Origin of the sequence: Cohnella nanjingensis, from assembly GCF_014212125.1 — a bacterium.
Taxonomy (GTDB): domain Bacteria; phylum Bacillota; class Bacilli; order Paenibacillales; family Paenibacillaceae; genus Cohnella; species Cohnella nanjingensis.
Genome location: NZ_JACJVP010000043.1, coordinates 4,442 through 62,112 on the forward strand (window position 1 = coordinate 4,442; position 57,671 = coordinate 62,112).

The 57,671-nt window shown below is 60.8% G+C and carries 48 protein-coding genes, 6 tRNA genes and 1 pseudogene (1 of these 55 cut by a window edge); 40 read left to right on the forward strand and 15 right to left on the reverse strand.

Going from position 1 to position 57,671, the window contains the following annotated elements; all coding sequences use genetic code 11:
• The first annotated feature begins 612 nt into the window (after positions 1–612).
• The 3 genes from H7C19_RS25170 to groL all read left to right on the forward strand — a co-directional run bounded on the left by H7C19_RS25170 (position 613) and on the right by groL (position 4,099).
• Positions 613–1,890: a methyl-accepting chemotaxis protein gene (locus H7C19_RS25170; protein WP_185671846.1), complete on the forward strand. Its 1,278-nt coding sequence runs from the start codon at positions 613–615 to the stop codon at positions 1,888–1,890.
• Between the two features lie 209 nt (positions 1,891–2,099).
• Positions 2,100–2,384, forward strand: coding sequence for a co-chaperone GroES (gene groES, locus H7C19_RS25175; protein ID WP_185671847.1), 285 nt, complete (start codon positions 2,100–2,102; stop codon positions 2,382–2,384).
• An 80-nt stretch (positions 2,385–2,464) separates the two neighbouring features.
• A complete protein-coding gene (gene groL, locus H7C19_RS25180) occupies positions 2,465–4,099 on the forward strand; it encodes a chaperonin GroEL (protein WP_185671848.1) in 1,635 nt (544 codons plus the stop codon).
• Positions 4,100–4,341: 242 nt separating this feature from the next.
• Here groL and H7C19_RS25185 read toward each other — a convergent pair whose 3' ends face one another.
• Complete coding sequence (locus tag H7C19_RS25185; protein WP_185671849.1) at positions 4,342–6,069, reverse strand: methyl-accepting chemotaxis protein; 1,728 nt, start codon at positions 6,067–6,069, stop codon at positions 4,342–4,344.
• A gap of 221 nt (positions 6,070–6,290) precedes the next feature.
• On the reverse strand, positions 6,291–6,641 hold the full coding sequence (locus H7C19_RS25190; protein ID WP_185671850.1) for a winged helix-turn-helix transcriptional regulator: 351 nt from the start codon (positions 6,639–6,641) through the stop codon (positions 6,291–6,293).
• A 144-nt stretch (positions 6,642–6,785) separates the two neighbouring features.
• Here H7C19_RS25190 and H7C19_RS25195 point away from each other — a divergent pair, with 144 nt between their 5' ends.
• The 11 genes from H7C19_RS25195 (at position 6,786) to H7C19_RS25245 (ending at position 23,314) form a co-directional block, all read left to right on the forward strand.
• Positions 6,786–7,736 (forward strand): aldo/keto reductase family protein, encoded by a 951-nt coding sequence (locus H7C19_RS25195; protein ID WP_185671851.1) that lies wholly within the window; start codon positions 6,786–6,788, stop codon positions 7,734–7,736.
• Between the two features lie 237 nt (positions 7,737–7,973).
• Positions 7,974–9,728 (forward strand): sensor histidine kinase, encoded by a 1,755-nt coding sequence (locus tag H7C19_RS35545; protein WP_185671852.1) that lies wholly within the window; start codon positions 7,974–7,976, stop codon positions 9,726–9,728.
• Positions 9,703–11,295, forward strand: coding sequence for a response regulator transcription factor (locus tag H7C19_RS25205; protein ID WP_185671853.1), 1,593 nt, complete (start codon positions 9,703–9,705; stop codon positions 11,293–11,295). The genes H7C19_RS35545 and H7C19_RS25205 overlap by 26 nt, the downstream gene beginning before the upstream one ends.
• Before the next feature lie 209 nt (positions 11,296–11,504).
• A complete protein-coding gene (locus H7C19_RS25210) occupies positions 11,505–11,786 on the forward strand; it encodes an ArsR/SmtB family transcription factor (protein ID WP_185671854.1) in 282 nt (93 codons plus the stop codon).
• A gap of 74 nt (positions 11,787–11,860) precedes the next feature.
• Complete coding sequence (locus tag H7C19_RS25215; RefSeq protein WP_185671855.1) at positions 11,861–13,069, forward strand: MFS transporter; 1,209 nt, start codon at positions 11,861–11,863, stop codon at positions 13,067–13,069.
• 288 nt (positions 13,070–13,357) lie between these two features.
• Positions 13,358–15,916 (forward strand): carbohydrate binding domain-containing protein, encoded by a 2,559-nt coding sequence (locus tag H7C19_RS25220; RefSeq protein WP_185671856.1) that lies wholly within the window; start codon positions 13,358–13,360, stop codon positions 15,914–15,916.
• A 168-nt stretch (positions 15,917–16,084) separates the two neighbouring features.
• Positions 16,085–17,269, forward strand: coding sequence for a sugar-binding protein (locus H7C19_RS25225; protein ID WP_185671857.1), 1,185 nt, complete (start codon positions 16,085–16,087; stop codon positions 17,267–17,269).
• A 167-nt stretch (positions 17,270–17,436) separates the two neighbouring features.
• Positions 17,437–19,491: a GH39 family glycosyl hydrolase gene (locus H7C19_RS25230; protein ID WP_185671858.1), complete on the forward strand. Its 2,055-nt coding sequence runs from the start codon at positions 17,437–17,439 to the stop codon at positions 19,489–19,491.
• Between the two features lie 252 nt (positions 19,492–19,743).
• Positions 19,744–20,712, forward strand: a complete 969-nt coding sequence (locus tag H7C19_RS25235; protein WP_376775427.1) for an ABC transporter permease — start codon at positions 19,744–19,746, stop codon at positions 20,710–20,712.
• A 16-nt stretch (positions 20,713–20,728) separates the two neighbouring features.
• A complete protein-coding gene (locus H7C19_RS25240; protein WP_185671859.1) occupies positions 20,729–21,670 on the forward strand; it encodes a carbohydrate ABC transporter permease in 942 nt (313 codons plus the stop codon).
• A 75-nt stretch (positions 21,671–21,745) separates the two neighbouring features.
• Positions 21,746–23,314 (forward strand): ABC transporter substrate-binding protein, encoded by a 1,569-nt coding sequence (locus H7C19_RS25245; RefSeq protein WP_185671860.1) that lies wholly within the window; start codon positions 21,746–21,748, stop codon positions 23,312–23,314.
• A 165-nt stretch (positions 23,315–23,479) separates the two neighbouring features.
• On the opposite strand, the gene H7C19_RS25250 is transcribed toward H7C19_RS25245, so the two are convergent.
• Both H7C19_RS25250 and H7C19_RS25255 read right to left on the reverse strand, forming a co-directional pair.
• Positions 23,480–24,676 carry a M20 family metallopeptidase gene (locus H7C19_RS25250; protein WP_185671861.1) on the reverse strand — a complete coding sequence of 399 codons (1,197 nt, stop codon included), beginning with the start codon at positions 24,674–24,676 and terminating at the stop codon, positions 23,480–23,482.
• 23 nt (positions 24,677–24,699) lie between these two features.
• Positions 24,700–25,617, reverse strand: a complete 918-nt coding sequence (locus H7C19_RS25255; protein WP_185671862.1) for an aminoglycoside phosphotransferase family protein — start codon at positions 25,615–25,617, stop codon at positions 24,700–24,702.
• A 183-nt stretch (positions 25,618–25,800) separates the two neighbouring features.
• Between H7C19_RS25255 and H7C19_RS25260 the strand changes: the two genes are divergently transcribed.
• Genes H7C19_RS25260 through H7C19_RS25270 form a run of 3 tightly spaced genes read left to right on the forward strand, consistent with a single transcriptional unit; the run spans position 25,801 to position 28,912 of the window.
• The gene (locus tag H7C19_RS25260; RefSeq protein ID WP_185671863.1) at positions 25,801–26,790 is read left to right on the forward strand and encodes a Gfo/Idh/MocA family protein; all 990 of its coding nucleotides are present in this window, start codon (positions 25,801–25,803) and stop codon (positions 26,788–26,790) included.
• A 31-nt stretch (positions 26,791–26,821) separates the two neighbouring features.
• Positions 26,822–27,796 (forward strand): helix-turn-helix transcriptional regulator, encoded by a 975-nt coding sequence (locus H7C19_RS25265; protein ID WP_185671864.1) that lies wholly within the window; start codon positions 26,822–26,824, stop codon positions 27,794–27,796.
• A gap of 33 nt (positions 27,797–27,829) precedes the next feature.
• Positions 27,830–28,912, forward strand: a complete 1,083-nt coding sequence (locus tag H7C19_RS25270) for a Gfo/Idh/MocA family protein (protein ID WP_185671865.1) — start codon at positions 27,830–27,832, stop codon at positions 28,910–28,912.
• 84 nt (positions 28,913–28,996) lie between these two features.
• Here H7C19_RS25270 and H7C19_RS25275 read toward each other — a convergent pair whose 3' ends face one another.
• Genes H7C19_RS25275 through H7C19_RS25285 form a run of 3 tightly spaced genes read right to left on the reverse strand, consistent with a single transcriptional unit; the run spans position 28,997 to position 30,861 of the window.
• Positions 28,997–29,611, reverse strand: coding sequence for an ABC-2 transporter permease (locus H7C19_RS25275; protein WP_185671866.1), 615 nt, complete (start codon positions 29,609–29,611; stop codon positions 28,997–28,999).
• A complete protein-coding gene (locus tag H7C19_RS25280) occupies positions 29,604–30,479 on the reverse strand; it encodes an ABC transporter ATP-binding protein (RefSeq protein WP_185671867.1) in 876 nt (291 codons plus the stop codon). The genes H7C19_RS25275 and H7C19_RS25280 overlap by 8 nt, the downstream gene beginning before the upstream one ends.
• A complete protein-coding gene (locus tag H7C19_RS25285) occupies positions 30,472–30,861 on the reverse strand; it encodes a GntR family transcriptional regulator (RefSeq protein ID WP_185671868.1) in 390 nt (129 codons plus the stop codon). The genes H7C19_RS25280 and H7C19_RS25285 overlap by 8 nt, the downstream gene beginning before the upstream one ends.
• Positions 30,862–31,028: 167 nt before the next feature.
• Between H7C19_RS25285 and H7C19_RS25290 the strand changes: the two genes are divergently transcribed.
• The 3 genes from H7C19_RS25290 to H7C19_RS35340 all read left to right on the forward strand — a co-directional run bounded on the left by H7C19_RS25290 (position 31,029) and on the right by H7C19_RS35340 (position 32,943).
• The gene (locus H7C19_RS25290) at positions 31,029–31,979 is read left to right on the forward strand and encodes an AraC family transcriptional regulator (RefSeq protein WP_246469775.1); all 951 of its coding nucleotides are present in this window, start codon (positions 31,029–31,031) and stop codon (positions 31,977–31,979) included.
• 93 nt (positions 31,980–32,072) lie between these two features.
• Entirely contained in the window at positions 32,073–32,594 is a 522-nt protein-coding gene (locus tag H7C19_RS25295) for an ankyrin repeat domain-containing protein (protein ID WP_185671869.1), read from the forward strand.
• Between the two features lie 217 nt (positions 32,595–32,811).
• Complete coding sequence (locus tag H7C19_RS35340) at positions 32,812–32,943, forward strand: hypothetical protein (RefSeq protein ID WP_281384963.1); 132 nt, start codon at positions 32,812–32,814, stop codon at positions 32,941–32,943.
• Positions 32,944–32,991: 48 nt separating this feature from the next.
• Here the strand turns inward: H7C19_RS35340 and def are convergent, their stop codons facing one another.
• Together def and H7C19_RS25310 are read right to left on the reverse strand one after the other, a co-directional pair.
• Complete coding sequence (gene def / locus H7C19_RS25305) at positions 32,992–33,507, reverse strand: peptide deformylase (RefSeq protein WP_185671871.1); 516 nt, start codon at positions 33,505–33,507, stop codon at positions 32,992–32,994.
• Between the two features lie 4 nt (positions 33,508–33,511).
• Positions 33,512–33,754, reverse strand: a complete 243-nt coding sequence (locus tag H7C19_RS25310) for a helix-turn-helix domain-containing protein (RefSeq protein ID WP_185671872.1) — start codon at positions 33,752–33,754, stop codon at positions 33,512–33,514.
• Between the two features lie 291 nt (positions 33,755–34,045).
• On the opposite strand from H7C19_RS25310, the pseudogene fpuC reads away from it, so the two are divergent.
• The 3 genes and pseudogenes from fpuC to H7C19_RS25325 form a co-directional block, all read left to right on the forward strand.
• Positions 34,046–34,270 (forward strand): annotated as a pseudogene (gene fpuC, locus H7C19_RS25315) (petrobactin ABC transporter ATP-binding protein FpuC); the annotation flags it as partial.
• A gap of 32 nt (positions 34,271–34,302) precedes the next feature.
• Positions 34,303–34,935: a DJ-1/PfpI family protein gene (locus tag H7C19_RS25320; RefSeq protein ID WP_185671874.1), complete on the forward strand. Its 633-nt coding sequence runs from the start codon at positions 34,303–34,305 to the stop codon at positions 34,933–34,935.
• Positions 34,932–35,192: an ABC transporter substrate-binding protein gene (locus H7C19_RS25325; protein ID WP_185671875.1), complete on the forward strand. Its 261-nt coding sequence runs from the start codon at positions 34,932–34,934 to the stop codon at positions 35,190–35,192. The genes H7C19_RS25320 and H7C19_RS25325 overlap by 4 nt, the downstream gene beginning before the upstream one ends.
• A 90-nt stretch (positions 35,193–35,282) precedes the next feature.
• On the opposite strand, the gene H7C19_RS25330 is transcribed toward H7C19_RS25325, so the two are convergent.
• A complete protein-coding gene (locus tag H7C19_RS25330) occupies positions 35,283–37,208 on the reverse strand; it encodes an ABC-F family ATP-binding cassette domain-containing protein (RefSeq protein ID WP_185671876.1) in 1,926 nt (641 codons plus the stop codon).
• A 206-nt stretch (positions 37,209–37,414) separates the two neighbouring features.
• Between H7C19_RS25330 and H7C19_RS25335 the strand changes: the two genes are divergently transcribed.
• A tRNA-Lys gene (locus H7C19_RS25335) sits at positions 37,415–37,490 on the forward strand.
• Positions 37,491–37,586: 96 nt separating this feature from the next.
• On the opposite strand, the gene H7C19_RS25340 is transcribed toward H7C19_RS25335, so the two are convergent.
• Positions 37,587–38,429, reverse strand: a complete 843-nt coding sequence (locus H7C19_RS25340) for an NAD-dependent epimerase/dehydratase family protein (protein WP_185671877.1) — start codon at positions 38,427–38,429, stop codon at positions 37,587–37,589.
• 146 nt (positions 38,430–38,575) lie between these two features.
• Here H7C19_RS25340 and H7C19_RS25345 point away from each other — a divergent pair, with 146 nt between their 5' ends.
• Entirely contained in the window at positions 38,576–39,427 is an 852-nt protein-coding gene (locus H7C19_RS25345; RefSeq protein ID WP_185671878.1) for a helix-turn-helix transcriptional regulator, read from the forward strand.
• Between the two features lie 139 nt (positions 39,428–39,566).
• Here H7C19_RS25345 and H7C19_RS25350 read toward each other — a convergent pair whose 3' ends face one another.
• Positions 39,567–40,577: a S66 family peptidase gene (locus tag H7C19_RS25350; protein ID WP_185671879.1), complete on the reverse strand. Its 1,011-nt coding sequence runs from the start codon at positions 40,575–40,577 to the stop codon at positions 39,567–39,569.
• Between the two features lie 414 nt (positions 40,578–40,991).
• Between H7C19_RS25350 and H7C19_RS25355 the strand changes: the two genes are divergently transcribed.
• The 7 genes from H7C19_RS25355 (at position 40,992) to H7C19_RS25385 (ending at position 49,386) form a co-directional block, all read left to right on the forward strand.
• The gene (locus H7C19_RS25355) at positions 40,992–42,158 is read left to right on the forward strand and encodes a LolA family protein (RefSeq protein ID WP_185671880.1); all 1,167 of its coding nucleotides are present in this window, start codon (positions 40,992–40,994) and stop codon (positions 42,156–42,158) included.
• A 292-nt stretch (positions 42,159–42,450) separates the two neighbouring features.
• Positions 42,451–43,632 carry an alanine racemase gene (gene alr, locus H7C19_RS25360; RefSeq protein WP_185671881.1) on the forward strand — a complete coding sequence of 394 codons (1,182 nt, stop codon included), beginning with the start codon at positions 42,451–42,453 and terminating at the stop codon, positions 43,630–43,632.
• A gap of 152 nt (positions 43,633–43,784) precedes the next feature.
• Positions 43,785–44,066, forward strand: a complete 282-nt coding sequence (locus tag H7C19_RS25365; protein WP_313732003.1) for a CopG family ribbon-helix-helix protein — start codon at positions 43,785–43,787, stop codon at positions 44,064–44,066.
• A 3-nt stretch (positions 44,067–44,069) separates the two neighbouring features.
• Positions 44,070–44,420, forward strand: a complete 351-nt coding sequence (locus H7C19_RS25370; protein WP_185671882.1) for a type II toxin-antitoxin system PemK/MazF family toxin — start codon at positions 44,070–44,072, stop codon at positions 44,418–44,420.
• An 813-nt stretch (positions 44,421–45,233) separates the two neighbouring features.
• Positions 45,234–46,373: a YhgE/Pip domain-containing protein gene (locus H7C19_RS25375; RefSeq protein ID WP_246469777.1), complete on the forward strand. Its 1,140-nt coding sequence runs from the start codon at positions 45,234–45,236 to the stop codon at positions 46,371–46,373.
• A 73-nt stretch (positions 46,374–46,446) separates the two neighbouring features.
• Entirely contained in the window at positions 46,447–47,061 is a 615-nt protein-coding gene (locus tag H7C19_RS25380; RefSeq protein ID WP_185671884.1) for a TetR family transcriptional regulator, read from the forward strand.
• A 135-nt stretch (positions 47,062–47,196) separates the two neighbouring features.
• Positions 47,197–49,386 (forward strand): Tex family protein, encoded by a 2,190-nt coding sequence (locus H7C19_RS25385; RefSeq protein ID WP_185671885.1) that lies wholly within the window; start codon positions 47,197–47,199, stop codon positions 49,384–49,386.
• A gap of 198 nt (positions 49,387–49,584) precedes the next feature.
• On the opposite strand, the gene cmpA is transcribed toward H7C19_RS25385, so the two are convergent.
• Positions 49,585–49,728 (reverse strand): cortex morphogenetic protein CmpA, encoded by a 144-nt coding sequence (gene cmpA, locus H7C19_RS25390; protein WP_185671886.1) that lies wholly within the window; start codon positions 49,726–49,728, stop codon positions 49,585–49,587.
• A gap of 139 nt (positions 49,729–49,867) precedes the next feature.
• Entirely contained in the window at positions 49,868–50,224 is a 357-nt protein-coding gene (locus tag H7C19_RS25395; protein ID WP_185671887.1) for a hydrolase/acyltransferase, read from the reverse strand.
• Positions 50,225–50,345: 121 nt separating this feature from the next.
• Here H7C19_RS25395 and H7C19_RS25400 point away from each other — a divergent pair, with 121 nt between their 5' ends.
• From H7C19_RS25400 to H7C19_RS25410, 3 genes are all read left to right on the forward strand, one after another.
• Positions 50,346–50,852 (forward strand): SprT family protein, encoded by a 507-nt coding sequence (locus tag H7C19_RS25400; protein WP_185671888.1) that lies wholly within the window; start codon positions 50,346–50,348, stop codon positions 50,850–50,852.
• A 112-nt stretch (positions 50,853–50,964) separates the two neighbouring features.
• A tRNA-Asn gene (locus tag H7C19_RS25405) sits at positions 50,965–51,040 on the forward strand.
• Position 51,041: 1 nt separating this feature from the next.
• Positions 51,042–51,132, forward strand: a tRNA-Ser gene (locus H7C19_RS25410).
• Positions 51,133–51,469: 337 nt separating this feature from the next.
• Here the strand turns inward: H7C19_RS25410 and corA are convergent.
• Complete coding sequence (corA, locus tag H7C19_RS25415) at positions 51,470–52,402, reverse strand: magnesium/cobalt transporter CorA (protein ID WP_221469475.1); 933 nt, start codon at positions 52,400–52,402, stop codon at positions 51,470–51,472.
• A gap of 159 nt (positions 52,403–52,561) precedes the next feature.
• Here corA and H7C19_RS25420 point away from each other — a divergent pair.
• The 5 genes from H7C19_RS25420 to H7C19_RS25440 form a co-directional block, all read left to right on the forward strand.
• Positions 52,562–52,636, forward strand: a tRNA-Glu gene (locus H7C19_RS25420).
• Positions 52,637–52,644: 8 nt separating this feature from the next.
• Positions 52,645–52,720: transfer RNA gene (locus H7C19_RS25425), tRNA-Lys, on the forward strand.
• 49 nt (positions 52,721–52,769) lie between these two features.
• Positions 52,770–52,855 (forward strand) — tRNA-Leu (locus H7C19_RS25430).
• A 662-nt stretch (positions 52,856–53,517) separates the two neighbouring features.
• Entirely contained in the window at positions 53,518–55,689 is a 2,172-nt protein-coding gene (locus H7C19_RS25435; protein ID WP_185671890.1) for a GH39 family glycosyl hydrolase, read from the forward strand.
• Between the two features lie 42 nt (positions 55,690–55,731).
• Positions 55,732–57,671, forward strand: partial view of a GH39 family glycosyl hydrolase gene (locus H7C19_RS25440; protein WP_185671891.1) — the 5' portion only. It continues 1,426 nt past the right edge of the window; the window shows 1,940 of its 3,366 coding nt (coding positions 1–1,940); the start codon lies at positions 55,732–55,734; the stop codon falls past the right edge of the window.

The following is a 57,671-nucleotide window of genomic DNA, read 5'->3' on the forward strand; positions in this document are numbered from 1 at the left end:
CGGCGTTGGGGGTCCGGAGGTTTGGGGATTCGGAGGTCTGGAGGTCAGGAGGTCTGGAGGTGCGGAGGTCTGTCGGTCTGGAGATCTGGAGGTCTGGAGGTCTGGAGGTCTGGAGGTCTGGAGGTTCGACAAATCTATGATGACGGAACAATAGGTGCTTAGAACGTCAGAATGTCCGCGTACCACCAAATAAGAATCAGATAGACCATGTGGATTTTATCGTTGCAGTCGTAAAGGCCGGATACGCCGCTGTGCGATCCTTTTATAACCTGTCGCAATTTTCATTATAGCCTGTGACCTGGTAAGGTCATGCGTGTTTTTTGTGGAAAGAGGGCTCGGCGGCGCTCATCGTGTGCTCGTCGCGGCATTTGGGCACACTGGGGCGAGATAGAGCGGAAAAACCGTCTTCTTGGCGGCGGGGGCGGGGGATCGAACGAAATAAAGCGGAAAACCCGCGTCCCCCACACATCGACGAAATTTTACTAAAACGCTTACACATTCGACACATTTCGACACTACTGAGATGAAAAATGTGGTAATCTGATAGTGCTTGTCACGGCAATTTGGACTAGGCTTGAAGTATTGGCTACATTCCGGGAGGAGAGCGAAAGGATGCGCAGTTCGGGTGTCGGATTGGGGCGTAAGTTTCTACTTGGTTATGTGGGGTTTGTCGTCTTATTGGTGCTGGCGTTGGTGCTGATTCTTACTTCTTCGGCATTGTCCGATCACGGGGCTCTATTGATAGAGATCGTCGTGATCTTCGCCGTCCTGATCGTCGGATGCGGCCTGGGACTGCTGAGCATCTCGCGCAGCCTATTGAATTCGATCGGCAGCGTGACGGGGGCGCTGAAGGACATCGCGACCTCCGGAGGCGATCTGACCCGCCGCATTCATGTATATTCCAAGGATGAAGTGGGCGATCTGGCGGCAGCGGCGAACAGCATGCTGGACGGCTTGCAGAAGATGATGAAGGAGCTCCGCGACAATACGGCGGAGCTGGCCGCCGCGGCGATCCAGCTCAAGCAAGGGGCGGACGAGAACGCGAGAGTGAGCAGCGAGGTCTCCCGCGCGGTCGAGAAGGTCGCGGCCGGCTCCGAGACGCAGGTGTCGCAGTCCCAGCAGATCTCGGCCGTCATGCACGAGACGATCGAAGGTCTCGGTCAGGTCGCCGCGACGACGACCGGCGTCTCCGACGCGGCGCAGTCGACCCGCACGCGGGCCGAAGACGGCTCCGCGCTGCTGCAGACGACGACGTCGGACATCGTTCAGGTAGAGTCGGCGTTCCGCTCGCTCCAAGAGACGGTGCGCGGCCTGAACCACAAGTCGGAGAAAGTGCTCGAAGTCATCGGGTACATCTCGGAAGTCTCGAACCAGACGAACCTGCTCGCGCTCAACGCCGCGATCGAAGCGGCGCGCGCCGGCGAGCACGGGCGCGGCTTCGCGGTCGTCGCGGGCGAGATCCGCAAGCTGGCGGACCAGACGCAGCAATCCGCGGTGCAGATCGCGGACACGCTCGAGGCGATGTCCGGCGATATCGGCAAGGCGGCCGCCATGTTCGAGCAGAGCGCGGAGCAGGTGTTCGGCGCCGTCTCGGGCATGCGGAATGCGGAGTCCTCGTTCCGCGAGATCGTCGGCGAAGTCGGCAAGCTGAGCGGCAATATCGTCGAGGTCGCCGCCGCGGTCGAGGAGATGTCGGCCGGCAGCCAGTCCGTGCAGCAGTCGATCAACGATATCTCGCGAATCACCGAGGAGACGGCGGCCTTCTCCGAGCAGGTGACGGCCATGACGCAGCAGCAGCTCTCCTCGACCGAAGAGATGGCGCGGACGGCGGACAAGCTGAGCACGATGGCCGCCCGGCTCAAAGCGCTCGTCGGCAACTTCCGCACTTGAATGAACGGATGCATTCTGGGCTACAATGGAATTCGTGCGAATCCGCGCGGACCCGCAGATCATGCGGGTCCGCTTTTTTTAACGGAAAAGGGCTTGAAAACCATCAAAAAAATCAGTATCATAAGTATTGGTTATTAGCACTTCGACATCGCGAGTGCTAAACCGCAAGAAAACATCTCCACTTCAGAAGGAAAAAGGAGGCTATTTTCATGATCAAACCTTTGGGTGATCGCGTGCTTGTCGAAGCAAGCGCCAAGGAAGAAACGACCTTAAGCGGCATCGTACTGCCGGATACGGCCAAAGAAAAGCCGCAAGAAGGAACTATCGTCGCGGTTGGCAGCGGCACGGTGAACAAGGATGGCGCGCGCGTGGCGCTGGAAGTCAGCGTTGGCGACCGGGTGCTGTTCTCGAAGTATGCAGGCACCGAGATCAAGTACGAAGGCAAAGAGTATTTGATTATGAAAGAAAGCGACATTCACGCGATCGTAGGCTAAGCGTCTTCGAAGCGACTGACATAAGCAAGCGCAAGCTTTACGTAAGCAAAGCAACTATTTTCGAGGAGGGTTATTGAAGAATGGCGAAGGAAATCAAGTTTAGCGAAGACGCGCGCCGCGCGATGCTCCGCGGGGTAGACGCCCTGGCCAATGCCGTTAAAGTAACGCTCGGACCGAAGGGACGCAACGTCGTCCTCGAGAAGAAATTCGGATCTCCGCTGATCACGAACGACGGCGTGACGATCGCGAAGGAAATCGAACTGGAAGACGCGTTCGAGAACATGGGCGCGCAACTGGTTAAAGAAGTCGCGACCAAGACGAACGACGTAGCCGGCGACGGCACGACGACCGCAACCGTCCTCGCGCAAGCGATGATCCGCGAAGGCCTGAAGAACGTGACCGCCGGCGCGAACCCGATGGTCGTCCGCAAAGGCATCGACAAAGCGGTACGCGCCGCCGTCGAAGAGCTCAAATCGATCTCCAAGCAAGTCGAAGGCAGCAACAGCATCGCGCAAGTCGCCGCGATCTCCGCCGCTGACGAAGAAGTGGGCCAACTGATCGCCGAGGCGATGGACAAGGTCGGCAAAGACGGCGTCATCACCGTCGAAGAATCCAAAGGCTTCCAAACCGATCTGGAAGTCGTGGAAGGCATGCAGTTCGACCGCGGCTACGTCTCCCCGTACATGATCACCGATACGGACAAGATGGAAGCGGTGCTCGACAACCCGTACATCCTGATCACGGACAAGAAGATCTCGAACATCCAAGAGATTCTGCCGATCCTCGAGAAGGTCGTACAATCCGGCAAGCAACTGCTGATCATCGCGGAAGACGTCGAAGGCGAAGCCCAAGCGACGCTGGTCGTCAACCGTCTGCGCGGCACGTTCACTTGCGTAGCAGTCAAAGCTCCGGGCTTCGGCGATCGCCGCAAAGCGATGCTGCAAGACATCGCGGCGCTGACGGGCGGCCAAGTGATCACGGAAGAACTGGGCCTCGAACTGAAGTCCGCTTCCGTTCAACAGCTCGGTACGGCTCGCCAAGTGCGCGTCAACAAAGAGAACACGATCATCGTCGACGGCGCCGGCGACACGAACGACATCAAAGCGCGCGTCAACCAAATCAAAGCGCAAATCGAAGAGACGACTTCCGACTTCGACCGCGAGAAGCTGCAAGAGCGTCTGGCTAAACTGGCCGGCGGCGTAGCGGTCATCAAGGTCGGCGCCGCGACCGAGACGGAACTCAAAGAGCGCAAGCTGCGCATCGAAGACGCGCTGAACGCTACGCGCGCCGCCGTCGAAGAAGGCATCGTATCCGGCGGCGGTACCGCCCTGGTTAACGTATACAACGCCGTTGCCGCCGTGAAGACGGAAGGCGACGAGAAGACGGGCGTGAACATCATCCTGCGCGCGCTGGAAGAGCCGATCCGCACGATCGCAGCCAACGCGGGCCAAGAAGGTTCCGTTATCGTCGAGCGCCTGAAGAAAGAACCGGTAGGCGTCGGCTACAACGCGGCTTCCGGCGAATGGGTCAACATGTTCGAAGCCGGCATCATCGATCCGGTGAAGGTGACGCGTTCCGCGCTGCAGAACGCCGCATCCGTAGCGGCCATGTTCCTGACGACCGAAGCGGTCATCGCCGACAAGCCGGAGAAAGACAAAGCCCCTGCGGGCATGCCTGGCGGCATGGGCGACATGGGCGGCATGGGCGGATTCTAATTCGCGAATGCCAAGAGGGGGCTGTCCCAAAAGGTCATAAACGGACCTAGGGACAGTCCCTTTTTTGTGGGCGCCGACCGTTGTGCGAGACGGCATCGCACCTCGCATTCATGGGGCGCCCCCCGAAACGACAAATAAACAGCCCGCCCTTTACCGATGAGGACGGGCTGTTTGGCGTTGTCGCCAGTAAGATTCGGCTATAGCTTGAAGCTCGCTCTGACGGCTCGGCTAAGCTTCCCGGCTTACAGCTTGAAGTAGCTGACGGAGGTTCTCAGGTTCCGTACGACTTCCTGCAGCTGCTCGGCCGCGTGCGAGATGCTCTCGCCCAGCGCGAGCTGCTCTTCCGTCGCGGCGGCGACGGTCTGCGCCTTGCCGGAGATCTCGAGCGCGGAGGTCGAGGCTTGCTCCATGCCGGCGGAGACTTCCTCGGAGCTCGCCGACATCTGCTGCGTAATCGCGGACGTCTCGTGCACCTGCGCCGCGACCTGTCTGACCGAGCGCAGGATCGCGTCGAAGTCCCGCTCGACGTCCTCCATCATGCGGCTGCCTACTTCGGATTGGTTCAGCGTCGTATCCATGAACGCCGAAGCGTTCGAGATCTCGTCGCGCGTCTCCGAGATGAGCCCGTTGATGACTTCCGCCGACTCGAGGGAGCTTGCCGCCAGCTTGCGAATCTCTTGGGCGACGACGGCGAAGCCCCGGCCATGCTCGCCCGCGCGCGCCGCTTCGATCGACGCGTTCAGCGAGAGGATGTTCGTCTGATTCGCGAAGCCGGTAATGTTCTCCGTGATCTGGCCGATCTTGTCCGACTTCACCGTGAGCGATTCGACGATGCGGGACAGGTGCTGGATCGCCTCCAGAATATCGTGCATCTGCTGCTTCAGCGTCTGCACCCGCTCGTTGCCTTGATCGACCTGCCGGGAGGTGCCCGACGTATGGTCCGCGATGGCGGTCGTATTCTCCGCGATGCGCTGCACTCCGATCGCCATCTCTTCCATCGCGCGGCTCGACTCCTCGGCGATCGTCGACTGGACCTCGACTTGCGTCGTCACGTCTTGGATGTTCTCGGCGACATGCTGGGTCGCGGCCGCGGACTCCTTGGCGCTGGCAGCCAGCTCTCGCGAGGAGTTCGCTACCGTCTCCGTATGTCCGGAGATGCCGCCGATCAGCTCCCGCATCTTCTGAATCATCCCGTCGACGGACCGATTGATCTGCCCGAGCTCGTCTTTGGCGTATTTGGACTGCGCTTCGAAGACGAGATTCCCCCCGGATATCTGCTTCGTCTTGTTCAAGACGTTGCTGATCGTCCGGCTCAAATGGCGGATCAGCAGGCTGCCGGCGATGATGAAGACGAGCCATTCGATGATGACGGCCGTATAGACGCCAGCCGAAGAAGCTTTGTTCTTCGCCTTCATGTCATCGGTCTGGGCGACCGTATACTGATCGATGATCTCGCTGAAGGTGTTGATCCCGGCACGGCCTTGCTCGAACTTGGCCAGCAGCATATCCTCCTGCGATTCGTTCACCTTGGCGGTCTGCATATTCACGATCGCCTGCTTCGCCCACACGTCGAATCCGTTCTTGATCCGGTCGATCACCTCGGAGACGTTCTCGTACGTCTCGGCATGTCTCAGATTGCTCAGGTGCTGCTTGTCCAGAATGGCCAGCACTTCCGTCACTCCATCATTGACTTCCTTTACGTTCCCGTTAAACTCTTCCATCGCTTTCTTGCGGTCCGCTTGCGAGAGGTTGCCCAGGCGAATGCGCTGATATTCGCTGAGCGCCTGATACATGTCGCGATCCGCGTTCTGGACCAACGAGGAAGATTGATAGGCGGTGTCGTACAGCGTGTTCGTCATCTTGCGTACATTCGCCGAGTTGGATTCCAGCAGATAGACCGCCGTAACGGCAAATAGCAGGAGGGGAACGCATAACATCAGAATCAACCTGACTTTAACCGAAATGTACATGTGACTTCCACTCCCTGATCAATGTGGCGCTTTGTAGTTGGGCAAGATGGAAACCCGTCTGCTCGCAGGCCTATCTGTATTTATCGGAAGGGAATCGGCTTTTTGTAGAGCCGTTCGGCCTGTGAAACCGCGAATTGCCAAAAAAAATGAAATAAAAAAAGGTTATTCCCAGCCGAATGCCTAAGCTGGGAATAACCTGGATAAATAAGGCGATAACGTCGCTACGTCCATTTTGCGGACCATAGCTTCATCTCGCGGATGATCTGGTGGAGATCCTCCCCTTTGGGCGTCAGCGTATATTCGACCGTTACCGGTACGGTCGGATAGACGGTCCGGATGAGCACGCCGCGTTCCTCCATGTGCCGGAGCGTGCTGGTAAGCGCACGCGGACTCACGGCGGGGATCAGCCGCTGCAGCTCTCCGAACCGCTTTTTCCGGCCGTCGAACAGCTCGCGGAGCACGAGGAAGGCCCACTTGCCGTTCAGCACCTCGAGCGTTCGCTCGATCGAACATTCGATGCAGATCGGATCGTTCGGGATGGAGGAGGAGGAAGGGCGTCGTACGGTAGTCATGCGGCAAACTTCCTTTCTTATTGTAAGTTAGTATAGTTGATATAATTAAGTGACGAAGATTTCACTTCTTTAAATTGTATACTGAAACGTTTACAATGTCACCTAGAGCCATAAACACGCTTATATAGAGGAGGATCATCATCCATGCAATATCGTCGTTTGGGACGTACTGGACTGAAGGTCAGCGAAATCAGCTTAGGCAGTTGGCTTACTTACGGCGGCTACGTAGAGCAGGAGCGCGCCGCGCAAGCGATCCGCAAAGCCTACGAGCTCGGCGTGAACTTCTTCGATACGGCGAACGTCTACGAGAAAGGCGCCGCCGAGATCGTCATGGGCGGCATCCTCAAAGAATATCCTAGAGACAGCTATGTCCTCGCCACCAAAGTGTTCTGGCCGATGGGCGAAGGCCCGAACGACCGCGGTCTCTCCCGCAAGCACGTGACCGAGCAGGCGCATGCCAGCTTGAAGCGGCTCGGCACGGACTACGTGGATATCTACTACTGCCACCGCTTCGATCCGGAGACGCCGGTCGACGAGACGCTCCGCGCGCTGGACGATCTGGTGCGCCAGGGCAAAGTGCTGTACGTCGGCGTCAGCGAGTGGACGGCCGCTCAGATGGCGGAAGCGCTCGGAACGGCGGACAAGTACTTGCTGGACCGGATCGTGGTCAACCAACCGATCTACAACCTGTTCAACCGATACATCGAGAAGGAGATCATTCCGCTCGGCGAGCAGCAAGGCATCGGCCAAGTCGTCTTCTCCCCGCTCGCGCAGGGGCTGCTGACCGGCAAGTACGACAGCGCGTCGGCGCTGCCTTCCGACAGCCGCGCTTCGAAGCTCGAGTGGGTGAAGAACGGCATCACCGAAGAGAAGATCGGCCAAGTCAAGCAGCTCGCGTCCATCGCGAAGGAGCTCGATCTGACGACCGGCCAGCTGGCGCTTGCCTGGATTTTGCGCCAAGCGAACGTAGCCAGCGCGCTGGTCGGCGCAAGCCGTCCGGAGCAGGTCGAAGAGAACGTGAAGGCATCCGGCGTGACGCTGTCCGCCGACACGCTCGCAGCCGTCGAAGCGGTCTTCGCGCCGGCATCCAACTAATCGCCGCACGATCTGTCCGAATAGGAACGATCGGAAGCCGTCCGTGGATATCCCGCAGGGAGTCCACTGGGCGGCTTCCGCGCGTTCCGGGCGCATCTGCCGGCGCCGGGTTATCGCCGGGCAAGAGAATGGATACGTCACCAAAACGTCCAAAAGGTTACCGCAGGCCATAGACAGCTTGCGTCCGTTCGTGAAATAATCGTTGTTAACCATCCGGTCGGAAAAGGATCGAGCGCCGTGAACTTCCAGAAATCGCTGCAGTTCAAGCTGATCGCGGGCATCGTCGCGGTGATCGCGCCGCTCGTCGTCTATCATTTGTACAACAATCATTACGCCATTCAAGTCGTACGGGAGAAAGTCGCTTCGAGCAACGGCGACCTCGTGAACCTGTTCGTCCAGAGCAAAGTCGACCAGACGCTCGAGGACACGGGCAAGTATCTGCTCAACCGCGCCGGCAACGATCCCGACGTCACTTCGCTGAACTTGTACGGCTATGACGACGGAGAATACCAGATGCGGAAGGTGCGCATCATCAACCGGTTCCGCGACGACCTCGCGCTCTACAACGCGATCGACACCTTCTACGTCTATTCGCGGACGAACGACGACCTGACGCTGAGCAACGGCAACTATCAGGATTTCGGGAGCCTCGCCGCCTGGGTCCGTGAAAGCGGATTCAACCCGAATGCCAGGTGGGAGATTCTGCGGAACGGCTCGGCTTACGGACTGACGATGGCCGTCCCGGTGACGGAGGACGTCTCGCTCGGCGCCTGGATCAACCTGAACCGCCTGCTCGATCCGTTCCGGCAGCTCAATCTGGGCGGCGGGGGCGAGGCGATCGCGGTCGATCCGCAAGGCAAGCCGCTGACGCCCGCCTCGATCACGGAGGAAGCGTTCTCCTCCCTCGGCGCCAGATTCGCGCAGTTGGACCGCTCCTACGCGATCCTCGGCGCCCAGGACGGCAACTATCTCGTCGTCGGCACCAAATCCCGCGCGTCGGATATCCGGGTGGTCGTCCTCGTACCCGAAGCCAATCTGCTGCAGAAGCTGCCGTTCTTCCAATGGACCGCCTGGATCATCCCGACCGTGGCGGCGCTAGTGCTCATCCTGTACGTGCTCTGGCTGAAGAGCGTGCTGTTCCGGCCGCTAGGCGATCTCATGCGGGGCATGCGCCGGATCATTCACGGCGACCTCGAATTCCGGCTGGCCTTGAACAAATCGAGCGAGCTGTCGTTCTTCGCCGCCACGTTCAACCATATGGCCGAACAGATCCATCAGCTCAAGATCGACGTCTACGAAGAGCAGTTGCGGGTGAAGCGGGCGGAGCTGAAGCATCTGCAGGTGCAGATCAACCCGCATTTCTACCTCAACAGCCTCCATATCATCTACAACCTCGCGACGCTGAAGCTGTTCAAGCAGGTGCAGAAGCTGTCGCTCTACCTGGCGGATTACTTCAAGTTCACGATCCGCACGAACCGCACCTCCGTGACCGTCGAGGAAGAGGTGAAGCATATTCAGAACTACCTCGAGATCCAGAAGCTGCGTTATCCCGATCTGTTGGCATATGAATTCGATCTGCGCGCGCCTTGGGGGGATGTCGAAATTCCGGCGCTGACGATCCAGCCCTTCGTGGAGAACGCGATCGTACACGGCCTGAATATGGAGGAAAGTTCGTTCCGTATTCTCATCCGTACCGAAGCGGCGGATGACGGCCGATTCGCGATCGTCGTGAGGGATAACGGAGCCGGCTTCCCGGCGGAGCAGCTGGAGAAGCTGGATTCGGGCCGCTACCTGCGGGAGGCGGACGGCACGCATATCGGCATCTGGAACGTCATTCACCGTTTGAACCTGAGCTTCGGAGGCGCAGCCGAGATCCGCTTCGCCAATGCGGCGCCGAAGGGGGCCGAAGTGCGGATTCTGCTGCCCGGACCGCCCGCGTACGAACAGACCCAAGGAGGACAGGACGATGTACAACGTGCTGGTAGTGGATGACGAGAAGTACGCGGTGGCAGGCATCACGCAAGGCATCGACTGGTCGGAGGTCCCGATCGCGGAGCTTCGCGAAGCCTACAGCGCCAAGCAGGCGAAGGACGTCATGGCGCGCGGCTCCGTCGATCTCCTCATCACGGACATCGAGATGCCCGGCGAGAGCGGCATGGAGCTGCTCGATTGGGTCCGCGAGCGGTTTCCCGACACGGTGACGATCTTCCTCACCGCCCATGCCGACTTTGGCTATGCGCAGCAGGCGCTTCATCTGGGGAGCTACGCCTACATCGTCAAGCCGGTAGACTATGACGAGCTCAAGGCGGTCGTCGTACGCGCGCTCGAGGAGATCGGCCGGAATCGGGAACAGAAGGCATTCAGCGAGGCTTACCGGCACTACTACGCGCAGTGGGAGCGGCAGAAACCGCTCCTGGTCGAGCGCTTCTGGCAGGATCTGCTCGGCCGGCGCATCGCGGCGTCCGCCGAGCGGATCGAAGCGGCGATCGCGCTGTACGCGCTCCCGCTCGACATTCGCCGGCCGGTCGTGCCGGTGCTGATCAGCGTGGAGCAATGGGACAAGGAGCTGAACACGCGCGACGAGGAGATCATGGAATACGCGATCCGCAACTCGGCGGCGGAGGTGCTGCTGGCGGGTTCGGAGGGGATCGTCATTCAGGACCGGAGCGGGGTGACGGCGGCGCTTCTGTACGGAGACCAGACGGCGGACGCGGATTGGAAGGAGGCGCTCAAGGAACGCTGCACGGCGTTGATCGGCGCGTGCAACCGGTACTTCTACTGCCATCTCTCCTGCTATATCGGGGAAATCGCGACGCTGCCCGGCTTGCCGGAAGCTTACGAGACGCTGCTCGCGCTCGAGCACGACAACGTTACGGCGTCCGACGCCGTCCTGGCGGTGGGCGAGGCGCGCGGCAGCCTATCGCCGGGCGCGCTTCCGTTCGTGCCCGCCGACGATTGGCTGGTGCTGTTCGAAGCGGGGCAGGCAGAGGCATTGAACCGCCGGCTGGAGGAGATGTTCGCCAGTCTCCGGGAGAGCGAGGCGACGCCGGAGACGCTCGACGTGGTCGTCTCGGCGGTCAAGCATATGCTGTACCGCGCGTTCCACAAGCGGGGCTTGTCCGTCTACGGGCGATTCGCTTCCTTGCAGACGCCGAGGACCGTCCCCCAGCTTCGGACATGGGCGCGCCAGGCGGTGGCCGACGCGATAGACGAATACCGCAGCCAAGGGCAGGACAATCGCGCCGTTATCGACAAGATTCACCAATACGTGCAGGCGCGCCTGACCGGGGAGCTGAGCCGCGAAGAGATCGCGCATCACGTGTTCCTGAACCCCGCCTACTTGTCTCGGCTGTACAAGAAGGAGACGGGCATCGCCCTGTCGGAATACATCATGCAAGCGCGGATGAACAAGACGAAGACGCTGCTGGTCGAGACGAACCGCAAGGTATCCGACATCGCGGAGACGGTCGGCTATCAGAACATCTCCCACTTCGCGAAGGTGTTCCGGAAAACGGTGGGAATCGGGCCGAAGGAGTTCCGCAAGCGGTACCAGCAATGAAAGGCGGCGGTTACCCGCCGCCTTTTTGACCATTTAGAATTTATAAGTTTCACGCTTATCCATTTCTAAATGGTCTCCGATAAAAACGTCTCGCCCTCTTCTGAGGATGGCGATGCCGTTTTTACTTGCATTTGCTGTTTACATCCAAGGGAAGCTGTGCTATCTTATTTCTACGCTTATCGAAATAAACCGGACAGGAGGAGAACGCGATGTCGGAAGATCGCGCAGACGCGCAGCAAGCCGTACGTATCTTCAAGGCGCTGGGGGAGCCGACCCGCCTCAAGATCGCGCTCATGCTCTCGGACGAGCAGAAGCTGTGCTGCACGTCCATGATGAGCAAGCTGGAGACCGTGGCGGGCTCGACGCTGTCCCATCACTTGAAGCAACTGACGGACTGCGGCCTGCTGGATCTTCGCAAGGACGGCACCTATATCTATTACAGCGTGAACCGCGAAGTCGCGCATAAGTTTGCGCCCTATTTGCTGGAATAATTTTTCGAGTTTATTTCTATATTTTTAGAAATATAAAAAGAGAAGCGCGGAGTGGAGAGAGGAGCAATAAATTCATGTCGAACGCAGTTAAAATCTACGTGCTGGCCATCATCAGCTTCCTGGTCGGCACATCGGAATACATCATCGCCGGCATCTTGGATAAGGTCGCGTCGGACAGCGGCGTGTCGGTATCGGCGGCCGGCCAGCTCATTACCGTGTTCTCGCTCGCCTACGCGTTCGGTACGCCCATCCTGATGGCCGCTACAGCCCGGATGGAACGGCGGAAGCTGCTGCTCGCCGCGCTGGGCGTATTCGTCATAGGCAACGCTGTCGTCCTCGCCCTTCCGGGATTCGGGGTGCTGCTCGGCTCGCGCATCATCCTGGCGCTCAGCACCGGCGTCTTCGTCGTGACGGCGCTCACCGTCGCCTCCAAGCTTGCGCCGCCCGAACGGCAAGGCAGCGCCATCGCGACGCTCGTCATGGGCTTCAGCACCTCGCTCATCATCGGCGTGCCGCTCGGCAGGGTTATCGCCTCCGCATACGACTGGAAGCTGATCTTCGGAGGCATCGGTCTCTTGGGCATCGCCGCCATGTTCGTCATCGCGTACGCCATTCCGAATACGCAAGGCGAGGAGCCCGTGCCGCTTCGCCGCCAGCTGGCGCTGTTGAAGCAGCCCCGGATCGCGGTGGCGCTGGCGGTGACGTTCTTCTGGATCGGCGGCTATGCGATCGCCTACACGTATATCTCTCCTTACCTGCTCGAAGTGAAGGGCATGGGGGAAGCTGGCGTGAGCGTCGGCTTGTTCGCCTTCGGCATCGCCAGCCTGATCGGCTCGAAGCTCGGCGGATACAGCACGGATCGCTGGGGGTTCGGCCGCACGCTGGTCAGCGGCATGACGATTCATGCGATTGCTTTGGTCCTGCTGGCGCTCGCCGCTCCGTCTCCGGCCGTCCTGTTCCCGCTCTTGATGCTGTGGGCCTTCTCCGCTTGGTCGTCCGGCCCTACCCAGCAGTATCATCTGTTGACGCTGGCGCCGGAAGCCTCCGGCATCATGCTCAGCTTGAACACGTCGGTCCTGCAGCTTGCGATGGCCGCGGGCGCGGGCGTCGGGGGTCTCGTCGTCGAAGGGATCTCCCTGACCTCCATCGCCTGGATCGGCGCGGCGAGCGTCGCGGTCGCGGGGGGGACGGTGGCGGCGACGCTCGCGCGTTCCCGCCGCCTGCGTACCCGCGAGGTGCGGAACGAGCCGGACGAGTGCCCGCTGCAGGGCGCGGGGGCTTAATTCACCGGGAAGGCGGGAACGTCCGGCGCGGCCGGAGATGCGCCGAAGCGCACGGGCTTCGCGGCGCGCCGCCCCGCCGAACCGTTCGCGATAGAGAAAGGCCGTTCCCTTGCCGTTCCGGCATGGGAACGGTCTTTTGTGCGCTTGGCGACCGACGCATGAAGTCACGGAAACGTTCAAATAGTAACCGCTTTCCATAGTGGAAGGCGGGCAGGCCCCTTTACAATGGAGGAAGCATCTTCCGACGGATGGATGACGCGGACGATAGCCGACCAAGGGGGAGAGGACATGAAGCAGGAGCGAAAGCGGGTTCGTTGGGCCGTCTGGCCGCTGGCCGTGCTGCTCGCAGTCCCGTATGCGGGGGCTGCGGGAGGAAAGCCGGCGGCCGCCGCGGAGACGGGCGGCGTGCTGGCGGCCAATTCGTTCGACCCGGATGCGTTCGCGGGTTGGGGACTGTGGGCCGGGGAGGGCAGCACGGTAACGAAGCAAGAGGCGGACGGCGTGGAGGGCAAGGCGGTCAAGATCGTCTACGATCGTTCGGAGGCGGGGTGGGGACTCGTGGCGCACGCGGACTTCCCGGCCGGATGGAACCTGACCGGGACGCGCACTCTCCAATTCTATGCCAAAGGAGACGGGACGGCGCAGCGGTTCTCAATCGGCGTGGAGGAGAAGGACGGCGGGGACAAGTTCCGGAAGCTCGTCGCGATCGAAGGCGATGCTTGGACGCTCGTGACGATTCCCGCGTCGGAGCTGGAATACCAGGACGGCGGAGGCGACCGCGTGCTCGACTGGGACAAGGTCGCTTCGCTGAACATCAGCCCCGAAGAGAATCGGGCGGGCTCGCTGCTGCTGGACGACGTGACTTTCGGCGCGTACGAGCCGAGCCTTGCGAACGGCTTCGATCCGGATGCGTTCCAGGGTTGGGGGCTGTGGGCCGGCGAGGGCAGCGCGGTGACGAAGACGGCGGCGGCCGGCGTCAGCGGACAGGGGCTTCAGGTGAACTATACGCGCTCCGGGCAAGGCTGGGGACTCGTGGCGCACGGCTTCCTGCCCGCGGACTGGAAGCCGGCCGGGACGGAAGCGATCCGGTTCATGATCCGCGGCGACGGGACGCCCCAGCGGCTGTCGGTCGGCGTGGAGGAGAAGGACGGCGGAGACAAGTTCGCGAAGGTGATCGACGTCGGGAGCGCGTCCTGGACGCCGGTAACGATTCGAGCGGACGAGCTCGCGCCGAACGGCGGGAGCGGGGACGGACGGCTCGACTGGGACCGGGTCGACGGCATCAACCTGAGCCCGGAGGACAACCGGACGGGCAGCTTCGTGCTGGACGACTTCACTTTCTATAAAGGCGGGCTGCTGCCGCCGGTCGCTGCGCCCGCGCGATTGGCGCTGGCCGAGCTTCGCGCGGCGGTGCCGGGATCGGTGTTCGCCAGCGATGCGGTGACGTTCCGGACGAAGCTGACGAACGGCGGGGACGAAGCCGCAGCCGTACCGGTCGCCTACGTCGTCAAGGACGACAAGGGCGCTGCGGTCGCTTCGGGGCGCGTCGATCCGGCGTCCGTCCCGGCTGGCGGCAGCGCGGAGGCGGAGATCGCCTTCGCCGTCGGCCCGTACGGTTACTTTACGGTCGAAGCATCGGTCGGCGGAGACGACGGCGGCACGGCCTCGGTCCGTCGGGCGGCGTTCGCCCGCGTCGCCGATCCGGCCCTGGAAGCGCGCAAGGGCGGAGGGAGCGGAGGGAGCAAGAGCGGGGAAGCCCTGATGGGGTTCTCCACGCATTACGACTATCTGACTTCGGATGCGCTGCGCGCCCAGGAAGCGGAGCTCATCCGGCTGTCCGGCGCCGCCGTCGTGCGCAACGACTTCCTCTGGGACACGATCGAGCCGCGGAAAGGCGTCTTCGACTGGACGCTCTACGACGGGATCGTCGAAGCGAACCGCTCGCGCGGCATTCGCATGATCGGGCTGCTGGCCTATTCGGCGAAATGGGCGAGCACGGGACCCGAAGGAGCGGAGATGCGCGAGCATTATCCGCCGAGGACGTTGACGGAATACGCGAACTACGTCTATGAAACGGTGTCGCGGTACAAGGGCCGGATCGACCGCTGGGAGATCTGGAACGAGCCCAATCTCGACGGCTTCTACCGGCCGGCGCACGATGCCGAAGGCTACGCCGAGCTGCTGAAGGCGGGCTATCTGGCGGCGAAGCGGGCCGATCCGAAGGCGACGGTCGTCATGAGCGGCTTGTCGGGGACGGGCGCCGCGTTTTTGAAGGAGCTCGCGGCGTATGGCGCCGGCGATTATACGGACGCGATCGTGATACACCCGTATCAGGCGGGCGATCCGGAAGCGGGGCATGCCTTCGTCAACGACATCGAGAGCGTGAAGGGAATCGTGCCGGGCAAGGACGTTTGGCTGACCGAATGGGGCTGGCGGTCCGACGAGCAGGGGCTGGCGAACCAAGCGCTGTACACGGTCAAAGGCTACTTGCTGGCGCTCGCGGCCGGCGTCAAGACGAACACGCTCTACTCGTTCAATATCGCGACGGACACGGAGTTCGGCCTCGCCGATGCTAACGTCGGCGGCGAGGTAAAGCCGATCTATCCCGCCGTGGCCGCGTTGAATCGAATCGTAGGCGGCCATGCGTACGCGGGCAGACTCGGGCTGGGAGAGGGCGTCGAGGCGCTCGGTTACGAAGGACGGGGCGGCGACGAGGACGTCATCGCCTTGTGGACCGCCGGTCCTGCCGCGGAAGTCGCGCTGCCGTCCCGCAAGACGCTGACGCGTTACGATCCGTACGGCAACGCGAGCACGCTGCCCTCCTCCGGCGGGCTGGTGCGCGTCTAGATCGGCGCGGAGCCCGTCTACGTCGCGGGGCAGCTGCGGGAAGCGCTCCGGGGTGCCGCGGCGAAGGCGGCAGACGCGCCGGGTTCCGATGCGAATCGGCAGAAACCCGGCGATCCCGCCGTCGCCTGGCTGACGAAGAGCCCCTATCACGCGCGCGGGAACGCCTCGTTGACGCGGGGATACGAAGGGACGTTCTCCGTGGACATCTTCAACTACGGCACGAAGGCGCTGGACGGAACGCTCCGGGTGGAGGGACTGCCGGCGGACTGGTTCGCCTCGTCCGCGGCGATGTCGAAGCCGTACCGGGTCGAAGCGTATTCGACCGCTACCGTGTCGTTCCAGATCAAGCCGAAGACGGATGCGGGCATCGGGGATTATACGGCGACCGTGACGGATACCGCCAAGCGACGGCCGCTGGCGCCGAAGACGTATACGCTCAGCGTCGTGCCCAAGCTGTCGGTTCAAGTGACGAAGAAGGCGGTGCGGCTGACGAATCATCTCGCGGAGCCGGCCGCGGGCACCGTCTCGCTCGTTCCGCCGGCCGGATGGACGGCGACGCTCGCTGCGCCTGCGAATGTCGAGGTGGCGCCGGGACAGACCGTGAGCGTGCCGTATACGCTCGCGCCGCTGCCGGGCACGAAGGCCGAGGGCGCGCTAAACGTGACCGGCGCGGTCGTCTCCGGCACCGAGACGATTCCGTTCGCCGCCAGGCTAGACGCCGTCACGGCTCAGGCGATCGGGGAAGCGGCGCCCGTCATCGACGGCATCGCCGAAGACGGCTGGGCGGCGGCGCCGCGCCTTGCCATGGCCGATGCTTCGCAGGTGAGCGCGGAGTATCGTCCGAGCTGGACGCCGGAGGGCTTGTCCGCCGACCTGCGGTTCCAGTGGGATGCGCAGCGGCTGTATGTGCTGGCCCGCGTGAAGGACGATACGCAGAGCCAGCCGCAGTCCGGCGGCGGCATGTGGCAGGGGGACTCGTTGCAGTTGGCATTCGATGCGAAGAATGCGGGCGGATCCGGATATGGACCGCAGGTTTACGAACTGCAGATCGGGAAGCCGGACGGCGGCGCGCCGCAGATCTACAAGGGCATGGGCTTCGCGCATTCGGGTCCGATGGCGTCCGGCGCGATCGCCGTGACGCGGGACGAGGCGACGAAGACGACCGTCTATGAGCTGAGCATTCCGTTCGCCGAGCTGGAAGGCGCCGGTACGCCGGCCGCCGGGCAAGCGATCGGGATGTCGGTCCTGCTGAACGACAACGACGGGGCCGGCCGCAAGGGATACATGGAATGGTCCTCCGGCATCGGGGGCGCCAAGAACGCGGCGCTGTTCGGCACCCTGTGGTTGAACTGACGGGTTAGGCAGCGGAAGGAGAAGAGGGCGGCGCTTTCGGGGTAAAGCCATGTGCGACGCCGCGCGGCATGATCGGCAAAGCTGCAAGGCCGCCGGATTTTGCGCAGTCCTCGTCTCTCCTTTGGATCATAGAGGCTGCGAATTCAATGGAGAAAGGCGGAGATAGGATGACGAGCAGGAAGACGGTTAGGCGAATGTTGTGGGGAGGCGCTTTGTCGGCCGCGGTCGCGATCGCAGGGCTGTTCCCCGGCCAGACGACCTATGCGGGGACCGCGACGACGATCGCGGTGGATACGGCGTCGAACGCGGGGGCGGTCAATCCGTTCGCCTGGGCGGTCGGGGCGCCGGACAAGCGAACTTGGTGGGCGGGCAACGCGACGCTCCAGACGCGGATCGGCGACGCCAAGATCAAGCTGGTACGCGTGAATCCGATCCAGATCCTGACGTACAACGGCCGGGATCCGTATCCTTCTTCGAACACGTGGAACTTCGCCGGCATGGACGCGATTCTGAACACGATCTTCGATGCGGGAGCGGAGCCGCTGTTCGTCCTGGCCGGCTTCCCGGCCGGCGTGGCGCATACCCGCGACGCGAACGGCGCCATCACCTCGGCGGATTGGACCGAATATGCCAAGTTCATGAAGGAGGTCGTGAAGCGCTACAATACCGACCTCGCGCTGGGCAGCGGCAAGAAGGTCCGCTACTGGGAGCTGTGGAACGAACCGTTCGTCGAGGAGGACGGTAAGTTCCGGAACAACGGCGCCTACAAGACGTTCGCCCAGACGGTAGGGAACGCGATGAAGCTGCAGGATGCTTCGATCAAGCTGATCGGCGCGGTCCATTCGAACTGGGACGACGGGGCGGCGGGCACGGACGCGCAGGCGGGGAACGGTCTCCTCTCCTACGCGGCCAAGAACCTCGAGAGCCAGATCGACCTGATCAGTTGGCACAACTACGGTCCTTCGCCGGTCTCCGTGACGGACGCCGACCGGATGACCTATACGAAAAAGAACTACCAGGACGACGTCGCTTCGGTCAAAGCGGGCGGTCCCGGGAACGTCTTCAAGAGCCCTTCCGGCAAGCTGTACGGCGCGGCCCTGACCGAATACAACATCAGCCACCAGCCGGGCGGCACCGCTTATGATCTCAAGTACCACAACGAGTTCGGAGCCGTCTACCTGGCCAGCGCCATCGTGAACGCGATGAAGGGCGGCGCGGACATCTTCGCCAACTACAATCTGGCGGAGACGGGCGGCAACTTGCTCGGCTTGTTGAACAATACGGACTACTCTCCCTACAAGCCTTACTACACCTATCAGCTGTTCGGCAACCGCATGGGCAGCCAGAAGCTGGCCGCGACGAAGACGGGCACGGACGACAACCTGGAGTTCGTCTCGTCCAAGGACCCGGCGACCGGCAAGACGTATCTGATCGTCGTGAACAAGAATACGTCGACGGGCGCGGGGGCGACGCACGACCTGACGGTTCAGCTGCAGAACGCCGCTTCCTCGTCGGGCACCGTCAACGTATGGAAGCTGGACGCGTCCACGAATCCGACCGCGAGCACGACGCTGACCTACTCGGGCGGCAACTTCGCCTATTCGGTCGGGCCGATGTCGGTCGTGGCGTTCGAGGTCGTCCCGGGCTCAGGCGGCGGGACGACGCCATTGTTCAGCAACGGCTTCGAGAGCGCGGATGCGCCGCCGACCTGGCTGGACACGCTGGACGGCAGCCAGAACGTGACGGGCTATACGGCCGGCACCAATCCGGAATGCTCGCCGCGGCAGGAGCAGCCGAGGACCGGCATCGCGACGCTCATGTTCTCCGGGACGGACAACAGCGCGACGGTCTCCTATGCGAAGTGCAAGATATTCGCCGTCAACATCCCGATTACGGCAAGCACGAAGCTCGGCTACTGGCTGTATCCGCAGACCGACAACGCCCGCTACGCGGCGATCGACTTCGTCACGACCGACGGGACGACGCTGCGCGACAGCGGCCTGCTCGACTATGACGGCCACGGCGTGCATCCGAACGGCGGCCACGGCGGCGCCATCCCGCTGAACGCTTGGACGCCCATCAAGATTAACATCGGCACGGCGCCGGGGCTGGTCGGCAAGACGATCGACCGCATCCTCGTGAACTACGACCGGCCGGCGAGCACCGGGCAGTATCGCGGCTACATCGACGATCTCGTCATTACGAACGGAACGCTGCCTTAACGGACGAAGGAACGGCAGAAGCGGCCGGACAGGGTCTAGGGACCTTGCCCGGCCGCTTTTTGCCATGGGCCGCATGACGGCGGCCGCGGAGAGGGCGCGGCTGAGAAGGGAGTCGCCCGGGGCGCCGCGAACGGGGAAGCGGGCAAGTCACCAGAACGTCGTTCATGTCACTTCCGTGCGTAGAGGGGGCGGGGCGCGGTTTCTATACTTAGAACATAGCCTTATCCACCATGCACAGAAAGAAGAGATCGGATGAACCCAGTCAACCCCGTCCCCGCGCCCGGCCGCCGGACGAAGGCGTCATCGGGCGGTGCGCTTCGCCGCATGCGGCGCTACCGCACGCTGTACCTGATGATGATCCCCACGATCGCGCTCGTGATCGTCAACAACTACTTGCCGATGTTCGGCATCCTGATCGCCTTCAAGAAGATCAACTACGAGGACGGCATTCTCGGCAGCCCGTGGGTCGGCTTCGAGAACTTCAAGTACTTGTTCGCCACCTCCGACGCCTGGGAGATTACGCGCAATACGATCGCCTACAACGCCGTGTTCATCGCGACGAACCTCATCGGCGCCATCGCCGTCGCGATTCTGCTCCACGAGCTGAGAGGCCGGCTGGCGGCCAAATTCTATCAGAGCGCGTTCTTCCTCCCGTACTTCCTGTCGGCCGTCGTCGTGAGCTATCTCGTCTTCGCGATGCTCGGCGAGGAGCACGGCTTCGTGAACAACGTCCTGCTGAAGACCTTCGGCCTGGACCCGGTCTCCTGGTATGCCAAGCCGAACGCCTGGCCGTTCCTGCTGCCGATCATCAACGCCTGGAAAAACATCGGCTACTTCACGGTCGTCTATCTGGCCGCGATCGTCGGCATCGACGAGGAGTATTACGAGGCAGCGCTGATCGACGGAGCGGGCAAGTGGAAGCAGATCACGCGCATCACGCTGCCGCTCCTCATGCCGGTCATCGTCATCATGACGCTGCTGCAGATCGGCCGGATTTTCTACGCGGACTTCGGCTTGTTCTTCCAGGTCACGCTCGATACCGGCACGCTGTACCCGACGACCAACGTTATCGATACTTACGTCTACCGTTCCTTCATGGTCATGGGCGACATCGGCATGTCCTCCGCGGCGGGGCTGTATCAGGCGCTCGTCGGACTCGCGCTCGTCTTCGGCTCCAACTACATCGTACGCCAAATCAACCGCGACAACGCGCTGTTCTAAGGAGGCGGCATCCCTAATGAGCTCAACCGACGCGGTCAAGTCCGCGCCCAAACGACCCTATTCGCCCAACGCCGTATCCCGAGGAACGAACGCGGTCATCCACGCGATCTTCATCCTGTGCACGATCGCCTGCGTCTTCCCGCTCGCGCTCGTCATCGTCGTCTCGTTCACCGACGAGATGTCGATTCTGAAGCACGGCTACCAGCTCATCCCCGACAAGCTCAGCGCGATGGCCTATCATCTGCTGTTGAACGACGCGACGCAGATCGTCCGCTCCTACGGCGTCTCGATCTTCGTCACGGTGGCCGGCACGGCGCTCAGCCTGCTGCTGACCGCGGCATTCGCCTACCCGATCTCGCGCAGCGGGTTGCCCTACCGGCATGCCTTCGCGTTCTTCATTTTCTTCACGATGCTGTTCAACGGCGGCCTCGTGCCCTGGTACCTCGTCTACGTGAAGTATCTGCATCTAGGCAACTCGATCTGGGCGCTAATCATCCCGATGCTCATCCAGCCGTTCAACGTGCTCATCATGCGAACGTTTTTCTCGACCACCATCCCGGCGCCGCTGCTCGAAGCGGCCACGATCGACGGGGCGGGGGAGTTCAAGATCTTCCGGCGCATCGTCCTGCCGCTCTCGCTGCCGGTGATCGCGACGATCGGCTTGTTCAATACGCTGATGTACTGGAACGACTGGTTCATGAGCCTCGTGTTCATCAACGACAACAAGACGGTCAGCGTCCAATACCTCATGTACAAGACGATGCTCAACATCCAATATCTCACCTCCAACGTCCAAGCTTCGCAGGCGCTCAGCCAAGGCGGGGGCGCGGTCCAACTGCCGAGCGAATCGATCCGGATGGCGATGGCCGTCGTCGGGATCGGGCCGATCATTCTGGCGTACCCGTTCTTTCAGAAGTATTTTGTCAAAGGACTGACGATTGGGGCTGTCAAAGGCTGACCCCGGACCCCTATACTACACATACGGGGCTTGTCCGGTTGGCATAGGAAACCAACTCTAGGAGGGTATTCAAGCATGACCATCGCAAAAAAGGGGCTTCTCTCGACCATCCTCGTACCGGTAGCGCTCGGAGCCGCATTGGCGGGCTGCGGCGGCAACGACAAAGACGCGTCTTCGTCCGCATCCGCTTCCGCGACTCCGGCTGCCAGTCCGTCCGCGTCTGCCTCGGCATCCGCCTCCGCGGAAAGTTCCGCGAAGCCGCTGGATGAAGTGACGCTGACGCTCTACTATCCGGGCTCTCCGCAAAAGGACGAAGCCGCGGTCGAAGCGGCCATCGCGGACTATCTCAAGGACAAGATCAACGCCAAGGTGGACCTCAATCCGGTCGACTGGGGCGCTTGGGACAACAAGATCAATCTCCTGATCTCGTCCTCGCAGCCGGCGGACCTCATCTTTACCGCCGCCTGGAACGGCTTCACCGTGAACGTCGGCAAGGGCGCTTTCCTGGACATGACCGATCTGATCGACCAGTACGCCCCGGAGGCGAAGGCGGCGCTGAACCCGGCGTTCCTCGCGGGCTCCAAGGTGAACGGCCGCAACTACGGCTTCCCGACGAACAAGGAGCTCGCGGCGACGCGCGGGCTGATGGTCCGCAAGGATATCGCGGACAAATACGGCATGGATCTGAGCCAGATCAAGAAGATCGAGGATCTGGAGCCGCTGCTGCAGACGATCAAGGAGAAGGAGCCGGGCATGACGCCGTTCTACGTGTCCAACGAGAACGGGCTGCTCACGAACCTGAACTGGGATAAGCTCGGCGACAATACAGTCCCCGGCGTGCTGCACAAGCTGGGCACGGACACGAAGATTCTGAACGAGGTGGAGACGCCGGAGTTCAAGGCGGCCGCGGAGATGAGCCGGAAATGGTACCAGGCGGGCTATATCAACAAGGACGCCGCCACGACGAAGGTCAAGGCCGAAGAGTTGGTCAAAGCCGGCAAAGTGTTCAGCTACACGACTTCGCTGAAGCCGGGCGCGGCCGACGAGGTCATGCGCAACGTGGGCGTGCCGCTCGCGCAAGTGGAGCTCACCGAACCGACGATCACGACCGGCGACACGACGGGGTCCATGCTGGCCATCTCCCGCACCTCGAAGAACCCCGAGCGCGCGATGATGCTCATCAACCTGCTTCATACCGACAAGACGCTGAACAATCTCGTGAACTACGGCATCGAAGACAAGCACTACGTCAAAGTATCCGACAACGTCATCAAATACCCGGACGGCGTGACCGCCGCCAACTCGACGTTCAATCCCGGCTCGAACTGGGAGCTGGGCAATCAGTTCCTGAACTATCTGTTCGAGACGGAGAACCCGCAGAAGTGGGAGCTGTTCAAGCAGTTCAACGATTCGGCGAAGCCGTCGATCGCGCTCGGCTTCACGTTCAACGGGGACAGCGTCAAGAGCGAAGTCGCCGCAAGCGCCAACGTGACGAAGGAGTTCTACGGCGCGCTGAACGCGGGCATCGTGGATCCGGCCAAGTATATCCCTCAGTACCTCGACAAACTGAAGGCGTCCGGCGTCGACAAGATCATCGCGGAGAAGCAGAAGCAATTCGACGAGTGGTTGAAGACGAAGGGCTAAGCTAAAAGGCAGCCGATAAGAGGAAGGCGAAAAAACCCCGCGTCTCCCGGTAAAGGGAGGCGCGGGGCGCCATGCGTTGGCGGGGCCGGCGAGGCGACGAAAATGGACGCTGTACGCCGCCTATTCGCGAATGGGCCGTCAGGATAGCGGCCGACGCTCCGGAAATTACTTCTGCGCCGCCGCGGCCTCGCGGAACTCCTCGCGGATCCGGCCGAGCAGATCGGCGTCGGTGAGAACGTCGAACGCCGTGAGGGCGAGTATCGTCGCGCCGAACACCATGCCGTCGTAGGCGCGGTCGGTCTGCGCGGCGTCGCGGAATTCGATCGAGTGCAGCGTATAGGGCTGATCGACCACCTGCACGTAGGCGTGTACCGCCGGGCAGCGCAAGGAGACGTTGCCGAGATCGAGCGAGCCGTTGTCATGGCCGGAAGCGATCCGCTCGGGCGGAATGCCGGAGGCGACGAGGTTGGCGTTGAAGGCGTCCGACAGCGCTTCGTTGGTGCGCAGCTCATCGTACGAATATTCGTAGTTGCTCGTCGTCAGCCGGCAGCCGGTCGCGAGCGCGGCCGCTTCCGCGCAGGCGGTCACCTTGCGCGCCAGCTCGTCGGTGTATGCGCGGGATGCCGAGCGTACATAGAATTGGGCGGCGGCGTAGTCCGGAATAATGTTCGGCGCCTGGCCGCCGTGGGAGACGATCCCGTGGAGGCGGGCGTCGGGCTTCGTCTGCTGCCGCAGCGCGTTCACGTTGTTGAACAGCTGGATGACGGCGTCGAGCGCGTTGATGCCGTCCTGCGGGTTCGCCGCGGCATGCGCGGCCTTGCCGCGGAACTCGAACTGCAGCGCGTCCATCGCCAGCGAAGAGCCGGATCGCTCGAACTGGTGGTAAGGGTGCGCCATGAGCGCGGCGTCGACGTCGTCGAACAGGCCGGCGGCGGCCATGTCGACCTTGGCGCCCATCGTCTCTTCGGCGGGGGTGCCGTACACGCGGAGGCAGCCGCCCAGCTCGTCCATCAGCGGCCGGAGTCCGGCCGCCGCGCCGAGCGCCATCGTGCAGATGAGATGATGCCCGCAGGCATGGCCGATCTCCGGCAGCGCGTCGTACTCGGCGAGCAAGGCGATCGTCGGCCCCGGCTTCCCGGAGCGGTACTCGGCGATGAACGCCGTCTCGAGCCCGAGCGTCCCGCGCGTCACCTCGCAGCCGAGCGCTTCGAGCGCTTCGGTCAGCCGCGCGGAGGCGAGCCGCTCTTGGTGGCCGAGCTCCGGGTTCGCGCCGATGTAGGCCGCGATGTCGCGCAGAGTCGGCGCATAAGCATCGATCGTCGCTCGGACCCGGGCCTTTCCTTCGTTAGTTGCAATTATCATCTATCGTCTTCCTCCTCGATCGATCAGTCGTTCTCCAGCCGGGCGGCGATGCGGATTTGACCTTCGGCGCCGTCCACGCCGTCTTCCACGCACCACCACGCCGAGAGGACGGTGTGGGCGAACAACCAGTCCGCGATGCGCGAAGAGCTGAGGCCCAGCGCCTCGGCGAAGCCCGCGACGCGGCGGCGGATCAGGCGAATCATGGCATCCTCGTCTTCCTCCGGCAGGTTGTTCAGGAGGAACGGCACGACTTCGTAGGCGGCTTCGCCGATGACGCCCTTCGGATCGACGGCGAGCCACGGCTCACGCTCGGCGGAAAGGATATTGCCGTGGTGCAAGTCGCCGTGCAGCAGCAGCGCCGGTCCGTCCGGCTCGGCGTGCAGCCTCGCGAATAGGGCTTCGGCGCGCGCGACGAGCGGCTCCGGCAGAGGGCCCGTCCCGCCGCCGAACCGCGCGCGCAGCCGCTCGAACCCCCGCGCCCACTGCGCGCTCGTCGGGAACGCCGCCGCCGCGTCTCCCGCGGGGGCCGGCGTCCGAAGACGGCGGACGAGATCGGCGGCGATGCGCACCGCTTCGTCGTCTTGGGCGACGCTGTGCAGCGTCCGGCCGGGCAGAAGCCGCTCGAGCAGCAGGACGCCGCGCTCGTCGTCGGCGGCTAGCGCCCTTACGGCGCCCCGGCCGCCGAACAGCCGGAGCGCCGCGGGCTCGCGTGCCCGCTCCGGATCCGAAGGGACGCCGAGCTTCAGGACGCAGGGCAAGCCGTCCGCGCGCACGGCGGGGGCCACATAATTGTAGCTTAATTCATACGGCGGCAGCAGACGGAGCTCGTAGCGCCGTTCGCACTCGCGCAGCAGATCGGGCAATTCCGAGAGCCAGCGGGTACCTTGGTCCCCGTGTACGCTGCCGACCGTGCGGACGAACGTTTCCGGTAATGCGTTCATGCGATCGCCTCCCCGAAGCTTCGCTTCTACCGCGAAGTGTAACATAATCATCCAAGAGATGAAACTGTGTGCAATGATGTCGTATAATTATAGTTAAATTGGCACGAAAACATATTTAAACGACCTGTTGGGGTGTGTTATCTTCACCATGTGTCGTATATTTGAAGTAAGGGGCGAAGCGAAATGATACGGATCGGCATGTTGAGCTATTGGCATGTGCATGCGGAAGACTATACGAAGCAAGTACTGGATCACCCGGATACGGAGATCGCCGCGATCTGGGACGAGATTCCGGCGCGCGGCGAGGAGAAGGCGACCAAGTACGGCGTGCCGTTCATCGCCTCCCTGGACGAGCTGCTCGCGCGGGACGATATCGACGCGGTCGTCGTCGACGCGCCGACGAATATCCACCGGGACGTCATGGTGAAGGCGGCGCAAGCCGGCAAGCATATCTTCACCGAGAAGGTCGTCGCGCCTACGCTGCATGAAGTCAACGAGATTCTGGACGCGGTGAAGCAAGCCGGCGTGAAGCTGACCGTCTCGCTGCCGCGCCTGTACGATTCCTATACGCAGACGATCCGCGAAGTGCTGGCGGAAGGCTCGCTCGGCAAGCTGACGCTGGCCCGCGTCCGGCTGTCGCACAACGGTTCAACCGCGGACTGGCTGCCGGCGCACTTCTACTCCAAGGAACAATGCGGCGGCGGCGCGCTGATCGATCTCGGCTGCCACCCGATGTATCTCGTGCGTCTGTTCCTCGGGCTGCCGGATACGGTAAGCGCTACCTACGGCTACGTATCGGGCCGCGAAGTCGAAGACAACGCCGTGGCCGTCCTCTCCTACTCGGAAGGCGCGATCGGCATCGTGGAAGCGGGCTTCGTCAACAGCCACTCGCCGTTCTCCATCGAGCTGCACGGCACGGACGGCACGCTGTTGTTCGGCTTCCCCGAAGAGAAGCTGAAGGTGCGCAGCAACGCGAAGGGCGAGGGCTGGCAGGAAGTGCCGATCGGCGACCGCAAGCCGTACGCGTTCGAAGAGTGGGTCGGCCATATCCAGAACGGTACCGAAGCGGCGGAGAACGTCGGCCTGGCCGTCGATCTGACGAAGCTGATGGAAGCTTCGAACCGTTCGGTCTCGGAAGGACGCCCGATCCGCATCGCGGAACTGCAAGCTTAATCACGAGAGGCAGCGGAAGGAGGCGCGAGGCATGCTGATGGACGGAAGACCCGATCCGCTGGAGCGCAAGGCGGGCGAGACGCCCTTCCCGTTCGCGCGGATGGCGCGCAAGCGCGACGCGCTGGATAGGCTCGACCTGCGGTTCCGCTGGGGACGCTACGGCATCCGCGTGCTGCACTGCCATCTGGCGGCCTTTGCGCCGGGGCACGTCATCTCCTTCCACAAGCACTCGGAGTTCGAATTCCACTTCATCCCGAAGGGCAAAGGCACGGTGACCTTCGCGGACGGCGCCGCTTACGAGCTGCATGAAGGCTTGTTCTATCTGACCGGCCCCGACGTCGTCCACGAGCAGCGCTCGGACGATGCGGAACCGATGTACGAGCTGTGCCTGCACTGCGAGATCGTCCCGCTCGAGACCGGCAGCGGAACCGAATGGGGCGATTCGCTCGAAGTAAGGGAGGCGGACGAGTGCATCCGCCTGCTGCAGACGATGCCGCCCGCGCCGACGCTCGACCGGTATCAGGCGATGAGCGCTTTCCTGGACGCGTACCGGGCGTGGGAGGAGCAGCCCGTCGGCTTCTACACGACCGTGAAGCAGACGATGATCCAGATCCTGCTGCGCGCGGCGCGGGTGCACGCGTCTCCCGAGGACGCGGGCAACATTCCGGAGCGGGACATGAAGGATCACCGGTTCCGCCTCGCCATCCAGTACATCGAGGACAACGCGGCGCGGCCGATCACGCTGGAGGAAGTGGCGGAGCGGGTGCAGGTGAGCCCGCGGCAGCTGCAGCGCATCTTCCAGAGCGAAGGACGGACGACGTTCCGAGATTGGGTGGAGCACGTCCGCCTGCAGCGGATCAGCTCGGACCTGCTGCAGACGGAGCGGCCGATCGAAGAGATCGCGCTCGAGCACGGCTTCGTCAACCCGAACTATCTCTACCCGGTATTCAAACACAAATTCGGCATGACGCCCTCGGCTTACCGTCGCTTGCATGGCGTGCGTTGAGCGGGGACGACACCCAAGGAGGCAATCATTCCTATGAGTCAAAAAGTGAAAATCGGCATCATCGGCACCGGCGGCATCGCCCGCGCCCACGTATCGGCCTACCGCAAGCTTCCGTTCGTCGAGATCGTCGCGGTCGCGGACGTCATCCCGGGCAAAGCCCGTCAGTTCACCGAGCTGGAGGGCTTGAAGGATACGGCCGCTTATGACAGCCACACCGAATTGCTGGCCCAAGATCTGGACGGCGTCAGCATCTGTACGCCGAACGTCTCGCACCACCGTACGGCCGTCGACTCGCTGCGCGCCGGCAAGCAAGTGCTGCTCGAGAAGCCGATGTCCGTCACGCTGGCCGAGGCGCTCGAGATGGCGCAGACGGCGCGCGAGACGGGCCGGATGCTGACGCTCGGCTTCCAGCCGCGCTACGACCCGAACATGAAGCTGCTGCAAGACATCGTGCAATCGGGCCGTCTCGGCAAAGTCTACTACGTGGAGACGGGCGGCGGCCGCCGCCGCGGCATGCCGGGCGGCACGTTCATCAGCAAGAAGCTCGCCGGCGCGGGCGCGATGGCCGACATCGGCTGCTACTCGCTCGACATGGCGCTGAATACGATGGGCTATCCGCGTCCGGTATCCGTCTCGGCGTTCACGTCCAACCACTTCGGCACGAATCCGGTCTACCATCCCGAAGCGGCCAAGTTCGAAGTCGAAGACTTCGGCGTCGCGATGGTGCGCTTCGAGAACGATCTGGTGCTGCAGTTCAAGATCTCCTGGGCGATGCACATGGATACGCTCGGCGCGACGATGTTCCTCGGCACGGACGCCGGCCTGAAGGTCACGCCGGCCGGCTCGGGCCCATGGTCCGGCGTCTGGGACGGCGCGGTCGGCGCGATGACGATGTTCCACGACGACTTCGGCGGTCACACGTCGACGAACGTTCCGCTCATCGGCCATTCGCTCAATCTGTTCGACGAGAAGGTGCGCGACTTCGCCGAGGCGGTGCGCGACGGCCGTCCGGCGCCGATCCCCGGCGAGCAGATCCTCATTCAGCAAGCGATCATCGACGGCGTCCTGCGTTCCGCGGAAGCGCGCCGCGAAGTGTCGGTCGAGCTGCCGAACTAATCGCTTGAAATACAGGCAAGCCCCGTTCCTCCTAGAGAGGAACGGGGCTTGTTTCGTTCCGCGCGGACCGGGCATCTACCGGTCTCAATAATGAAGATCCTTGCGCCGGACGATCCGAAGGGAAAGCAGATAAGACGCGAGCAGGAGCGCGGCCGCGGCGGCCAGCGACAGCAGGATCGCCGCGGGACCGGTTTGGGCCAGGGCGGCATCGTCCAAGAATCGGAACATGATCGCGCTCGCCGCGAAAATCGTGGCCAACGAGAGGAAGTTCACGAGGTACAGCCCCTTATGGCCCAGGCCGTAATACAGCGGGCAATAGACGGAGCCGAACAGCAGCCCGACGAGCGTGACGATCCAGGCGTCCGAGCCATAGCTTCCGGTCGATTCAAGCCGGAACATCTCGCCGTACATCCACCGGGCAGCGCAGGAGAGCAGAACGCCGATCGCGACGAAGATCAGGACCGTGGCGTACTTGGCGGCGACGATGTCGCGCCTCCGGACGGGCAGGCTGCCGACGAAAGCCATCGCCCGGTTGCGCGTCTCGATCGTCGCGACCATGGCGAGCAGCATGAGGGGCGCCAGCAGGCCGGTCGTGAAAACCGTCCGGACGTTCATGAAGCCCATGAACAGCGCGTATCCGACGACAAAGAGGTACAAGTATCTGAGAATTAGCAGATCTTTGCGCACGAGATTAAGCATGAACGGACGGTTCTCCTTTCGCGGTGAAGTACATGATGTCCTCCAGCGTAGGGCGCTCGACGCTCGCATAGCCCGCGAACAGGCGGACGGCGGCCTCCCGGTCGGCGCTCAGCGCCTCGAAGCCGACGGCGGTTTCCCGGATGCCGACGAACGATCGGCGCACCTCCCGGTCCAGCAGATCCGGTCCGGCCTTGACGAGCGCGTAGCGATCTAGGACGTCGTCCTTCGGCTCGCAAAACTGCAGGCGTCCGCGATGCAGAAACGCGATATAATCCGCGATCCGCTCCAGATCGGTCGTGATGTGCGTGGAAAAGACGACCGTCCGGCGCTCGTCCTGCACATAGTCCGCGAGCAGGTCGAGCAGTTCCCGGCGAAAGACGGGGTCGAGTCCGGCCGTCGGTTCGTCCATGATCAGCAGGTCCGGTTGATGGGAGAACGCGATCGCTATGGAGAGCTTCATCCGCATCCCTTTGGACAGGCTGCGGATCTTCGCGCCGGCCGTCAATTCGAAGCGGTCGAGATAGGTTCGGAAAACGCGTTCGTCCCAATCGGCGTAAAACGGGGCGACGATCCGGGCCATGCCGCGGATGCTCAGATGCTCGTAAAAAGGGCTCTCGTCCGCGACGAATCCGATTCGCCGGCGGATCTCGTCCTCGCGCTCCGGCATGGGCATGCCGAGGACGCGCACCGTCCCCGCATCCGGCAGCGACATGCCGAGGATCTGCCGGATCAGCGTGCTTTTTCCGGCTCCGTTCGGGCCGATCAGGCCGGTGATGTAGCCTTTGCGGATATCCAGGGTGACGTCTTCCATCCGAAAGGCGCCCTGGCGCTTGCTCACCTGCCGGAGCTCGATGGCTTGCTCACTCATGTTCGCTTCCCCCGTTTTCGTACAAAATCGCAAGCAGGCCGACGAGTTCGTCCAGTCCCATGCCCAGCGCCCGGCTATCGCCGACGGCTTCCTCGAGCAGCTCTTCGACGCGTCTGAGCCGCCGTTCGCGGAGCAAGGCGGGGCTCACGCCAGCGACGAAGGAGCCTTTGCCGACGACGGAGTCGATGAGGCCTTCCTTTTCCAGCTCCTCGTAAGCGCGCTTGGTGGTGATGACGCTGATTCGCAAATCCTTCGCGAGCTGCCGGATCGAGGGCAGCGGCGCGCCGGACGCGAGGCTGCCCGACCAGATCTGCTCGCGGATCTGCCGGGCGATCTGCGCGTAGATCGGCTCGTCGGTGGCGTTGGATAGGATGATGTTCATCGGGCACCGTCTCTTCAAGTGTTCATAGTGTATATGACTAATATATACACTATACACGGAGGGTGTCAAGGCGGGCGGAGCGCCGGGTCGCTCGGATGCGTCGCCAGTAAGTCGCAAGTTGCTTATGTTCGGCAGGAGAATGGATCAATCGTCCGGAAAATAAAGGAATGAGGCCGGATCCGGAGGGTTGCTGCCTGCGGCGCATTGCCGATCGGCTGGGCGCATTTGCGCAGATTCTACGGGGGTTGGTGGAAACGATGCCAATAAATAAGAGGGAGAATCGGGGCTATAATCCCATTCTGCATGCCAGGAGCAAGAATTATTTTTGGAAGGGTAAAGGCGCATTATCCATTAAAACATTTAAAAATGGACGAGCGTTCTATCATGCCGGTCGTGGGCACTTTGCCGTTGAGGAAGGGAACTATCTGTTGCTTAATCATGGTCAGGAGTATTCGATAACCATCGAATCGGATGTCCCTGTGGAGTCCTTCTGCATCTTTTTCCCCGAGAGGATGGTTGAAGAGGTCTATCGCAGTATCATGACATCCGATGAGCAACTATTGGATGACCCGGCCGTACCCAAGCAAATGTCGGTTGATTTTGTTGAGAAAACTTATCATGATCATTGGTTAACCGCAAGCTTGTTTCAAATCAAGTCCGAATATGCAGATCCGCAACGTGATGCAGCCTGGCTAGAAGAAAAGTTATGCGAATTAGCGCACGGGCTCCTAAAGGTCCATCGACAGGTTCATCAAGAAATGTTGAAACTTCAGTCCTTAAAAACCTCGACGCGCGAGGAACTGTATAAAAGAATTCATATGGGTCATGAGTTTCTAAGCGCGTACTTTGATCAATCCCTAACCTTGACGGATGCGGCTAGAGCTGCATGCTTGTCGCCAAACCACTTCCTTAGAAGTTACAAGCAATTGTTTGGCATGTCTCCTTATCAGTATTTAGTAAGAAGAAGGCTTCAAGAATCGAAAAGGCTTCTTCTCCAAACGGATTGGCCCATCACCGATATTTGTCTGAGCGTCGGATTCCAGAGTCCTAGTACGTTTAGCAGTCTATTCTCTAAGCGTTTTTCGATGACCCCTTCGCAATTTCGTCAAAAAAGGTGATTTTCAAGAAGCAAGTTTTCTAACCACGGTTATAATTTGGAAGTACAACCCGAATTTCAGCAGCATAAAACCATCGAAAAGGAGGCTAAAGGAATGGAGTTAACGCAAATCATTGATGATGCATTTCAAGCGGCTCAGTCGGGCGAAGCTGCACGGCTTAAAGACATTGTAGAATCTCACCCGCATCTTGCAAATGCGGAAAATCGGGACGGGCTTACCCTTTTAGGGTATGCGGCCCATATGGGCAACAAGGATGCAGTGCAGGTATTGCTACATTCTGGTGCGGATGTGGATGCGCTGTCTCATTCCAAGATTTCTTTCATTCCTTCGAATACGGCATTGCATGCCGCGTTAGCAGGGGAGCGTAACTTGGATGTGATCAAGCTGCTATTGTCTCATCGCGCGCAGACGACGATTTTTGACAGCAATGGACATACTTGTTTGCACACTGCCGCATTCCATGACGATAACCTGGAAATCATTCGCTTGTTAATCGAACATGGAGCCGATGTTAACGCCAGTACGGAAGGCGGAGAAACGCCTTTGTCCCTTGCAATCAAGCAGGGGAACCCTAACGTAGCGGAACTTCTTCGCCAAAACGGAGCCCTGCTCTAATTTTAAGAGTAGTCGCCGAAAGCGGATTTTGAATTCGGAACAAGTCGGCAATCGAGCTAGAACGCCAACAGGCAGCGCAGGGATATCTTCCCTCACGCTGCCTGTTTATAAATGGCGCCCCGCTGCAGTTTTATTCCCGCTGAAGGCCATCATGCGGTTGATGGGCAAGCTCTTCGCACAGCCCGTGGAGAAAAGCATCCAACCGATCATCCGGCTTATGGACAACCCATTGCCGCAACCGCTCATCGCTTGGGATCGGAACAAGCCGGTCGATCTGTCGATCGATTCCTTGCAGCCGGCCAAGGCGCAGCGGTTGTTTGAATTAACGAAGCATCTCATTGCCGAATGATCGGCGGGAAGTTCGATTATGGACGCCGAAAGATCGCCCGCCCCATCTTCATCGGGTTCCCGCGAGCTTGCGCACCTCGAACAAGCTGAGCCTGTCGCCGGTCTTTTCATGGAACAGGGAACCGCCTTTAACGTGGTCGATGAACAAGATGCCGTCCAGGTGGTCGGTCTCATGCTGGATGCAGCGGGCCAGGAAGCCCTCCGCTTCCAGCTCGAACGTCTCGCCTTGGCGGTTCAAACTTCTCACCTTCACGTAATTCGCACGGTTGACGAAGCCGTAGAAGCCGGGGAAGGAGAGACAAGCCTCCGTCCCCTCTTGCTCGCCGCTCCGCTCGACGATCTCCGGGTTGATCAGCTCGATCAAGCCGTCTCCGCAATCCATCACGAGGATGCGGCGCAGGTAGCCGACCTGCGGCGCGGCCAGGCCGGCCCGGCCCTCGGCCTCGTACAGCGTCTCCGCCATATCGTCGAGCAGCTTCCCGATACGAGGGGTGACAGCTTCTACGGGTTTGGCGACTTTCCGTAACATCGGGTCTCCGAAAGGGAGAATAGTCTTGACGGTCATGCGTTTAAGCTCCCTTCACTTGCGTCATGGGCTTGTGAACCCAGAGCTCGCCCGGCGTGCAATTCAACGCCGTGCACAGCGCGTCGAGCGTATCCCTCTTCATCTGCTTCGGCTGGCTCGTCAGCAAGGCGCTGACGGACGGCGGGGACAGCCGGTATCCGGCTTTGTCCTGCAGCAGACGCATCAGCTCGGCGCCGCTCCGAATGCCTCTCTCCGCCATCACTTGCTGTAGCATCCACTCCAACATCGCGTTCACCTCTCGGGTTCATTTGCGGGTGATTCCGATTATAACCGATAATAAAATATTAGGTAATACCTAACTTTTTTCGGCTTGGCCTGCCGAGGCTATTCTCCTTCACCAAATTGTCATGAGCCCCGCAAGAGATAGCTCGAATGGGGCATCATGAATCATCCGGATGCCGGGATAAGATGAGAAGGAGAAGGTATGAGTCTGGATGGGGGAAGCCGATAACGGCGCTGCGGGGGGAGTGGATATTGACAAGATTTAACGAATCTGAGGCCGTTATCGACCCGGAGCGTCATGAGCCTGTCCGGAGGAGAACGGCAACGCGCCTGGATTGCGATGGCGCTCGCGCAACAACCCCGTGTCCTCCTGCTAGACGAACCTACAACTTTTCTGGATATTCACCACCAGTTGGAAATTATCGAATGGGTCAAGCGACTGAATTCGGAACACGGGATGACGATCATTATGGTTCTTCATGATCCGAACCAAGCAGCGGAAGACCCTTTATTGGCCTTATGAAATTAATAAAGTAGGCGAGGAGAATGGTTATGCAAACTTGGAAAGTAGGAATTCTTTTATTCGACGATGTAGAGGTGCTCGACTTTGCCGGCCCTTTCGAAGTATTTGCGGTCACGACAATCAATCGCGGGCAAGCAGACGCTTACCAGCCATTTGAAGTGTCGACCATTTCAGAAACAGGAAAGCTCATTACGGCAACGAACGGTTTAAAAGTCACGCCGGACTACAGCCTGGTCACCGCTCCATACTTCGATCTGCTGGTGATACCCGGCGGTATGGGTACGAGGCGAGAGATTGACAATCAGGTATTGCTGGATTGGATTAACAAGCGTCATGGAGAGGTGAAGTGGATGACTTCCGTGTGTACGGGTTCTTTTCTTCTGGCTAAAAACGGCCTGCTGAACAATAAACGCGCGACGACGCATTGGGCGAGCATAGAGAGGATGAGAAATGATTTTCCGAAGATCAACGTTGTCGAAGGCATGAAGTTTGTAGACGAGGATCGGATTGTCACGTCTGCGGGCATATCCGCCGGTATTCATATGGCATTTCATATGATTCGTCGATTGCTCGGTACGAGGGTTGCGGAGGAGACGGCTCGTTTCATGGAATATGACATTCGATTCGACGAGCAAATCTCAGAAAGCAGGGATTCATTTTGAAATGCAAAGCGGATCCGGACTATCTGTTCATGATTGTTCACGGAACGGAAGAATACGGAAAGCAAAAGCTGAAAGAAGATTTGGAAAGCAATCCTGCATGGTCTTCCTTGCGTGCCGTGAAGGAGAAGAGAATGGTCTTTCTGCCATCGGATTTCGTGAACTCGCCGGGCTTGAAAATCGATCAAACATTCGAGTATCGATGCCCGATGCAGGCGAGGCATGAGCGAAAACTGGCTCGAACAGGGGGGCGCGCGTAATCGGATAGACCGCCTTCGACCGGAAAGAACCAATAAGCCCAGGGACCCGCCGCGCGCTATCGGGCGGGCGCTCCCCGGGCTTGCCGGCGTTTACCCTTTCTTTCTCGAGGCGATCTCTTCGGCGAGCTCGTTCAGCTCCGTCCAGCGCTCGAGCAGCTGGTCGAGCTTGGTCTCGAGCCGCTGCTGCTCCGCCATCAGCTCCTGCAGCCGCGCGGAGTCGCTGGAAGCGGCCTCCATATCCTCGGCGACGCGGGCGAGCGCGCCCTCCGTCTCCGCGATCCAGCCGTCGATCTGCTCGAAGTCCTTCTGGTCCTTGTACGACATCTTGGTCGGACGATCCTTGGCATCGGCTGCCGAAGCGGCCGGGGCGGCTGTCTTCGCGGCCTTCGGCGCTTCGGCCGCAGCTTCGAGCGCCCGTCGGCGATCGGCGTGCTCCTGGTACTCGGAGTAGTTGCCGGTATGCTGCAGGACGACGCCCTCGCCTTCGAAGGCGAAGATCCGGTCGACCGTCCGGTCCAGGAAGTAGCGGTCATGGGAGACGACGAAGACGACGCCCGGGAAGTCGTCCAGGTAATCCTCCAGGACGGACAGGGTCGCGATATCGAGATCGTTCGTCGGCTCGTCGAGCAGCAATACGTTAGGCGCGTCCACGAGCACGCGCAGCAGCTGAAGCCGCCGCTTCTCGCCGCCCGAGAGGCGGGAGATCGGCGTCCACTGCGCGGCTGGCGGGAAGAGGAACCGCTCCAGCATCTGTCCGGCGGAGATCGACTCGCCCTCGGCGGTACGGATCTGCTCGGCGCCCTCGCGGATGTACTCGATCACGCGCAGATTCTCGTCCATCTCCTCGTGCTCCTGGGAGAACCAGCCGAGCCGGACCGTCTCGCCGAGCGTGACGCTGCCGCTGTCCGGCGCCAACCGGCCGGCGATCAGCTTCAGAAGCGTCGACTTGCCGGTGCCGTTGCGGCCGACGATGCCGACGCGATCTTCCGGCACCGCAATATAGCTGAAGTCGCGGATCAGCGTGCGGTCCCCGTAGCCCTTGGAGACGTCGTCCAGCTCCACGATCTTGCGGCCGAGCCGGGACGATGCGACCGACACGTCGAGCTTCCCCGCGGCCGTCTTCGGAGCCTGCGCTTTGAGCGCTTCATACCGGTCGATCCGCGCCTTCTGCTTGGTGGAGCGGGCCTGCGCGCCGCGACGGATCCAAGCGAGCTCATTGCGCAGCAAGTTTTTGCGCTTGGCCTCGGAAGCGGCTTCCCGCTCCTCCCGCTCCAGCTTCAATTCGAGGAAGCGGCTATAGTTCGCTTCATAGAAGTAAGCCCGCCCCCGGTCCAGCTCCAGCACGCGGTTGCTGACCCGGTCCAGGAAGTAGCGGTCGTGCGTAATCATCAGGAGCGCGCCTCTGCGCTTCTGCAGCATGCTCTCGAGCCAGGCGACCGATTCGTTGTCGATATGGTTCGTCGGCTCGTCCAGGATAAGCACGTCAGACGGCTGCAGCAGGGCCGCGGCCATGGCGACGCGTTTGCGCTGGCCGCCGGAGAACGTCTCGACACGCGCGTCGTAGTCGTGAATGCCGAGCTTGGACAGCGCCGTCTTCGCTTCGCTCTCCAGCGTCCAGGCGTCGAGCTCGTCCATGCGCTGATTCGCGGCGATCAGCTTCGCTTGGAGCGCATCGTCTTCCGGTCGCAGCGCCAACGCTTCGAGCGCGGCGGCGTAGCCGCGCACGGCCCGCAGCTGAGGCGAGTCGCCGCCGAGCACGTGCTCCAGCGCCGTCTCGCCCGGCGCGAACGCCGGATCCTGCGCCAGCATCCGGACGACCGCGCGGCTGCCGATGCTGACGCTGCCGGCGTCCGGCGGCTCCAGGCCGGCGACGGCCTTGAGCAGCGTCGACTTGCCCGTGCCGTTCACGCCGATGATGCCGATCTTGTCTCCTTCCTCCACGCCGAAGGTGACGTCTTCGAACAGGATCTTGTCGCCGTAGCTCTTCGTTATATGTTCAATGGACATGATGTGCATGCGTATCGACCCACTTTGCCGGATAAGGATGAGATGCGGATAATCCTCCGTATCATACCACAATTCGCCTGGAGACGCCCTCGGGGACGCCCTTCGAACCGCGCGGCTAAGGGAAAGCGGCATGCTCAAAAAAATATGAAGAAGGGGGTTGTTCTCGGTCGAGGCATGTGCTATTATAATCAAGTGTTCGGAACACACCGCATCTTAGGTCCTTAGCTCAGCTGGCAGAGCAGTTGACTCTTAATCAACGGGTCGTGGGTTCGATCCCCACAGGGCCTACCATTTCTAAGATGAGAAGCAGCTTGGCGCATCGCGTCGGCTGCTTTTTTGCGTTTCCGGGAGGATAACGTCTCTTTGACGTCGCTTTGACTTTACGGCCTACATTGCATCCGCTCTTACCGCATCCTGAAGCTCCGCGAAGCGCGGGACGTAACCGAGCCCGCGAAGCTTGGCCGTATCCACGATCTGGTGCCAGGCGGCATCGTGGGCTCTTCCTTCTGCGCCCTCCTCGAACGACTCTCCATACAGCTGCATGATCTCGCTTGCCGCGGCGGGCTTGCCATCCGCTACATTATAGATCTGACCGTCGATTCCGTCCGCCGACAGCGCGAGCGCGGCCGCCTGCGCGACGTCGGCGTGATGGACGAGATGAATCCGCTGCTCGGGGCGCCAGCGGCGGAACCAGCCGAGCCCCTCGGAGAGATGCGGGTCTCCGTCGCCGTAGACGAACGCCAAGCGCAGCGTCCGCAAGCCCAACCCTTCGCGATGATGAAGCTCGGCCAGCGCCGCTTCGGCCGCGGTCTTCGTCGCCGGATAGGGCGCCGCGGGGTTCGGGGCGTCCGTCTCCCGGAAGACGCGGCCTTCCGCGCCGGGACCGTAGACGAGGTTGGTGCTGGCGAAGACGAAGCGGGGCGCGCCGGCTTGCAGCGCGGCCCGGGCCAACGCCAGCGTGCCCTCCAGGTTCACGGCCGTCGTCTCTTCCGGCGTCGCTCCCCGGAAGAAGGCCGCCAAGTGGACGACGGCGTCGATCCCGGCGACCGCGCCGGTTAACGAATCGGGTCGCAGCAGGTCGCCCGGGACGATATCCGCGCCTAACGCTTGAAGGCTGGCCGCAGCCTCCGGACGGCGGGCCAGCACCCGCACTTCGTGTCCTTGCCGGAGCAGACGGGGCACGAGCCGGCTGCCGACGCGTCCGGTCGCTCCCGTAACGAGAATGTTCATGAATGTTCGCTTCCCTTCCGGTTATGGATGTCGTGTACACCGCGCAATGTTACAATCCAAGTATCGTCGGAATGACATTCTACGACCAGCGTCGCTTGATCGTAGGATTCGGAGTGTCAGGATCCGCTAGGGGAGGAGAAGCGCAAATGGAAGATCGGGAGCGCAGGCAAGCTTTGGCCGATTTCCTCCGGTCCCGCAGGGAACGGCTGACGCCGGCCGAGGTCGGCCTGCCGCCGGGGATGCGCAGACGCACGCCGGGTCTGCGGCGCGAGGAAGTGGCGCTGCTCGCGAACATCGGAACGTCCTGGTACGTATCCTTGGAGCAGGGCAGGGACGTGCAGCCTTCGGAGCAGGTGCTGGAGAGTCTGGCGAAGGCGTTGCGGTTGAACGCGGCGGAGCGCCGTCATTTGTTCGTGCTCGCCCAGCCGCCTTCGTCGGCCTCCCACGGCGCCCCGCTGCCGGAGGAAGAGACCGTGGGCGAGGGGCTCGAGCGGGCCGTTCAAGCCCTGGATCCCCATCCCGCCTATGTCCTCGGGAGGCGGTGGGATCTGTTGACGTGGAACCGCGCGGCGGAGCTGGTCTTCGGCTTCTCCGAGATCGCGCCCCCGTTCTCGCGCAATATGATCTGGCGGAACTTCACGAGCCCGGTGCTTCGCTCCCATCGCCATTGGGAGAAGCTCGCGCGCGGCTCCGTGGCGCAATTCCGCGCCGACAGCGCGAGGTATCCGGGCGATCCGGGGTTCGCGGAGCTGATCGAAGCGCTCCAAGCGCGGAGCGAGGCGTTCCGTTCCTGGTGGTCGAAGCACGACGTGCGGGGCCTGCCGGACGGCACGAAGCGGATGGATCACCCCGCGCTTGGGAAGCTCGAGTTCGACTACGTCTCGCTGCGCTCGCCCGACCGGGAGGATCAGAAGTTCATCCTCTATACTTGCGCGCCGGGCACGGCCGATCGGTTGATTCGGGCGCTGGCGGCGGAGAAAGAGACCGTAAGGACATAAAAAGGGCCGGCCCGGCGACCGCAGAAGCTTCTCTCTTGCGCTTCTCGCGTTCGTTCGGCCGGCCTTTGCGCTTGTTCCGGTTCGAAGCCGGGTTGTCCTGTCATCGCCCTTCGGAGCCGGAGAATGCCGCCGCTCCGGATCAAGCGAAAGTCATCGCGATCTCGCCCTGGCCGTCCGCGCAGCGAACCACGGCGACGGCGCCGTTCACCAGGGTGAGCTGCGGCGGAACGTGGCCGACGTCGACGCCGTGGACGACGGGAAACGGCAGATCGCCGTAGACGTGCCGGAGCGCGTCGGCGAGCTCGAAGTCCTTGACGGCGGAGTAGCCGGCGGGCCTGCCGATCAGGACGCCGTTCGTCCGCTCGAACCAGCCGTTCGCCCGGAACTGCCAGAGGTGGCGGTACAGATCCGCCGCGTTCATCTCGCAGCTCTCCAAGTACCAGACGAGCCCTTCGTCCTGCGCGTACGTCCGGGCGAACGTCTCTACCGGCGCGTAAGGCGTTCCGATCAAGACGGAGATCGTGTCCATGCAGCCGCCGATGAGCCGGCCCCGGAACGCGGCCTCGCCGCCGCCCAGCGTCTCCCACCGGGTCGGCGCGTCGGCCGCCGGCGCGCTCCAGGAGGAGCGGTGCACGGCCGACGCGCGCTGGCGCACCGTGCCGAGAGCCGGCGTCGCCAGCACGTCCAGCCAGCGGTCCGCCGTGGCGTCCGGCTGATCGGAGCCGATGTCCGCGTAGTTCGGGCCGTGCGCGGTCGCATGCCCCGTGAGCAAGGTGCAGGCGAACATGAAGGTGCTCAGATCCGAGTAGCCTAACAGCCACTTCGGCGGCCGCGCGCGCAAGGACGCCCAATCGATCAAGGGCAGGATGTCCATCAGAAATTCGCCGCCCCAGGGCGGAATGACGGCCTGCGTCCCCGCATGGAGGAGGAATTGCTGAAGCTCCGCGGCCCGCCGGGCAGCCGAGGCGCTGACGCATTTCCCGTTCTGCCAGACGGTATCGCCGTAGACGACCTGGAATCCGAGTCGTTCGACCTTTGCCTTCGAACGCGCGAGCACGTCGTGCAGATGCGGTTCTACGCCGCTGGAGGGCGCGGTGACGCCGATGGTATCGCCCGCTCGCAGAGGAGCGGGATATTGGATGCGGGACATGGGCGATCCCCCTTTCGTCGTTTCCCTGATTATAGAAACGGAAGGTCCCGCATTCAAGTGCGAATGGACGGCAAGCTCCTGCCGATGCGTTTTGGCGCGAGGTAGCGCAACGGCCGCATGCGGCAAGTCGGTCTTCTTTTTCCCGGAACGAAGGGGGAAGCGGGTTGGTTCGTCCCGGTCGCGGGTGGAGCCGATGGCTGTCCGCTCGCGACACGGCTTGCTTGATCGGAAGTATCGGGTTACGGGCCGGGCGATGGCCGCATATGCACGACGATCAGCCTCGCTCCGTATAGGGGGCAGGGCTGAGTTCGTTCCGGAAAGCTCGTCATGCTCGTCATGCTAGTCTGCATAATTGGTCAAGTCCCCTCATAGAAATGAACCATGGAATAACCAATCGCAGAGGGGTTGATCGCAATGCGTCGCAGGCTCCCATGGATCTTAGCCGTCACCTTGCTCCTGACCGCCGTCCTGTCCGGATGCGGAGGCAGCAAGAACGCGGATTCGATCGTGAAGGATCTGAGCAAGGTGGCCGACAAAATGGAAAGCTATCAAGGCAGCGGCACGATGACGCTGCACACCGGGCAGCAGCCGCAGAAGTACAAGGTGGAAGTATGGTACCAGAAGCCGAAGTTCTACCGGATCGCGCTGACGAGCGAGAGCCGCGACATTACCCAGATCGTGCTGCGCAACGACGACGGCGTGTTCGTCCTCACGCCGAGCCTGAACAAGAGCTACCGCTTCCAGAGCGACTGGCCGGAGAATCAAGGCCAAGTCTACCTGTATCAGACGCTGCTGCACAGCATTACGACCGACAATTCCCGCCAGTTCGCCAAAGAGAAGGACGCCTACGTCTTCGACGTCATGGCCGGCAGCTACCAGAACGGCTCCTTCGCGCGGCAGAAGATCTGGCTGAACAAGCAGGACTATGCCCCGCAAAAAGTGGAAGTCACGGACACGAACGCCAACGTCATGGTCGACGTCGTGTTCGACAGCTTCCAATTCGGCAAGAAGTTCGAGAAATCGGCGTTCGACATGCAGCAGAACATGGCTTCCTCGAACGGCCAGACGACAGATCAACCCAGCCCGTCAGGCGCTGCGGACGGCGCGAACGGCGCGAATGGCGCGAACGCCAGCCCGGACGCCAACGCGTCGGATCCGACCGTCGCGACGCCGGACGGCACGGCAGACGGCGGCGCCGGCGGCAAACCGGATACCGCGGCATCGGGAACCGACCAGACCTTCTCGGCAATCGAACCGGTACACGAGCTGCTGCCGCAAGGCGTGGAGCTGCGCGACTCCCAAGACATCTCGCTCGCCGACGGCAGCCAGGGCGCCATGCTGCGCTACAGCGGCACCTACGACTTCTCGCTCCTGGAGACGAAGTCCAAGGACCGCGCGGTCTCCTCGAATCAAGGGATCATTCTGGATCTCGGGTTCACGCTGGGGCTGCTCTCCGGCGACGACACGCAATCGCTCGCTTGGACGTACGACGGCGTCGACTATCGTCTGACGACGGTGGATCTGCCGCAAGAAGAGATGGTCAAGGTGGCCCAAGCCATCGTCGACCAATCCGGCAAGTAACATCATTCGTCACCCGTCCCGCATGCCCGAGAAGAGCCGGTCGTACCGACCGGCTCTTCCTGCGATTCCGCCCCGTTCCGGTTGCTAGCCCCCCGCAGAACGGTCCCGGTCTCCGGCGGATACCGTGCTGCCGAGGACGACCAGGCATCCGGCAGGGTCGTTCCGACCCTCAGGACCCGGAATAGGGAAAGGTTGCCTGCGCCGGTTTCGTTGACAGTACCGCACGCACCCGGTAACATTACCTTATTAGGTTTATCCTTGGGGTTTTAGTGCAGAAGTAGGTGACGGGTACGTGAATAGCTATTACCGGCCGACGGTGGCCGAGATCTCTCTGGATGCGATGACGCGCAATATCCGCGCGTTCCGCGACCGGCTGGACGCCGGGACGAAGCTGCTCGCGTCCGTGAAGGCGAACGCCTACGGGCACGGCGCGGTCTGGACGTCCCGATGCGCGGCCGAAGCGGGCGCCGACTACCTCGGCGTCGCGTTTCTGGACGAGGCGCTCCAGATTCGCCAGGCGGGCGAGACGACGCCGATCCTCGTGCTGGGCTACGTGCCCCCCGAGGGGCTGGCGGTCGCCAGGGCGCGCGGCGTCACGATCGCGCTGTATCGCGACGACCAGCTGGATGCGATCGAGAAGCTGCCCGAACGCGGACCGAAGCTGAAGGCGCACGTGAAGATCGACTCCGGCATGGGCCGGCTCGGACTGCTGCCCGGTCCGGCCGCCGAACGGTTCCTGGAGCGCGCTTGCAAGCTGCCGCAGCTCGAGGTGGAGGGCATGTTCACGCACTACGCGCGCGCGGACGAGGCCGACAAGGGCTACTCGATGATGCAGGCCGAGCGATTCGCGACCATGGTCGACTATGTCGCCCGGCACGGACTGCCGCCGACGATCGTCCATGCGGGCAACAGCGCCGCGGGCATCGATCTTCCGGCGCATATCGGCGGCATGCTCCGTCTCGGCATCAGCATGTACGGGTTGTACCCGAGCGGCGAGGTCCGGCGGGACGAAGTCGTCTTGGAGCCGGTCATGTCGCTGAAGACGCAGGTCGTCCACGCCAAGACGCTGGCGGCGGGCGAAGGCATCAGCTACGGGACCCGGTATTTCACGGAGCGGCAGGAGTCGATCGGCACGCTGCCGATCGGATACGGCGACGGCTACAGCCGGATGCTGTCCGGCAAAGCCGAGGTGCTGGTCCGCGGGCGCAGGGTGCCGGTGCTCGGCACGATCTGCATGGATCAATGCATGATCCGGCTGGACGACGCGGTGCGGGAGGGCGAATCCCCGGTCGCTCCAGGCGAAGAGGTCGTGCTGTTCGGACGCCAGGGCGATGCCGTCCTCCCGGTGGAGGAGCTGGCTGCGAAGCTGGGGACGATCAATTACGAAGTCACCTGCATGATGGCCGCCCGCATCCCGCGCTTGTACGTGAAGGACGGAGTAGTCATTTCTGCGGTCAATCCGCTCATAGGCTGATAGGGTGGGTTCGGCACGCGTTTTTTTGTTCCCGGCTTGCAGGAATGAAGCCCGGTAGCGCGAATGGTATGGAGAGTCGTATATTTCTCTCCAGGGTCCGGCATACTGGGAATTAGGTTGCGGGCTGGAAAATCTTTGGGGGTGCTTGTTCGGTGGCCAATGTGCACAATACGAAGCGGATTATGATCAGTCTGCCGGATCATCTGCTCAGGGAAGTCGACTTCGTCGTGGCGAAGGAGAATACGAACCGCAGCGAAGTCGTTCGCCAGGCGATGAAGCAATATCTCGTGGACCGGAAGAAACGTCTGATTCGCGATTCGATGCAGCGCGGTTACTTGGAGATGGCCAAGATTAACCTGAACATGGCCTCGGAGGCGTTCCATGCGGAGGAAGACGCGGAGAGTACGCTTGGACGTTTGGTTAGCGGGGTGTAGCGCTTGATCGTCAAACGCGGGGACGTGTTCTATGCAGATTTGTCGCCAGTCGTCGGCTCGGAGCAGGGCGGCGTACGCCCCGTGCTGGTGATTCAGAACGATATCGGGAACCGCTTCAGTCCTACGGTCATCGTAGCGGCCATTACCGCGCAGATTCAAAAAGCCAAGCTGCCGACGCACGTGGAGATCGAAGCGAAAGTGCACGGCATGGAACGCGATTCGGTCGTGCTGCTCGAACAGATCCGCACGATCGACAAGCAGCGTTTAACGGACAAGATCACGCATCTCGAAGAAGAAATGATGCGTAAGGTGGACGACGCGCTGCTGATCAGCGTAGGCTTAATCGACTTCTAAATAGGACGGCTAGCCGATGAAGACGACGGCGGGCTGTCTTATTTTTTTGTGCCCGGCTCTTGGCCATTATCGCTCAGGACTTACACGCCTAATCATCGTAGGGAATATTCGTCTTCGGTTGGGCAAATGTCGCCCGGAATTCATCGGGTGGGACCTGTCCGGCGGTGCTTGTCGTTGGTGCTTGGTGCTCGCCGTGGTGCGTCGTGGTGCTTGATGGTGGGGGCTGCTCCCCAATAAATTGTNNCTGTTCGGTCGGCGTTGGAGGGTCCGGAGGTCTGGAGGTCCGGAGGTCTGGAGGTCCGGAGGTCTGGGGATTCGGAGGTCTGGGGGTCCGGAGGTCTGGAGGTCCGGAGGTCTGGGGGTCGGAGGACTGGAGGACTGGTGGTCTGGAGGTCTGGCGGTCTGGAGGACTGGAGGTCTGGAGGTCTGGGGATCCGGAGGCCTGACGAATCTATGGTGACGGAACAATAGGTGCTTAGAATGTCAGAATGCCCGCTTACCATCAAATAAGAATCCAATAGGCCATGTAGATTTTATCGTTGCAGCTCGTAAAGGCATCTGGGTCGGATTCGCCGCTGTACGATCCTTTCATAGGTTGTAGCAATTTTCATTATAGCCTGCCTGATAAGGTCATGCGTGTTTTGTGTGCCCGGCTCTTGGCCGAACGTTCCGAGGCCGGCGGAACAGAAGAGTCTGGAAGCGAAAAAGATTTGACAGGACGATGCGTTTCCGCTTAATTTAAACATGTGATTTAAACGCATGTTTAAACGGAGTGGAGGAAACAGAGAGATGTTACAAGCAATAAGGCTATTTATGAAAAGGCCGACGACATGGATCGGGATCGCGACCGCGCTGATGTTCCAGCTGATCTTCTCCGTCGTCTGGATGACCGGCTACGACGGGGTGAACGACCGGATCCACAATCTAAAGGTGGGCATCGTGAACGAGGATCAAGGCTTCGGCGCGAAGATCGCCCAGCAGCTTCAGGAGACGCTGCCGGTACAGACGGAAGCGATCGGCAGCGAAGCGGAAGCCCAGCGCAAGCTGAACGGCCGCGAGCTGCAGATGGTCATTCATATTCCTTCAACCTTCACGGCGGACGCGGGCTCCATCGATCGCAAGGCCACCATCGCCTACACGTTGAACGAGTCCAATCCTGCCCTGATCAAGAGCATGATGACCTCGGTGTCGACCCAGGTGACGGCTACCGTGAATAAGGTAGCGGCGGGTCAAGGCATCCGGCAAGCGCTCGTTCAGGCGAATCTGCCGGCCGATCAAGCGGCCGCCGCGGCCGAAGCCTTGTCGGAGCGGGTATCCGGCTCCGTCGCTTCGGTGAACCCGATCGACGGCATGAACAATCAGATGGTCCCGATGATGCTCGTGCTGGCTTCGTTCGTCGGCGCGATGATCTACGGCATGAACTTGGAGCAGTCCTCGATGGCAGCCGCGGCGGCTGGAGCCGGCCGGTGGCGCCGCTTCGGAGCGCGGGCGTGGATCAACGTCGCGGCCGCGGCAGTCGTCTCCCTCGTCGGCAGCGCGATGGTGCTGGCGCTCGGCGGCCAGGCGGTGCACGGATTCGCCGCTCTGTGGGGCATGGTGTTCCTCATCCTGCTGACCTTCATGTTCGTGACCCAGATGTTCCTGCTGCTGTTCGGCATGGGCGGCATGCTCTTCAATATTCTATTGCTCTCCGCCCAATTGGTGTCTTCGGGCGCGATGGTGCCGCGCGAATTGCTCTCCGGCTTCTATCTGAATCTGGGCAAGGGGCTGCCCGCGACCTATGCGGTCGAAGGCGGAATGAACGTGCTCTTCGGCGGTCCGGGCGTCGGTCATGCGGTCGGATCGTTGATTCTCATCGCGGCAGTCGCCGGCGCCGTCGGCACGCTCGCGGTCGCGCTCAAGCCGCAGCGCCAGCCGCGCGCCGCGGTCGCACCGTCGCCGGCTGCGGGCTGAGGCAATCGCTTGCTTCCATGAACGGGGGTGGTCCATAATAGGACATATCCCCCGCATGAGGCTGGAGGCAGAGATGGAATCAACCGAACAGGACGTGAAGAGGCGGCTGTTGCTTGCCGCGAAGAAGCTGTTCGCCCGCCAAGGGTTCGACGGGACGACGATCCGGCAGATCTGCGAGGAGGCCGGCGCGAACGTCGCGCTCGTCTCGTATTACTTTGGGGGAAAGGACAAGATCTTCGAAGCGGTGATCGAGACCTTCTTCCCACACGACAGCATCCGGGAGCGGTTCGCCGAGTCGATGGAGCCGGTGAACGGCGTCCGGGCCGTCATCCGGGAAGTGATCCTCTATCGCTCGCGGGATCCCGAGCTGGTTCAGCTGATCCAGAACGAATCTTCCCACGATTCGCCCCGGACGGAGATTATCCGCAAGCATCTCATACCGATCTGGACGCGAATGCGGGATCTGCTGGAGCAGGGCAAGCGCGAAGGCGTCTTCCGTTTTCGTTCGCTCGACAATACGTTTCTGTATATCTGGGGAGGACTGCTGTTCCATCGGGAATTCAACTTGTTCGATCCGATCTTGGCCGACGCGCCTCCGACGGCGGAGCAGCTGACGCAGGATCTGACGGACTTCGTCCTCGGCGCCTTGCATTGCGGAGCGGCGGCCGGCAACGAAACGAAGGTATAATCCGCATGGCGCTTCCCGGAGGGGAGCGTCTATTGGTTTTGCGCCGGACGAGCGGATATACCCGAGTCTGCGGGGAACTGACAGAATGGGAAGGCTTTGGGCGGCGATGCCGCCACGATGAGGAGGAGCATATAGATGAGCGAAGCGGTGAAGACGGAAGTGAGAGAGAGCGAAGAACGGATGATCGCGCAGATCGCCGCCGAACTCGGGCTGAAGACCGGTCAAGTGCGGACCGTGTCGGGGTTGTTGGACGAAGGCAATACGATCCCCTTCATCGCCCGGTACCGGAAGGAGATGACCGGCGAGCTGGACGAGAACCAGCTGCGCGCGATCGAAGAACGCAGAGGATATCTGAAGCAGCTGGAGCTTCGCAAGGACGAAGTCGTCCGGCTGATCGACGAGCAGGGCAAGCTGACGCCGGAGCTCGAAGGCGCCATTCGCAAAGCCGTCAAGCTGCAGGAGATCGAGGACCTCTATCGGCCGTACCGGCAGAAGCGCAAGACGCGGGCGAGCGTCGCCAAGGAACGGGGGCTGGAGCCGCTCGCGCAGTGGCTGCTGTCGCAGCCGCGGCAGGGCGATCTGCTCGCCGAGGCGGCGAAGTACGTCGACGAGGGGAAGGGCGTCCCGACGGCGCAGGATGCCGCGCAGGGCGCCATGGACATCGTCGCGGAGGGCATCGCCGACGACGCGGACATCCGCAAGTGGGTGCGCCGGTTCACATGGGATCATGGCGTCTTGACGAGCAAGGCGAAGAATGCGGAAGCGGAGAGCGTCTACGAGATGTACTATCAGTACAGCGAGCCGGTGAAGCGTCTGCCGCCGCACCGGGTGCTGGCCATCAACCGCGGCGAGCGGGAGGACGTGCTGGGCGTCGGGCTCGACGTCCCGACCGACCGCGTCGTCGCAGAGCTGCATCGGCGCGTGATCCGCGGGCCGTCTTTGGCTAGGGACGCGCTGGCGGCCGCGGCCGAAGACGCCTACAAGCGGCTCATCGCCCCTTCCATTGAGCGGGAGCTGCGCGGCGAACTGACGGACAAGGCGGAAGAACATGCCATCGGCATCTTCTCGGAGAACCTGCGCAACCTGCTGCTCCAAGCGCCGGTCAAAGGCCGCGTCGTCCTCGGCGTCGATCCGGCCTTCCGGACGGGCTGCAAGCTCGCCGTCGTGGACGACACGGGCAAGCTGCTGGAGGTGGCGGTCTCTTATCCGACGCCGCCGCACAACAAGAAAGCCGAGGCCGAAGCGCTGTTCCGCCGGCTAATCGCGCAGTACGGCGTCACGCTGATCGTCGTCGGCAACGGGACGGCGTCGCGCGAGACGGAGCAATTCGTGGTCGGCGTCATCAAGGGCATGCCCGAGCGCGGCCTGCAGTATCTCATCGTCAACGAGGCCGGCGCGAGCGTCTACTCCGCCTCCAAGCTGGCGCAGGAGGAGTTCCCGGACCTGGACGTCGCGGAGCGCAGCGCGGTATCGATCGCCCGCCGGCTCCAGGATCCGCTGGCGGAGCTGGTGAAGATCGAGCCGAAGGCGATCGGCGTCGGGCAGTACCAGCACGACGTGACGCAGAAGCGGCTCGAGGAGAGTCTCGGCGGCGTCGTCGAGTCGGCGGTCAACCATGTCGGCGTCGACGTGAACACGGCGTCTCCTTCGCTGCTGTCCTACGTCTCCGGCATCAACGCGACGCTGGCGAAGAACATCGTGAAGACGCGCGAGGAGAACGGGAAGTTCACGGACCGCAAGCAGCTGCAGAAGGTGCCGCGGCTCGGGGCCAAGGCGTTCGAGCAGTGCGCGGGCTTCCTGCGCATCACCGACGGGCGCAATCCGCTCGACCGGACGCCCATCCACCCCGAATCCTACGAGGTGGTCGACCGGCTGTTCCGCGAGCTGCGGCTGGAGCTGGCGGCGATCGGCTCCGAGGAGCTGAAGGAGCGGCTGCGGGAGATCAAGCCCGAAGAAGTCGCGGTTCAATTGGGCGTCGGCGTGCCGACGCTGCGGGATATTCTCGGCAGCCTGCAGCGGCCGGGACGCGATCCCCGAGACGAGCTGCCGCCGCCGATCTTCCACACGGACGTCCTCGACATCGAAGACCTGCAGCCGGGCATGGAGCTGGCGGGAACGGTCCGGAACGTGGTGGACTTCGGCGCCTTCGTCGACATCGGCATCAAGAACGACGGGCTCGTACACATTTCGCAGCTCAGCAACCGGTTCGTCAAGCATCCGACCGAGGTCGTTGCCGTCGGCGACACGGTTAAGGTGTGGGTGATCGGCGTCGATCAGAAGAAAGGACGCGTCAGCCTCACGATGAAGGGGCCTTCCGAAGCGTAAGGAGCGAAGAAGGACCGTCGGATTCGGATCCCAATAAAAGATGAAGAAGCCGCCACGCGGACAAGCTCAAGGCTTGCCGCTGGCGGCTTCTTGCATGCAGGCGCTGTGGGGCATCCTGCGGATGTATATCGAAGGAAATGAGGGCATTCGGAGGGTTCATGCGATGCGTGGCGCCGGGGCGTCAAGCGGGCATGGCCCTTAAGGCTGCGAACGGGGAACGATGGTCCCGCCTGCAGACGATTGACGCTGGTAGAAAAACCAGCAGTCGTTCAGCATCTTGATCTGCCGGCGGTCTTTCTTGAGGTAAGCCCTCATCAGCTGGTTGCACAGCCATTGCGGCATTGCTGTCGTCCTCCTCCCATCACATGCTGTAGTATTAACATATGGGAGTGGGCGAATGACCGTGCAGGTCCGACAAAAGTTGCGCAATGGCCTATAGCCGGATGGGGCAGACCGCGGTTGGCGCCGGCGTTGGATTACGTTAGATCGAGCCTTCTTCTTCGTACCATTGCTCCAGCTGCGCTTGCAGCGCCCGGATCTCCGTGAGCAGCGAGACGAGCGGGTAGGCGCTCTCGCGGATCGCGGCGAAGGTGCTTTCCAATTCGTTGATGTAGTCCATGCCGCTCGTTGGAATTATCGCTTCATCAAGCAAATCCAGTTCGCCGATCTCCGCGATCGCCTTCGGCAGCTCCGGCACGTTGTCGGCCGTCAGCTTGGACAGTTCCTTGTGCAGTCTCAAGTTCAGCGCGCTCAGCTGATAGGCGTGGGAAGCGGGCATCTCCACGAACAACAGGCTTCCGTCGCGGCGGTGCAGCAGAATATGGGTCATCTTAGGCATATCGAATAAGGGCTCCCCTCGGGCAAATTCTACTTGACAGTGTAGCCCAACCGGAGGCTACAATTCAAGTAGGACAAGCGATCCGTGGCGCGGTTCGGGACAGCTCAGGGAGGCGTGTGACATGGAGGACCGCGAGCTTCAGGCTTGGGTGGAGCAGGTATCGCAGCAGTGGTTCGGGATGCCGTTCCGGCACAAGGCCGTTTTCAATGCGAGGCTGCGTACGACGGGCGGACGGTATTTTACGAAAAGCCATCATATCGAGATCAGTCCTCATCAGTTGGCCTTCAACGGCCCGGAGGAGACGGAGCGGATCATCAAGCACGAGCTGTGCCATTATCATCTGCACCTGCTCGGGCGGGGTTATCGTCATCGCGACCCCGAGTTCAAGGCGCTGCTCGCGAAGGTGGGCGCTACGCTCTACTGTCAGTCGCTGCCGGGCGCCAAGCGCAGCCTGCCGGTGAAGTACCTGCTGATCTGCCGCGCGTGCGGGATGACGTATCCGCGCAAGCGCAAGACCGATCCCCGCAAGTATGCCTGCGGCCGCTGCCGGGGCAAGCTGAAGCTGGAAGCCGCCGTGCCGGAGACGGGACCCGAGGCCGCGCAGAAGCCCGCTACGACGCCTGTTTGAGGGGCGGGAGACCGCTTGCGAGATGGGAATAAAAAACAGTGTTCAAAAGGCTTGACTTCAGGATTGAAGCATGATAAATTAATCAATGTCACTTTTGAAGAACGAACGTCATTCCCTGATAGCTCAGTTGGTAGAGCACTCGACTGTTAATCGAGTTGTCACAGGTTCGAGTCCTGTTCGGGGAGCCATGGAGAGATACCCAAGTGGCTCAAGGGGACCCTCTGCTAAGGGGTTAGACTGCGCAAGTGGTGCGAGGGTTCGAATCCCTCTCTCTCCGCCACCACGGTGACATGACGAGGACTGCCGACAGGCAGTCCTTTTTGACATCTTAAGGGTCATCCAGCACGCAGAGGAAGACGAAGGACTACCGGTCGGCGGTCCTTTGGGTTAGCTGGCCAGGGGATGCTGGTGGACCGAGGAGTTAGTCGATTTTTTCGACTATCTCGGCGCCGGGGGGCACGTGAACCGAGGAGTTAATCGATTTTTTCGATTTACTCGAACGACCGTGCGCCACTGGGATCGTCGATCGTTTCAACGAACGCCTCGTACAGAAGCTGCGTATTGGCAGCCTCTCTTCTCACCTCGCGCGTTCCGTCACAATCGCTCGCCGGGACGCATCAAAGCCACTTTTTCCGCTTATAATACCACCACAGCCCGCCGGAGATCACGAGCATGACGATCCACACCATGCCATAGCCATACTTCCAGTTCAACTCGGGCATGACGCGGAAGTTCATGCCGTACAGGCCAACGACGAAGGTGAGCGGCAGGAAGATGGAGCTGACGATCGTGAGCGTCTTCATGATCTCGTTCATGCGGTCGGACTTCATGTTCAGTTGAAGCTCCAATAGCCCGGTCAAGGACTCGCGGAACGAATCGATCGAATCGAGCACGCGCGAGAGGTGGTCGTAGAGGTCGACGAAGTAGACGTCCGCCTCTTGACGGGAGTAAGGGAACTGCTGATGGGTCAATTGGGCCAGAGCCGCCTTCTCATCCGCCAAGATGCGTCTGATCGTATGGAGACGACGTTTCAACCGGAAGACGTCGCCTGCGATCCGGACATTCGGGTTGCGGAAGAGCGCGCGTTCGTGCCCGTCGATGAGATTCTCCACCTTGTCGGTGAGATCGGCGTAGTCGTCCACGCAGCGATCCAGCAGGCGGTACAGGATCGCGCCAGAGAACTCCATGAACCGCGGAGCCGCGTTCCTGAAGTCGGCTGCCGCCTGACTGAGGGACTCCACTTCTTGATGGGCGACCGTAATGACGTAGTTCGGTCCGATGACGTGCTCGATCTCCACGGTGGAGAGATCCTTGCTGGCTTGGAAAAACGTCAGCAGCATGTGCTTGTCGTAACGGTCGAGCTTCGGGCGCTGATTCAGCTTCACGCAATCCTCGACGATAAGCGGATGACAATGGAACGTATCCGTGAGGACGCGCTCGATCTCGTCCGTGGGCGCGGAGACGAGGGAGATCCAGGCGATTTCGCCCTCGCTCGGAAGCCGGATAGGCGCCTCCTGGACGGTCTTGGAACGGGTGTCGTAGAGCAGCATAAAGGTCACGAATCACGGCCTCCTTTTGCCTTTAGAATAGCATATTTTGTCATCAAAAAAAGTTTGGGCGAAAAGCTTGCCAACTCGCGATCTATGTTATATAATCATTTTTGTCGTCTGAAAGGGACCACCGGGAAACGAACGGTCCGAGATCGATGCGGCCCGTTGGTCAAGGGGTTAAGACACCTCCCTTTCACGGAGGTAACAGGGGTTCGAATCCCCTACGGGTCACCACTCATTAAGAGCCATTAGCTCAGTTGGTAGAGCACCTGACTTTTAATCAGGGTGTCGTAGGTTCGAGTCCTACATGGCTCACCAGTATACGATCCTGGCCAACCTCATGCCGGATCGGGTTACAAATTCATATGCGGTCGTGGCGGAATGGCAGACGCACCAGCTTGAGGGGCTGGCGGTAGCAATACCGTGGAGGTTCGAGTCCTCTCGACCGCACCATACTTAAGAAGCTGAAATCCCTTGATACTTAAGGGATTTTTTTATTTGTGTTTTTTAGAGGGCGTGGGGAGAAGGATGGAAAAGCGCTCAAAATGTCTCCGTGGTAGTACCGTGGTAGCAAGAAGAAGAAAGAGCATCTCCTGAGCGACTGGTTGCTCGGGTGAATATCGATGTAGCAGAGCCATTAGTTTAATGAGCCAAAGCCACTGTGTCCAAAATAGAGCCATTATGTTATTATCCAGGTCCATGCGGAATGCGACATTTGGTATCCAGGAGATGAGAATGCACATTCTGCCCCTACCGCACGTTACGGCGCTGAATTGGAACTGAAGGTACCCGTTATAAAAGGATGCGGAGTGGTGAGGGTAAATTTTAGGACAGCCTCTCTTTCTTTGCTCGTTTCAAGTTAATGATTTGTTGTTTTTGTTGATTTTGTTTTCTATTTTTTCTCGTTTTTATTCGCTATGCTTGGGATGAAATTCGGGCGAAGGAGGGCAGTGACGGATTCGGGGAATCTCACAGTAGCAAATTTGAGTGGCAAAGGGGTGACGGTTTTCAGCTAAAATCAAATTTCTCGGAATAATACTGTAAGCGCTATCAAATTAAGGGGTTTACCTTATTATTTAGTATTTATTAGACAATAAAAAGGAGCTCCTCCCAATATGAAATTCACTTTCAGAAGGTGGTGCGCTTGCCTGATCGTCTCTACGTTAATGTGCGGTGCGCTCATTTCTCCGTCAGGGGTCTATGCGGCCAATTCTCTTAATATCAATGCGGTTCTGCAAAGCGACGTCATCACGAACAAATTTAATACGTTGAACAGCTGGTATTACAATAGCGACTGGGGTTCTTTCGCGAGCAGTCAGCCTGACAACTATGTTACAAGCAATTATCCTTTCATCCAATATGTGCGGCTGTTTACGGCAACCGGTGGCTGCTATACGGGGTATGCGGGCTGCAGCGGCGGGAATGACCGCGATCTGTTCGTTAATCCCGCCAACACGGCTACTATGACGGATTATAAGTTCGATAGTCTGAAGTCCTCCATTCAGAACGTTCTCAACAAAGGCTTGAAGCCTTATATCGTTACCGGCAACGTGCCCATTAAATATTCCGCAACCCCCTATATCGGAGCATTTAACGTCAATACCCGACCTCCGACAGACTACTCGACATACTACAATTATATTAAGGCGATGGCCGATGCGCTTGTATCCCAATTCGGCGTTACCGAAATCAAGACGTGGAAATGGGGAGTGCTGTCGGAATTTGAGAATGCGGCTTGGTTTTGGGATAGCCCTGGCTCTACTCCGGACGCGAACGCATCCAAAACGGCTTATTTCAAACTGTACGATTACACGGTAGCGGCTCTTCAAAGCTCCATCGGCTCCGGCAATTTGACGGTTGGCGCGCACGCAATGGCCGTTACCCCGGGCTTGTGGGATCCCCGCGACTTTATCGACCATGTTGCAACCGGAAACAACTACAAAACGGGCGGCATTGGCACGCAAATCAATTTCATCACGGCCTCGTACTACGATGATGCACCCGGCGTTTATACGGCCAACAGCTTGCCGGCCGTCATCAACAGCCTACGGGACCGCGCCATCATGGACGGGTTGACGAATCTTCAGGTCGGGGTGGACGAAGGCTGGTTCCTGACGGATACGAGCGGCAAGGATTTGTTCTCTCGATCATCGGGAACGGGCTACCAGGGAGCTTACATGGCCAAAAAAATCAAGGAAATGGTCGACTACAACATTGACTGGTTTTCCGTCTGGGACCTCAACGCTTATGGCGTATGGGGAGGGGCGAGCGTTCCGACGATCTCCACCAACGTCATCGCTTTGGCGAGCAAAATGGCAGGCGAACGCAGGGCGGGATTGTCCATCGGCGGCAGCGCCTCCGGTTCGGGCAACGTCGTGGACGGATTCGCCAGCTACAGCGACTCGACGAAGAAGCTGCACATCCTCGTATATAACTACAACGCCAATCCGAACGCCGTGAGCAGCGAGTCTCCGACGATCGCCATCAACAACATAGCCGCCGTGTCGGGAGGCAGCGTGAACGTCAAATCGTGGACGGTCGACGACACCCACGCGAATTTTTGGCCCCAGTGGTGGAGCGACAAGGGATCTTCGTTGACGTCGGCGGACTATGGCGGCTTCTGGTCGCCGCAATCGGTAGAAGTTCCCGCCGCCCTAACGAATTCGTCCGCTCTGGCTTACTGGAACAGCAGGCTGGGAACCTACCAATCGCTAGCCGCCCTCACTTCGTCGGCGACTTCCCCCATGACGGTAAGCGGCAACTCGATCACATTATCGCCTACCTTGAACCATCATGGTGTCATGCTGTATGAGATCACGAATGTAACTAGCATAGGCAATCTCGTAAGCGTCACGGACGACATTAACGATTTCTCGAAAATGAACGCACACGGCTCCGGACTGTTCTTCGACAGCCTGAACGTGGCCGCGCTCGGGGATACAAGAAGAGCGGCGCGAACGACCACGGGCCCGACGCCGGAATTCGTGACATACCTGTACAACAATTCAAAAAGTGTTACTTTGACCGGTTTGTTCGATTCCACTGCCGAACCGATTAATAATTTCAAGCTTTACACGTCTTCCACGGGAGCGAGCGGATCATGGGCGCTCCAGAGCGGTTACACAACTAGCGATACGCCAATCAATAGCAATCTGTGGACGAAACGCGTTTACAACTGGCCTTCCCTGCCCGCGGGCACGAATTACGTAAAGGTGGAGTTTCCGACGGGCGGTTCGCAGAATTGGAACCCGCAGTTGAGTCAGGTAACGATTCAATACACCCCTTGACCGCAAGGAATGATTAATCCCTTCACAGACAGGAGCAATAAGATGAAAAAAAGAAAAGCTGTAAGCGCTATACTATCTCCGCTTCTTCTGTTAAGCATGGTTCTCGGTCTGTTTCCCGGCATTTCGACCGCTGCCGCCGGCGTGCAACTGACGTTCGACCTGAACGCCCAGGGCCAGACGCTGACGAACAAATTTTACGACCTCAGTGCCTGGGATCTGAACGAGCATTGGACGACGGAAGCGGACTCCAAGGATGCCGATTATTTCTCGTCCCGCTATCCGTTTATCAAAAGGGTTCAGCTAATGATCGCAACCGGGGGCTGTTATATCGGCTATCCGGGATGCAACACGAACCGGGATTTATTCGCCGACCCTTCGGATAAGACGAAATTGAACGATTATAAGTTCGACTCCCTGATTCAAGCAACGAGCAACATCGTCAAGCAAGGATTGAAACCTTATATCGTAACAGGCAACGTTCCGATCAAGCTCAGCTCGAAGCCGGTATTGGGCCCTTTCCAGGTGAACGTCCGACCGCCGGCCGATTACGAAAAATACTACAACTATATCAAGGCATTGGGCGATGCGCTTGTTGCCAAATTCGGGGCGGAAGAACTAAAAAGCTGGCAATGGGGCGTCGTGCAGGAATACGAAAACCGCGATATGTACCTTGCCGACGACGAGTCTTCCGAGAGTACCCGAATCGCATATTTTAAGCTTTACGATTATACGGTAGCCGCCCTGCAGGATTCCATAGGCTCGGCTAACCTCACGGTCGGTGCGCACGCGATGGCGGTCTCCCCCGGACTGTGGAGTCAACTTGAGTTCATCGATCATGTCGCGAAAGGAAAAAACTATAAAACGGGAAAGATAGGAACGCAAATCGACTTTCTGACCGGCTCCTATTACGATCAGAAACCGGGAGTCGGCGCTCCGGCCTCCAAATCTCTCGAGCATACGATCAATCTGCTACGGAGCCGCGCTCTGCAAAACGGGCTGACAGGCCTCAAATTCGGCATCGACGAGGGTCGCATTCTTCAGGGGCCTGACGGGAAAGATCTGCTGTCGAGGGTCGTCGGACATAGCTTTCAAGCCGCGGCCGATGCCAGGCTGTTCAAGCAATTGCAGGATTGGAACGTAGATTGGATCTCCATGTGGGGGATGAATACCGAAGGAGTATGGGGCGGAGCGGATTCGGTAAGCGCCCATATCGCGAATTTGTCCTACAAGATGGTCGGCGGTAAGCAGTTGAATCCCGTCTTAACAGGCGCTCCAGCCGGTACCGGTAATGAAGTCGGGGGAATCGGCGGATTCAAGGCCGAGGAGGATAAGCTTCACCTCATGGTATACAATTATAACGCCGATATGAACGCCGCAGCCGGCGAGACGCCTGCGATCACGATCAAGAATATCGCTCCGGCATCCGGGAATACCGTTACGGTCAAGCAATGGACGGTTGACGATACGCACGGCAACTTCTGGCCCGCCTGGTGGTCGGATCAAGCTTCGCGCGGTCTGGAAGACGGCTCGTACAACGTTTGGTCCAAGTATTCCGTCGAAGTGCCGTCCGCTCTGAAGAACGAAGCGGATAGGGAGTATTGGTATTCCAAAGAAGAAGGCTACAAAAAACGGGCCGAGTTAACGTCCACTACACGCAGCGTTGCCGTAAACGGCGGTTCTTTGACGCTGTACCCCAGCATGGGGCATCATGGCGTCGTCTTCTTAGAGATTACCAACGTCAAAAGTACGGGAATCGCTCAAATCGTAACCGACGATCTGAACGATTGGACCCGCAGCTACGCGCATAGCGACGGTCTGATATTCGATACGGGGAATGCCGCTATTCTCGGCGATCCCAGCCGCGTCATGCGGAAAGCTCCGTTTCCCGGTCCGGGAGCGGAATTCGTCACCTATAAGTATCCGAATATGGTCAGCCTATCCGCGACGGCTCTGTTTGCTTCTTCGAACGAGACCATCAGCGA

Coding starts and splice junctions, on each gene's coding strand:
- H7C19_RS25170 (WP_185671846.1), top strand. CDS start 613: ATGCGCAGTTCGGGTGTCGGATTGGGGCGTAAGTTTCTACTTGGTTAT.
- groES (WP_185671847.1), top strand. CDS start 2,100: ATGATCAAACCTTTGGGTGATCGCGTGCTTGTCGAAGCAAGCGCCAAG.
- groL (WP_185671848.1), top strand. CDS start 2,465: ATGGCGAAGGAAATCAAGTTTAGCGAAGACGCGCGCCGCGCGATGCTC.
- H7C19_RS25185 (WP_185671849.1), bottom strand. CDS start 6,069: ATGTACATTTCGGTTAAAGTCAGGTTGATTCTGATGTTATGCGTTCCC.
- H7C19_RS25190 (WP_185671850.1), bottom strand. CDS start 6,641: ATGACTACCGTACGACGCCCTTCCTCCTCCTCCATCCCGAACGATCCG.
- H7C19_RS25195 (WP_185671851.1), top strand. CDS start 6,786: ATGCAATATCGTCGTTTGGGACGTACTGGACTGAAGGTCAGCGAAATC.
- H7C19_RS25205 (WP_185671853.1), top strand. CDS start 9,703: ATGTACAACGTGCTGGTAGTGGATGACGAGAAGTACGCGGTGGCAGGC.
- H7C19_RS25210 (WP_185671854.1), top strand. CDS start 11,505: ATGTCGGAAGATCGCGCAGACGCGCAGCAAGCCGTACGTATCTTCAAG.
- H7C19_RS25215 (WP_185671855.1), top strand. CDS start 11,861: ATGTCGAACGCAGTTAAAATCTACGTGCTGGCCATCATCAGCTTCCTG.
- H7C19_RS25220 (WP_185671856.1), top strand. CDS start 13,358: ATGAAGCAGGAGCGAAAGCGGGTTCGTTGGGCCGTCTGGCCGCTGGCC.
- H7C19_RS25230 (WP_185671858.1), top strand. CDS start 17,437: ATGACGAGCAGGAAGACGGTTAGGCGAATGTTGTGGGGAGGCGCTTTG.
- H7C19_RS25235 (WP_376775427.1), top strand. CDS start 19,744: ATGAACCCAGTCAACCCCGTCCCCGCGCCCGGCCGCCGGACGAAGGCG.
- H7C19_RS25240 (WP_185671859.1), top strand. CDS start 20,729: ATGAGCTCAACCGACGCGGTCAAGTCCGCGCCCAAACGACCCTATTCG.
- H7C19_RS25245 (WP_185671860.1), top strand. CDS start 21,746: ATGACCATCGCAAAAAAGGGGCTTCTCTCGACCATCCTCGTACCGGTA.
- H7C19_RS25250 (WP_185671861.1), bottom strand. CDS start 24,676: ATGATAATTGCAACTAACGAAGGAAAGGCCCGGGTCCGAGCGACGATC.
- H7C19_RS25255 (WP_185671862.1), bottom strand. CDS start 25,617: ATGAACGCATTACCGGAAACGTTCGTCCGCACGGTCGGCAGCGTACAC.
- H7C19_RS25260 (WP_185671863.1), top strand. CDS start 25,801: ATGATACGGATCGGCATGTTGAGCTATTGGCATGTGCATGCGGAAGAC.
- H7C19_RS25265 (WP_185671864.1), top strand. CDS start 26,822: ATGCTGATGGACGGAAGACCCGATCCGCTGGAGCGCAAGGCGGGCGAG.
- H7C19_RS25270 (WP_185671865.1), top strand. CDS start 27,830: ATGAGTCAAAAAGTGAAAATCGGCATCATCGGCACCGGCGGCATCGCC.
- H7C19_RS25275 (WP_185671866.1), bottom strand. CDS start 29,611: ATGCTTAATCTCGTGCGCAAAGATCTGCTAATTCTCAGATACTTGTAC.
- H7C19_RS25280 (WP_185671867.1), bottom strand. CDS start 30,479: ATGAGTGAGCAAGCCATCGAGCTCCGGCAGGTGAGCAAGCGCCAGGGC.
- H7C19_RS25285 (WP_185671868.1), bottom strand. CDS start 30,861: ATGAACATCATCCTATCCAACGCCACCGACGAGCCGATCTACGCGCAG.
- H7C19_RS25290 (WP_246469775.1), top strand. CDS start 31,029: ATGAGGCCGGATCCGGAGGGTTGCTGCCTGCGGCGCATTGCCGATCGG.
- H7C19_RS25295 (WP_185671869.1), top strand. CDS start 32,073: ATGGAGTTAACGCAAATCATTGATGATGCATTTCAAGCGGCTCAGTCG.
- H7C19_RS35340 (WP_281384963.1), top strand. CDS start 32,812: ATGGACAACCCATTGCCGCAACCGCTCATCGCTTGGGATCGGAACAAG.
- def (WP_185671871.1), bottom strand. CDS start 33,507: ATGACCGTCAAGACTATTCTCCCTTTCGGAGACCCGATGTTACGGAAA.
- H7C19_RS25310 (WP_185671872.1), bottom strand. CDS start 33,754: ATGTTGGAGTGGATGCTACAGCAAGTGATGGCGGAGAGAGGCATTCGG.
- H7C19_RS25320 (WP_185671874.1), top strand. CDS start 34,303: ATGCAAACTTGGAAAGTAGGAATTCTTTTATTCGACGATGTAGAGGTG.
- H7C19_RS25330 (WP_185671876.1), bottom strand. CDS start 37,208: ATGCACATCATGTCCATTGAACATATAACGAAGAGCTACGGCGACAAG.
- H7C19_RS25340 (WP_185671877.1), bottom strand. CDS start 38,429: ATGAACATTCTCGTTACGGGAGCGACCGGACGCGTCGGCAGCCGGCTC.
- H7C19_RS25345 (WP_185671878.1), top strand. CDS start 38,576: ATGGAAGATCGGGAGCGCAGGCAAGCTTTGGCCGATTTCCTCCGGTCC.
- H7C19_RS25350 (WP_185671879.1), bottom strand. CDS start 40,577: ATGTCCCGCATCCAATATCCCGCTCCTCTGCGAGCGGGCGATACCATC.
- H7C19_RS25355 (WP_185671880.1), top strand. CDS start 40,992: ATGCGTCGCAGGCTCCCATGGATCTTAGCCGTCACCTTGCTCCTGACC.
- H7C19_RS25375 (WP_246469777.1), top strand. CDS start 45,234: ATGAAAAGGCCGACGACATGGATCGGGATCGCGACCGCGCTGATGTTC.
- H7C19_RS25380 (WP_185671884.1), top strand. CDS start 46,447: ATGGAATCAACCGAACAGGACGTGAAGAGGCGGCTGTTGCTTGCCGCG.
- H7C19_RS25385 (WP_185671885.1), top strand. CDS start 47,197: ATGAGCGAAGCGGTGAAGACGGAAGTGAGAGAGAGCGAAGAACGGATG.
- cmpA (WP_185671886.1), bottom strand. CDS start 49,728: ATGCCGCAATGGCTGTGCAACCAGCTGATGAGGGCTTACCTCAAGAAA.
- H7C19_RS25395 (WP_185671887.1), bottom strand. CDS start 50,224: ATGCCTAAGATGACCCATATTCTGCTGCACCGCCGCGACGGAAGCCTG.
- H7C19_RS25400 (WP_185671888.1), top strand. CDS start 50,346: ATGGAGGACCGCGAGCTTCAGGCTTGGGTGGAGCAGGTATCGCAGCAG.
- corA (WP_221469475.1), bottom strand. CDS start 52,402: ATGCTGCTCTACGACACCCGTTCCAAGACCGTCCAGGAGGCGCCTATC.
- H7C19_RS25435 (WP_185671890.1), top strand. CDS start 53,518: ATGAAATTCACTTTCAGAAGGTGGTGCGCTTGCCTGATCGTCTCTACG.